Origin of the sequence: Burkholderia sp. AU16482, assembly GCF_002223285.1 — a bacterium.
In the GTDB taxonomy this organism is placed as follows: Bacteria; Pseudomonadota; Gammaproteobacteria; order Burkholderiales; family Burkholderiaceae; genus Burkholderia; species Burkholderia semiarida.
Window position 1 is genome coordinate 1 of record NZ_NKEY01000001.1, and the last position, 55013, is coordinate 55013.

The window sequence follows — 55013 nt, forward strand, 5'->3', positions numbered from 1 at the left end:
AATATGAATCACTTCATAAACCTGACTTACTTTAGTGTGAGACTCTTGATACTTTCGCTATCTGATCCGAGGATCAGCTCGCTTTCATCAAGCGCCCACACTTATCGGCTGTTAATTTTTAAAGAGCACGTCTGCAAGAAACTCCGTGTTTCCCAGCAGCGCTGCGTTTTCAGCAGCAGAGAAGCGAGATTATCAACCGTTTTTTGAGACTCGTCAACAACTTTTTTAACTACTTCGTTGCGACGACTGCGGTTTAATTTCGCGTGCACTGGAATCGATAAAACCGACTTCAACAGCACCGCTTCCCTCTTCTTCCCCCGCGCCGCGTTTCCGTTAGCGCGAAAGAGGCGTGATTCTATGCATCTGCCCCAGTCTCCGCAACCCCTTTTGTGAAATATTTTTGACGTGCTATGGCGGGGGCCACCGAGCCTTCCCAGTGCTCATATATAAGACGACATGGCAGGCGCGGCCTCGGTCGCCCTTGAACAGCCCCCGCCGTATCGAACGCAACCTTCGGTCGATTATCGCCCCACCATCGCCCTCACCACCCCGTCCCGCCGAATCAGCCCGTGATACAGCGCCGCCGCAAAGTGCGCGAGGAACGTCAGGAAGAAGAGATACGCCAGCACGCGATGCGCAACCCGGAGCCACGCGAACGTCACCGGATCAGCCGACACCAGCGCCGGCAACTGCACGCCGTCGCCCAGCGTCACCGGATACCCGCCTGCCGACAGCATCGCCCAGCCGATCAGCGGCATCGCCACCATCAGCGCATACAGCACGAGATGCGACCCGTGCGCCGCCACCTTCTGCCACCACGGCAGATCGTCGGGCAACGCCGGCGGCTTCGACAGCATCCGCACCACGATCCGCACGCACACCAGCACCAGCACGGCCACACCCAGCGGCTTGTGAATCGCCACCAATATCTCGTGCCGCTCGGAAACCGACGCCACCATCCCCACCCCGATGAACAGCATCGCAAGGATCATCGCGGCCATCACCCAGTGCAGCACCCGCGCCGGCAAACTAAACGTCGTCGAAGCCTTCATCACCGTCCCTCCCCACTCACTCGCGCCACGCCTGCCACGCCGGCCTCTTCACTCGTGCGCCGCAGATACGAATCCGCATACGCGGCCGAGCGCGCCGCCAGCAACGGATCGCCCGACACCTGGATTCCCTGCGGCAGCACCGTCGGGTCGTAATTCACGTCGCGGCACGGGCCGCTGTCCTGCGCCTCCACGCGGTCGAGCACGAGCGTGCCCGCATCGATCGTCGGGCGCTGCGCGGGCCAGACCTTCGTCGCGTCGTCCACCGGGTCGCCGGGCTCCGCCAGCGTGACCAGCAGCTTCCACTTCTGCGGGCCGGCCGCGATACGCTGCGTCACGTCCTGTTGCAGCACGTTCGGATCCGCGGCCGTCGCGACGTCGCCGGCGCCTGCCGTCTGCTCGGGCACGACGCGCCACCGCACCGCCTGGCGCTTGCCGGCCGCATCGACGAAGTAGAACGCGTTCAACCCGTAATAGCTTTCGGTGACGTAGCTCGCGCTCGGCTTCGCACCCTTCACCCACTGCAGGAACGCGGCCGCCTCCGGATGCGCGCCGAAGAACGCCTTCACCTTCGCCGGATCGGGCTTGCCCGTTTTCGGATCGGGCCGGGTCGCGAGCGTCTGCTCGTAGAACGCCTGCGGCGTCGCCACCGGAAACACCGGCATCGCGTTCATCCCGGTCCGCCATTGCTGGCCGTCCGGCGCGGTGAGCTTCAGTGCGAGGCTGCGGATCGGCACGCTGCTGTCGGGCGCGTATGGGTTCCCGCCCGGCAACGCGAAGCGCCCGACCACCGGCGTGCGCACCGGCTTGAAGAACGGCGCGACCGAATACGCGCTCGCCGCGCCGTTGCCTTCGAAATAGCCGGTCACGCACACGCCCTTCGCGTGATTGCGCCGGTAGCCGGGATGGATGCCGCTGTTGGTCTGCAGCGCGTCGACGAGCCGGTGCGGGGTCAGACGCGCCGGCGCGAGCCACCCGCCGGCATACCCGAACGCCGCCGCCACGCCGGCCACCGCGCCGCCGATCACGGCCCAGCGCCACCACCCGCGCCCGGGCTCGCGCTGCGGCGAAGAAGAAGATTGCTTCATGAATGCACTCCCGATCGTCAGATCATTGTCGAACGCGTGTAGGACGCCGCCCGCGCCGCTTTATTCCACGGAAAGTTTTTTCGTATGCTGGAGGGAATAACCGATGCCGGCCGGCGTCTTACGCGGCATCTACGACCCTTTCGGCAACCGGCCCCGCCATGCCCTCCACCGCCCTCGACGACGAAGCATTGCGCGAACTCATCCCCAGGCTGCGACGTTTCGCGCTCTGGCTGGCGCGCGATGTCCACGCGGCCGACGATCTCGTCCAGTCGACGCTCGAGCGCGCGCTGTCGCGCTGGACGAGCCGGCGCGACGACGCGTCGCTGCGCAGCTGGCTCTTCACGATCCTGTACCGACAATTTCTCGACGGCAAACGCAGCGCGAAGCGCTACGCGTGGCTGCTCGGCCGCATCCACGACGACGACGAAGCGCACTGGCCGTCCGCCGAACGCGAATTCGCGGCGCGCGCGACGCTCGAAGCATTCGGCCGGCTCTCGGACGAACAGCGCAGCCTGCTGCTGCTCGTCGCGGTCGAAGGCTTCACCTATCAGGAAGTGGCCGACCTGCTCGAGGTGCCGATCGGCACCGTGATGTCGCGGCTGTCCCGCGCGCGCCAGGCGCTGCGCCAACTGAGCGACGGCGAACTTCCTGCTCCTTCCTTGCGGTTGATGAAAAAATGAACACGCCTCCGAACGAACATGACCTTCAGGCCTATGTCGACGGCCAGCTCGACGACGATGCGCGCGCCGCGGTCGAGCGCTATCTCGCGCTGCATCCGGCCCGCGCGGAACAGGTGAAGCAATGGCAGCAGGACGCGCAGCGGTTGCGGGCCGCGCTCGAGAGCGTGCGGATGCCGGCGGACAACCCCGCGCTGGATCCGGCCGCGATTCGTGGCCGGCGGGCCGAGCGCGCGCGCATGCGGTTCGCGATGGCGGCTTCGTTCGTGTTCTGCGTCGGGCTCGGAACGTTCGGCGGATGGCAGGCGCGCGGGTGGAACGCGGCGCCGCCGATCGCGCCGATGAGCGATGCGGTCAAGGCTTATCAGATGATGGTGGTCGATCGAACGGCCAAGGTCGATTACCGGCCGACCGGTGCGGGCGATTTGCAGGGATGGCTCACCAAAGGCGTGGGCGCATCGGCGAAGCTGCCGGATTTGAGCGCGGCGGGGTTCAGGCCGGTCGGTGGGCGGTTGTTCACGACGGATAGCGGCGCTACTGCTGCGATGGTGCTCTATGAGGATGATGCGGGACGGACGCTGAGCTTCTATCTCCGGCCGGCGGAATCGGGACATCGGCTGTTGCGGAACGGGCAACGCGCGGATGGCGCGTTGCTCGCGCGGTATGGGTCGGTGAACGGGCTCAATTATGCGGTAGTCGGGCCGGCCGGCAGCGTCGGGGAGAAGGCGATCGCGCAGGCGCTCGATCAGCAGACTTGATGCGGTAGGATGCGCGCCCGGGTGGCGGTTGGTGGTGGCCGTCAGCGGCTTTTGTGGGGCGGCCCGGCGGGCTTGAACGAGCTCATGCTCACCAGTCGAGCGCACAGCGTTTCGACTGACTTTCCCGGGCTGTTGTTCACATCGGAACCCCGGCGGCGCCCTCACCTTTGGAATCACAGGGTTTCGAGTCGCTGCGGAACGGGATATCCACATCGAGCACGGGTAAGCGATCTGGCTTCCAAGGCAGGCTACGACTCTGTCCATCCAGGTAGAGTCGCCACGGAGACCTGGCTGCCGGCAAGCATCTTGTTGGCTCGGCGCACAAACACCCGGTGCCAAACCCCGAGGAAAACCGCGATGGAGCCCATGGCATTGGGTATCAACGAAAGAACCTGAGCAAAACACCACCCGATGCCGCTGATCCGGCCGAACGAGCGCAAACCCGACAGCGCCGGATGGATACGAGACTCCCCTTCCAGGGACTTCACAACGTTGGAAATAATGAAGAAGTCCTCGATGAAGTTGTACGGCAAGAGGAACCAGACACTGTTGGGTTCGGCCACACGCGATCCCCGGCTGACCGATTTCAGGGTCGTCCTGAGGTCGCTCGCGTACGCATAGACCAGCGCCAGGAAAACCGCGATGACGACGATGCTTCCGATTGTCCCAAGCACCGCTATTTCGCCGAGAACGCCTCTGTCGTCGGAGGGATAGATGAGGGGATAGCACCGAATTCGCTTACCCTTGCCTGTTGAGCGCACAGAATTTCGAGTGTGTTGGCTGCTCGATATCCACAAGACATTCCATCACTACGGATCGCGCGAGGACGCTCCGCATCGCCTGCGCTATTCCGGAAAATCCCCGTCAGACAAGACGTTCGGGCTGATTCGCATGGTCGAATGCATGGTGCTCACCTGTCCGGAGCACAGCGATGCGACTGGTTGGGCGTGCGGGTTGTCCACATACGGGCTGTCGACAAGCGCACGAAACCGGATGTTCGTTTCGCATGCACCTCGTTCTCAGGGCTTGCTTTTCTCCGTCCAGTTGGGCCCAGCTTGTGATCCGCGCACGCGCTCACCTTTTGCCCGCACAGCGTTTCGCATCGTTTTGTACCGAGGTTATCCACATATGAAGGCCGACTACCTTCATCGCCTCCGAAGTCACTTGATCAGATAAACCCTGAGAATCTCGCCGGTTTCCGGAGAGACGACATACTTCATCGACGTCCCGACCGGACTCGCGTTGCCGAGCCCGCGCACGCCTGGAGGCATCTTCGCTGCGAACGTCACACCGATGACGGCGTCCTCGGGCTTCGGATCGTCCCTGGCTGCACTTTCGTCCTCGATGTAGATCTCGAAGTTACGCAGGTCCTGCCCGGTCTTCGCAAATTCCTCGTAGGCCGCCTTCAGGCCGAGCAGCGTCGCGGTATTGAGCCGGACGGAGCATCGATCGACCGCGCCGAAATTCAATTGGGTCATCGCCTTCCCCGAAGACGCCGCGCTTCTATCCTGCTTCCTGCCCGGCCATCAATTCCCTCAGGCATTCAACACACGTTGCCGTCAACCATCCGATCGCCGTCTCCATCGACCCGTCATCGTCGAACCGATAAACGCCTCCGCCTGCGTGCGTCCCGCCCAATTCAAGCGGCTTCGTCGCTTCGGATTCGAGCATGTAGCCCGGAAACTCGATCTCATCGCGCACCAGCGTCAACGGCACGACCCCGCGGCCGCCCTTCCAGTTGCCACGATCGTTGACGAGTTCGGACACAGCACGAGTCACGAGCTCGCCTCCGACACGTCCGTGATATGAACAATTCACCAGCGGCATCATTTCACCTTTGATTTCCAATCCCATGGCTGCGCTTCGCTCGACACCCGGACGATGCGCTCGCCATCGGACAGATCAATCGCACCGCGCGACACCATCGGAACCTCGTATGTCTTCACGTGACCGCTCACCAAGGATGACGGCAATTCTACAGAGCGGCTGGTCCGAGCATCGGTCAATGCTCTCCACAGTTTTCGACTTCGTTCATCCAATCGCTACACGAAGCGCACGGCGTGAGCGGAGCACAGTCGACGGACTGTGCTTATCCAAAGGTGTTAACAGGGTTCGTATATATACGTAGTGATAGTTAACAAACCCTGTGCCCCACAGTGGATAACGTCGGTAACGCACTGAATTTTCAACGCGAATCGAAATGCATAACCCTGGGTGCGCGACGTGAACAGCGTCCGGCAGCACAGAACAACTTTTCGTCGATTCACAGCCGCGCCGACATATCCTCAATCGTTCCACTGTGAATCCAGAGGCTTGCCGGACGGTTATCCAGAGGGCGATGTGGATAACACCACAGCACATCGACGCGTTTTGCTGTGCTGCGCAGATGTGAAGCCGACGTTCCACGCATCGCTGCACGACATCGATCGTCAGCACGCGGCGTGGCGCGTTTCAAGAAATTTTCACGAAGGGGCTTGTGCTCCCCCAAAACCCTCTCTATAATTCGCGGCTTCTTAGGCTCGTAGCTCAGTTGGTTAGAGCACCACCTTGACATGGTGGGGGTCGTTGGTTCGAATCCAATCGAGCCTACCAACGAACAAAATGAAGGGGTCCGGCAGCACAACTTGCCTACAGGCAACGCGGCTCGCCAAACATACAAACGCCACGCGGCAACCTCGCGTGGCGTTTTTCTTTGCGCCGACGGGTAGCATCCGGCCGCGCGCCAGCCTTCACGTTTCTCTCCGTATCCCGCGCTACACGTATTGACTGTCGAAACGGTTCGACACAATTGCGGCCGTATGCACAGGGCGCGGCACAGCACCAGCCGACGTGCGTTTCGTCCGCGCGCCCGCATCCACGCTACTCCGGCTTCTCTTACTCCATCGCCGTACGCCGCATAGACTCGGCCGACCGTCGACGCGTCCCGATACCCGAAAAGACCCGCCGCGGCATTCCCGGGAAAGCGCACACATCTTGCCGACGCAGTGAGCGGACCCGATACCAATAACGCGCACGCTGCGCCACCGAGGGCCAACACACACATGTCCGAGACAACCACACCCGTCAGCACCGACGAAATCGCCGCTTACGTTGGGAAAAAGGCCCGCTGGTATGAAACGAAATGGGCAATCGCCGCGACACGCAGGAGCAAGCATTCCTGGAACTGGGCAGCCTTTCTGGTGGGGCCGTTCTGGATGGCGTACCGCGGCATGTACTGGCATGCGCTGGCGCTATTCGGCATCGTATTCGGGCTCTCGCTGATCGAAATGCTGTTCTTCCCGAATTTCTTCGACTCGAGTCAGAGCAACGCAATCGGGATCGGGATTTCGGTGATGCTTGGCTTGCATGGCAACAGTTTCTATCAGGCGCATGTCCGCCGGGCGATCACGAGGCTGCGTCCCCATTCCGCACCCGGCGACTCCTTTCTTGCACTCCTGAGCGTGCAAGGCGGCACGAACTGGCTCGCGGTAATCGGCTTTGCCGTCGCGTTCGTATTTTTCTGTTACGCGACGTCGCTCATTCACGCCTTGGTGGCCGCATTCCGATGACGTCATCGGCTCGCGCCGGATCGAACGAGAAAGCGGGCAGGGTGGCCGCTTGAACCCGCACGCCACCCGCGCACGCTCAATGCAGATGCCTCAATTTATCAGGATTCCGCACGACATAGATCGCGACGATCTTGCCGTCGTCGATCTCGAGCGCGGTCGTCTGCAGCTCGCCGTCGGCTTCCAGTGTGACGAACCCGGGCAGCCCGTTGATGAACCCGGCCCGCACGAGCTTCGACGCATGCGTCTCGAACAACTCGGCCAGGTGCGCGTGCACCCGCATCACGCGTTCGAAGCCGAACACCGGCTTGCCGGCGGCCGCGCGCTTGCCGCCGCCGTCGGAATGCAGGCTCACATCCTCCGCAAGCATCGCGCCGAGCGCGCGCATGTCGCCGCTGCGCGACGCCGCGAAGAACGCTTCGGCCAGTTCGATCCCGCGCTGCTTCTCGACATGAAAACGCGGCCGCGCGTCGCGCACGTGCGTGCGGGCCCGCGCGGCGAGCTGCCGGCATGCGGCCGGATCGCGCCGGATCGTCGTGGCCACTTCATCGAATTCGACGCCGAACACGTCGTGCAGCAGGAACGCCGCGCGTTCGAGCGGCGACAGCCGTTCGAGTGCAAGCAGCAGCGGCAGCGTGACGTCGTCCTGTTCGTCTTCCTCGACGACCGGCTCGGGCAGCCACGGGCCGATATAGGTCTCGCGCTGATACCGCGCGGACTTCAACTGGTCGAGGCACATGCGCATCACCATGCGGCGCAGGAACGCTTCCGGCACGCGCACGTCGGTACGGTCGACGTCCATCCAGCGGATGAACGCCTCCTGCACCATGTCCTCGGCATCCGCGACGGAACCGAGCATCCGGTACGCGACGCGGATCAGCGTGCGACGCAGCGGATCGAAGCTCGCCGCCGCGTCGGCCCGTTCGTCGGCGCCGCCGCTGGCCGGGTCGAGGTTCGGCATCAAGCCACCATCTTCGCGGCGGCGGCCTTCGCGTCGGCCGGGTCGACCCACAGCCCGAAGCCGACGGCGAGCCGGTTCCAGCCGTTGATCACGTTGATCATCACCGTCAGTTTCACCTGTTCCTCCTCGCTGAAATGGTCGTTCAGCGCCGCATGGGCCGCTTCGTGCGCGGCGTGGCCGTCCGACAGCCGCGTGAGCGCGTCGGTCCAGCCGAGCGCCGCGCGTTCGCGGTCGGTGTAGCAGGGCGCTTCGCGCCACGCGGACAGCAGGTAGATGCGCTGCTCGGTCTCGCCTTGTTCGCGCGCCTCGACGGTGTGCATGTTAAGGCAGTTCGCGCATGCATTGATCTGCGACGCGCGGATCTTGACCAGCTCGATCAGCGTCGGCTCGAGGCTCCCGGCAGCGGCGACCGACACGGTCATCCATTGCTTCATCAACGCGGGGGCGGCGGCAAACGGATTGAGTTTCGCAGTCATGGTTCCTTCTCCTTTCGTGTGGGTTCCGCCGATATGACGAGCGAGCCCCCCGCGCGTGTGACATCGGCGTAAAAAATTTTTTGCGGCCGGAGAAGAAAGCGGCTGCCAGCGTAGGGCAGAGGCGTTGAGCGGGGCACGGAGAACAACGCGATATCGACTGACGAATCGTCCGCGGGACGCCGCGCCTCCGACCCACGCGCGTCATCGACCTTTCACGCACGCCGTGCGGCTGTCACCGGGCGTCAGCAGCATGCAGCGGCGGGCACGCGTATTGCCCCCGTCGCCGAACCCCACCACGACAGGGCATCGATGGTCCGCTGCACGGGCGATGCCGACACCACGCATGCTTTCATTTTTCTTTCGCCTTCGTTTCATCCGAAATCCGATTCGCGACGTTCACATTTCTGGACCATACTGTTCTGCACGGGCAGATGAAGTGACGCCGCATCCGCGGCCCGGCGCGCGCGCCGGCTGCCCGACGACGCAGCAGCAAATCGCACGTCAGCCGCGCGCATCCGCGCAAGGCTTTCCCTTTTCCGGCAACGCAACGCAGCGAATCGCGACGTGAACGGTAAACCGATGAGCCTTCTTGCATCCCAGCTTCAGCGCCGTTACCAGGACGTGCGCGCCCATAGCGTCGCGTTGACCGCGACGCTGTCCGCCGAAGACCAGGCCGTGCAGTCGATGCCCGACGCGAGTCCGACGAAATGGCATCTCGCGCATACGACCTGGTTCTTCGAAACCGTCGTGCTGATGCGCCGCGTGCCCGGCTACGCGCCGTTCGACGCCGCCTTCCAGTTCCTGTTCAATTCCTATTACGAAGCGCTCGGCCCGCGCCATCCGCGGCCGCAGCGCGGGCTGCTCACGCGTCCGTCGCTCGACGAGGTGCACGCGTACCGGCAGTACGTCGACGACGCGATGCTGCGCGCGCTGGCCAGCGCCGATGCGGCGCTACTCGACGCGATCGAACCCGAGCTCGTGCTCGGCCTGCATCACGAGCAGCAGCACCAGGAGTTGATCGTCACGGACATGCTGCACGCGTTCTCGTGCAATCCGTTGAAGCCGGCGTTCCGGCCGCGCAACGCGACGGACGGCGACGCGATGGCCGCGGGCGACGCCGGCGTGCTGCGCTGGCTGCCCCAGCCAGGCGGGCTCGTCGAGATCGGCCACGACGGCGACACGTTCTCGTTCGACAACGAACGGCCGCGTCACACGGCACTCGTACGGCCGTACGAGATCGCGAACCGCCTCGTGACGAACGCGGAATTCGCGGCGTTCATCGCCGACGGCGGCTATACGCGCCCCGAGTTCTGGCTGTCCGACGGCTGGGCGACGGTGCAGCGGGAAGGGTGGCAGGGGCCCGCGTACTGGATGCCGGACGACGACGATGCGGCCGCCACGCGCGTGCGGCGCACGTTCGGCCTGCACGGCGTCGAGCCGCTCGCGCCCGACGCGCCGGTATGCCACGTGAGCTTCTACGAAGCGGCCGCGTACGCGGAATGGGCCGGCGCACGGCTGCCGACCGAATTCGAGTGGGAAACCGCGTTCGCGGCCGACGGCATCCGGCAGATGCTCGGGCACGTCTGGCAGTGGACGCGTTCGTCGTACGAGCCGTATCCGGGCTTTCGGCCGCTCGCCGGGGTAGCTGCCGAATACAACGGCAAGTTCATGGTCGGCCAGCAGGTCCTGCGCGGCAGCAGCATCGCGACGCCGCCGGGGCACGAACGGCCGACGTACCGCAATTTCTTTCCGCCGGCGGCACGCTGGCAATTGACGGGGGTGCGACTTGCGCGAGACGTCTGATCTGACGGCCACGAGCGGTGGCCTGCAACCCGCCCGCGATTCGCGGCCGAGCGCGTTCGAGCGCGACCTGATCGACGGACTGTCGCGCACGCCGCGCAGCATCCCGCCGAAATACTTCTACGATGCGGCCGGCTCCGCGCTGTTCGACCGCATCTGCGAGTTGCCCGAGTACTACCCGACGCGCACCGAGCTCGGCATCCTGCGCGATCGCGCGGCCGAGATCGTGCGGCGCGTCGGCCCGCATGCGGACATCGTCGAATTCGGCGCGGGTTCGCTCGAGAAGATCCGCGTGCTGCTCGACGCGTTCGCGGGCAACTACGCGAACGCGCCGGCGCGCTACGTGCCGGTCGACATCTCGGCCGACTACCTGCACGGCGCGGCCGCGCGGCTGCGGGCGGCCTATCCGTGGCTCGACGTCGCGCCGCTCGCGGCCGACTACACGAAGGCCGAGCAACTGGCCGCGCTGACCGACACGCCGCGGCGGCGCATCGGCTTCTTTCCCGGTTCGACGATCGGCAACTTCTCGCCGGAAGAGGCCGACACGTTCCTGCGCGACGCGGCGCGGCTGCTGCGCGGCGGCGGCCTGCTGGTCGGCGTCGATCTCGTGAAGGACGAGCGCACGCTGCACCGCGCGTACAACGACGCGCAGGGCGCGACCGCGCAGTTCAACCTGAACCTGCTCGCGCGTGCGAATGCCGAGCTCGGCGCGGATTTCGACGTCGATGCGTTCTCGCATTGCGCGTTCTACGACCGCGAGCGGCAGCGCATCGAGATGCATCTCGTCAGCGACGTCGCGCAGACCGTGCACGTGCGCGGCCACGCGTTCCGCTTCGAGGCCGGCGGGCGCATCCACACGGAAAACTCGCACAAGTTCACGATCGACGGCTTTCGTGCGATCGCGCGCCGCGCCGGGTTCGAACCCGATACCGTGTGGACCGACGCGGACAACCTGTTCAGCGTGCACTGGCTGCGCAGCGTCGACGATATCCGCGCGTAACGCGCGCCGCCACGAACCGCTCGCGCCGCACGGTGAGGGCGGTTCGCTCGCCATGCACACCGGCGGGTTCGATCCGGTTGCCCGGTTTCGTGCCGAAAATCCCCTTTTTACCGGCCCGATGCATCGCCGCAACGGTGTGTGGAATACCGTCTCTTCCCTGTTCCACAAGGCTTTGCGGGCACCCGTAAACGTCCGTTACCTGTCTCGCATACCCGTTTCACCTGTGTCGGCGCACGGTGCCTAGACTTCGAACCGTAGTCACATGACGCACGACACGTGCAGGGAGTCGCGAAATGAGCAAGAAACTTATTCTCGGTGCAGTTCTCGGTGTAGCGGCGCTGGCAGCTTCGGGCGTCGCATCGGCCCACGTCGACCTGTCGGTCGGCATCGGTGTGCCCGCCTATGCGGCGCCGGCGCCCGTCTACGTGGCGCCGCCTCCGCCGGTGATGTACGCGCCGGTCGGCTATCGCGACGACTGGCGTGCGCGTCAATGGCGTGAACGCGAGTGGCGCCGCCGTGAATGGCGCGAACACGAGTGGCGCGAGCGCGCCTGGCGTGACGGTGGCGGCTGGCGCGGCCGTTGGGACTGAGCGCGGCGACCCGCTCGCGCGAACACGGATCACGACAACACGAGGAGAGTGATCGCATGAATTCCATCCGGCACATCGGACGGTATGCAACCGCCGCGGTCGTTGCGCTCGCAACGATCGGCAGCGCGCACGCGGCGGGCTGCATGAAGGGCGCGGTGGTCGGCGGTGTGGCTGGCCACTACGCGGGGCACCACGCGGTGGTCGGCGCGGTCGGCGGCTGTATCGTCGGTCATCACATGGCGAAGAAGCAGGCGCAAGAGCAGGCCGCGCAGCACAAGGCCGCCGCGCAGGGCATGCAGCCGGCGCAGTAAGCGACCTCGCCGCCGGCGCGATGCCGTGGCGTCGCGCCGGTGCTTCGTTCCCGCGTTCATGCACGCCCCGGATTGATCCGACGAATGCGTGCGCACGCATCGTTACGATCATTTACGACGTCGTGCGGCGCGCATCGTGCGTGGCGCGATCGATAAAGGCCCGGCCACGCCGACAAAAAAGGGCGACTCGTCGCCGCCCTTCGTCTCACCGCCTCGCGCCTGCCAGCGGCGCCGCAGGTTCGAACAGCGCGTCGACGTGCCTGACGCGCACGAAGCGCGCCGCGCCGTCGCCATCGGCCAGCGCACGGAAATGCGCTTCGCCGCACGCGAGCTTCGCGCGCTCGTGCTCGCTCGGCACGTGGCCGTCCGTATTCGGCGTATCGACGACGAAGTACAGCCGCTCGCCGCCATCCTGCTCCGCAAGTACGGCCCAGTCCGGGTGATAGCTGCCGAGCGGCGTCTGCACGCGGAACCACGCCGGCAGCTTCGCGTACAGCTTCACGCCGTCGTGCGCTTCGAGCGCATCGGCGAACGCGCGTTCGGCGTCCGTCTCGCACACGACCGCTTCGTGGATCGACTTGCGCGCGTCGAGCCGCAGATTGCGCAGATAGCCGGTCAGCGCCTCGCTCTCGAACGATTCGAGCGCATGCACGTGGCGCTCGCCGAGCTTGCGGTACGCGATGCCCGCGACGAGCGCGAGCCGCTTGCAGCGGTTGATCGCGTCGGCCGCCACCGCGATGAACTGCTGCGGATTCACGCGGAAATCGTCGAGCCGGCCGCTGTCGGCGAGGATCGTCGCGAGCGAACGGCGCGTGAGCTGCGTACGGTCCTGCAACTCGGTGAGCAGGTCGGGCAGCGGCAACTCGCCTTCGTCGAGCAGCACCGTGCCGGCGCCGGCCACCTCGATCGCCTCGATGCCGGCCTTGCCGATGTCGATCTCGGCCTTGCGCCACTGCAGCCGCGCCCGCGCGATGTCCGGCGCGTCGCGCAGCGCGGCCGTGCAGTCGCGCACCAGCTTCGCGTTGTCGAACTCGACGCGGTACACGGTGCGATGGCGGATGCGGTCCCACAGCGCGCGGAAATCCTCGCCGAACACGACGGCCTTGCCTGACGCGTCGCGCCGCAACGCGATCGCGCGGCGCTCGTCGGCGTTGCGCACCGCGAAGCGGCCCGACAGCTTGCGCAGCGTCGCGACGATCGGTGCGCGCAGCCGCTCGAACGCGTCCGGCAGCACGAGCGCGCTCTGGCGCAGCGCATCCTTCAGCCGGTCGAGCACCTTGCCCTGCGCGTCGACGTAGCCCTGCTCGTGCAGATGGTTCCACAGCACGCGCGACAGCTCGATGCCGAGCGCATGCGCGGGGCCGTCGTCTTCCTGCACCGGCAGCGCAGCGAACTGGTGTTCCTCGACGATCCCGAAGCGGATGCCCGTATCGGCCTCGATTTCCTTCTGCAGGTTCTCGGCGAACGACTCGTAGCGCTCGGTCGCGATCACGGTGAGCGTGTTCACGCCCGGGTCGCGCACGCGTTCGCCGTCCTGGTCGACGGCGAGACGCAGCCCGCGGCCGAGCGTCTGGCGGCGCTCGCGTTCGGTCTGGATGTCGCGCAGCGTGCAGATCTGGAACACGTTCGGGTTGTCCCAGCCTTCCTTCAGCGCCGAGTGCGAGAAGATGAACTTCAGCGGCGTGTCGAACGACAGCAGCGCCTCCTTCTCGCGCATGATCAGGCCGTACGCGCGCTCCGCGTTCTCGCGGGCCGCCGCGCTGCTTTCGCTCGTGTCGGTCCAGCCGCCCTTGCGGTCGATCGAGAAGTAGCCGTTGTGCGCGCGCTCGACCTCGAGCGCGACGTCGACGCCGTCGAACAGCGCACGGTAGGCCGGCACGCGCGCCGCGCGCGCATATTCCTCTTCGAAGATCAGCGCGTAGTCGCCCTTCACGGGCATCCCGTTCTCGTCGTAGCGGCGATAGCGCTCGACCGAATCGACGAAGAACAGCGACAGCACCTTCACGCCGCGTTCGGCCAGGCGCAGCTCCTTGTCGAGGTGCTCGCGGATCGTGCGGCGGATCATCTCGCGCTGCACGGCGAGCGTGTCGATGTCGCCGAATGCCTCGCCGAGCGACAGGAACGCCTCGCCTTCCGAATGGCGCAGCTCGACGTACTCGGCGCCTTTCACCGCGTGCACTTCGCCGATCCTCAAGCCCGCGTACAGCGCGCGCCTGGTCAGGCGTTCGAGATCGTCGCCGTCGGTGGCCGACACGATCTGGCGCTTCACGCCAGCCGCCGTCGCGACGTCGAGCTCGACGCGCGCGCTGATCGCGCCGCGCCGGTTCGACACGCCGACGAGCCGCACGTACGGCTTGTTGTGCGCGTCCTCGACGATCGCCGACGCGATCTCGATCTGCTTGACGAGCTTGCGCTCGTACGCGTCGACCGCATCGAGCCGGTACACCATGTGATGCCGGTCGACGTGCGTGGCCGAATAGCGCAGCGTGCAGAGCGGCGCCATCGCGGCGAGCGCCTCGCGGCCGCGCCCCTCGAGCCCGCCGTCGACGCTCTGCGGCTCGTCGACGATCACGATCGGCCGCGTCGCGCGGATCAGGTCGATCGGCTTCTCGCCGCCGGTCTTCTCGCTGTCCTTGTAGAGATTGTTGATCTCCTTCTTGTTGATCGCGGCGACCGTCATCACCATGATCTGGATCGCCGCGCTCGCCGCGAAGTGGCGCACCTGGCCGAGCTTCGCGGAGTCGTACAGGAAGTAGTCGTACGGCACGCCCGCGTACAGCGCGCGGAAGTGATCCTCGGTGATCGACAGCGTCTTGTGCACGCCTTCCTTGATCGCGATCGACGGCACGACGATCACGAACTTCGTGAAGCCGTAGCGGCGGTTCAGCTCGAAGATCGTGCGCAGGTACACGTAGGTCTTGCCGGTACCCGTCTCCATCTCGACGGTGAAGTCGCGCGAGCCGGGCAGGCCGGACGGCGGCAGCCCGCCGCGCAACTGCACGTCGGCGAGATTGCGCGCGAGCGCGTCGTCGGTCAGCGACAGCCGGTTGCCGACGCCTTGCTCCGACACCGCGAAGCCGAGCGAGCCCTGTGCGGCGGCCGTCGTGCCGGGCGCGGCGTTCGCGAGCACGCTGAAATCGCCGCGATACGACTCCTGGCCGCGAAACAGGTCGCAGACGGCGTCGATCGCCTCGCGCTGGTAGTCGAGATCCGCTTCGAAATGCAGCCGCATCACAGGCTCCGCACGCGCTTCACGCCGTGCTGTTCGAGCAGCGCGGCGAGATTGAGCTTCGCGACGTCGTCGACGAAACCGTTGTCGCGGAACAGACACGTGACGTCGCGCGACGCGCCGCTCGCATCGAGCAGGTCGACGATGCCGTCGGCGAGCGGGCCCGCATCGTCGCGCGACAGGCGCGCATCGAAGCACGCGACGATCTCGCGGCCGATCAGGTGCACCGCCTTGCCGGCCACCTGGTGGTGCTCGACCGGCGTGCACAGGTCGAGCCCAAGCTTGAGCGTCAGCTCGGCGAGCAGGTCGTCCTCGGTGCGGCCCGTCTTCACGTGTTCGACGGATGCGAACAACGCATGGTCGAAGTCGTCGCGGCGCGGGTCCCACTCGATCACGTTGGTCGTGTCGAGCCGGTACACGCGAAAGCCGAGGTCGCCATAGCTTTCCGGATAGTCGCGCGCGACCTGCTGCGCGGCGCGGCGCAGGCGCTCCTTCGTCACTTCGGCGAGCGTCAGCGGCTTCTTCAGCTTCGCGCAGAAATCGGCGGCCGCGGTCTGCGTCTTGTCGCGGCGATCGAGCGCCTCGGGCAGCTGCACGAGGACGTAGCGGCGCGCGCCGCCGTCGGTCGCGTTCACCTGCATCACCGCGTGGCCCGTCGAGCCGGAGCCGGCGAAGCAGTCGAGTACGATGTCGTCGCCGCGCGTGCACCAGCCGATCACGGCGGCCGCGAAGTCGACCGGCTTCGGCAGGTCGAACGGGATGCCGAGCGCCTTCAGCAGCGCGTCGTCGGAGCCGGCGAACGGCAGTACCGACGGCACGTTCTCGTACATGTTCTCGTCGAGGTAGTAGATCCGCTGCGGCTGCGTGGTTTCATCCGGGCCGAATTCGATCTGGCCGCGCTCGATCAGCGCCTGCATCGTCGCGGGCGGGTTGCGCCAGCCGCGCGCCGGCATCGCGCACGGCTTGCCGGTGACCGGGTGGATCAGCGGCGTGAAGTATTCTTCCGGCGCCTTTTTCTTGTTCGGCCACGCCATCGACACGAGACGGTACACGCGGCCTTCCGCCGACAGCCGGTCGTACATCGCCTCGCCGCCGGACAGGTTGGTCTGCGCCTTCATCCACGCGCGGTACGCCTTCTGCGCGTCCTTCGGGTTGCCGCTGCGGTACACGGCGTCGTGCGCGGCGTCGAGCATGCGCTGCGCGTTGCGCTTCGGGCGCTTGAGCGGCGCGCGTTCGAGCAGCGTCTCGGCGTTGCGCGCGAACAGCACCAGCGATTCGTGCTGGTACGCGATGCCGCGCGCGTCGCCCTTCGGGTTGCGCTTGTCCCACACGGCCACGCCGAGCTCGTTTTCCTCGCCGAAGATCTCGCGCAGCATCAGCACCAGCGCATGCACTTCGTGCTCGTCGATGTGCACGGCGATCAGCCCTTCGTCGGACAGCAGCGCGTGCGCGAGCTTCAGGCGCGGATACATCATGTTCAGCCAGTCGGTGTGGAACCGGCCGTTCGCCTCGGTGTTGGTGCTGCGCTTCACGCCGGCTTCGGTCTGGCCGGTCATCGCCAGGTAGTGGCGGATGCTGTCGCTGAAGTCGTCCGGATAGACGAAATCGTTGCCGGTGTTGTACGGCGGGTCGATGTAGACGAGCTTCACCTTGCCCGCGTAGCTCTTGTGCAGCAGCTTCATCACGTCGAGGTTGTCGCCCTCGATCACGAGGTGGCGCGTGTCGTCCCACGCGACGCTGTCGTCGGGGCACGGCCGCAGCGTGCCCGTCGACGGCGTGAGCGCGGCCTGGCGCGCGGCGCGCTTGCCGTGCCAGTGAAAACCGTAGCGCTCGTCGGCGTCGCCGAGCGTGCGTTCGCCGACCAGCGCCTTCAGCACGTCGACGTCGACCGACGCGCCGTGCGGGCCTTCGGTCACGAGTTCGGGGAACAGCGCCTTCAGGCGCGCGACGTTGTCGGCGGTGAAATCCGTCGACATCGCCTGCGGGCTGGCCGCATCGAGTTTGTGCATCGTCTTTTCCATCGGAGCCCGGCCGTGCGCGCCAGGACGTCGGGCGCGCTCACGGCACCGGCGGCAAGGGCCGCCCGGGGCAAACCCGAAACGCTAGCGAGTCGGTCGGCCGAGGTCAAGCGCCGATGTGAGCCGAACGTGCGGGCATCGGCCGCGATTGCCCGCCGGACGGGCCGGAAGCGCGGTCGGGCCGGTTGCGGCACGGGGCGGTCGGGCGGCGGGCATTCGACGGCGCCGCGGAAAGGACGAAAAAAGGGGCACGGTCGACGCCGAACGCGCGCGTGCCGCAGGGAGACTCACGGCGGGAGGGGATGAGTCCCGCCCGAGTGACGCGAACGAGCATCGACGTGGGTCGACAGGGCGCCTTACCGCCACCCGATCAGCACCCGCCCCATCGCATCGACCCCCATGTCGAACAGGTGCGACACGAACGGCACGAGGTTCGGCACCATCAGTTGCACGAGCAGCAACCCGACGATCAGCGTGACGGGAAAGCCGATCTGGTACATGCCGATCTGCGGCGCCGCGCGGTTCAGGATGCCGAGCGCGAGGTTCGCGATCAGCAGCGCCACGACCACCGGCAGCGAAAGCAGCAGCCCCATCTCGAACACGGTCGCGCCGAACGCGGCAAGCGTGCGCCAGCCCGGCGCGTGGAGCAGGTCGGCCGACACCGGCAGCGACTGGAACGACGCGGCGAGCGCGGCGAATACCTGCAGGTGGCCGTCCACGGCAAGGAACGCGAGCATCGCGACCGCATTCAGGAACCGGCCCATCGCGGGCGTCGCGCCGTTCGAGTGCGGATCGAAGAAGGTCGCGAAGCCGAGCCCCATCGACAGCCCGATGAAGTCGCCGGCCGCTTCGACGGCCGCGAACACGAGCTGCATCGTGAAACCCATCGCGACGCCGATCAGGAACTGCGTGACGACGATCCAGATGCCCTGCGCGGAGAACACGGTGACGTCCGGCATCGCGCCGAGCGTCGGCGCGACGACGAGCGCCATGAACGCGGCGACGCCGATCTTCACGCGCACCGGCACGGCCGCGTGGCCGACCATCGGCGCCGTCGCGACGAGTGCGAGCATCCGCACGAACGGCCACAGGAAAGCCGTCAGCCAGCCGTTGAGCTGCGCGTAGGTAACCGAGAACATCGCGGGAAAAGGGGGGCGGACGTGCGGCTCAGCCGGCGCCGAGCGTCGCGACGTGCAGCAGCGTCTGCCGCAGGTAGTCGAGCATCGTCGTCAGCATCCACGGGCCGGCGATCACGAGCGTCGCGGCCACCGCGAGCAGCTTCGGGATGAACGACAGCGTCGCTTCGTTGATCTGCGTCGCGGCCTGGAACAGGCTCACGACGAGGCCGACCGCGAGCGCGACCAGCAGCAGCGGGGCCGCGAGCAGCAGGCCGACCATCATCGCCTGGTGCGCCAGCGTCATCACTTGTTCGGGCGTCATCGCGCGTGTTCCTCCGCTTACGTGAAGCTCTGCGCGAGCGAGCCGATCAGCAACTGCCAGCCGTCGACCAGCACGAACAGCATCAGCTTGAACGGCAGCGATACGGTGGACGGCGACACCATCATCATCCCCATCGACATCAGCACGCTCGCGACGACCATGTCGATGATCAGGAACGGGATGAACACCGTGAAGCCGATCTGGAAGCCGGTTTTCAGCTCGCTCGTGACGAACGCGGGCACCAGCAGCGACAGCGGCACGTCCTCGGGGCCCTGCATCGGCGCGGCCTTCGAGATCTTCGCGAACAGCGCGAGATCGGTCTCGCGGGTCTGCTTCAGCATGAAGGTCTTGAACGGCGCGACGCCGCGCTGCACGGCCTGCTCCATCGGCATCGAGCCGTCGGAGAACGGCTTGTAGCCGTCGTTGTACGCGCGGTCGAGCACCGGCGACATCACGAAGAAGGTGAGGAACATCGCGAGGCCGACGAGCACCTGGTTCGGCGGCGTCGTCGCGGTGCCGAGCGCCTGGCGCAGCAGCGACAGCACGATGATGATCCGCGTGAAGCTCGTCATCATCAGCAGCATCGCCGGCAGGAACGACAGCATCGTGAGCAGCAGCATCGTCTGCACGCTCAGCGAATAGGTGGTGCCGCCGTGCGGGCCCGGGCTCGCGTTGAACGCGGGCAGGCCGTTCGCCTGCGCATACGCGAGCGCAGGGGCGAGACAGAGGATCAGCACGGGCGCGACGCGCGCGGCGCGCCGCAGGAAGGCGTGTTTCATCGGAATGCGAAGTCGGAAAGAGGGCGCGGCGCCATGTCAGCGGTCCTTGCCGCGCCCGAGGCGTTTCGCGGCTTCGCCCGCGAGCGCGTCGCGAAACCGTGAGCCGAACGTGCCGGGCAGGCCGGCGCTGGGCGAAGCGCCGCCGGCGGACGCGTCGGACGCGGCCGGGCCCGCGACTGCGGCCACCGAACCGGCCGGCAGCGTATGCAGCAGGCGCACGTTGCCCGGCGCGACGCCGAGCACGAGCCAGGTGTCGCCGATCTCGACGATCGTCGCGCTTTCCTTCGCGCCGAGCCCGACGCTCGATACGACCTTCAGCGGGCCGCCGCGCCGCGCGGGCTGGAAGCCGAAGCGGCGCGCGAGCCATGCGCACGCGAACACGAGGCCGATCACGACCGCGAGCCCGACGAGCGTCTGCAGCACCGCGCCGATGCCGAGCGACGGCACGGCCGAACCGACCGTCACGCTCGACGCGATCGAACCGGCGTGGTTCACCGCGTTCATGTCGGCGGCGCCGGCCGGCGCGCACGCGAGCGACGCGGCGACGGCAAGCACCGCCGCCATCGCGCGGCACCCGCGCCGGCCTGGCTTCACGACGTTCATCGATTCAGCTTCCGGATGCGTTCGGCCGGCGTGATGATGTCGGTCAGGCGAATACCGAACTTGTCGTTGACGACCACGACTTCGCCCTGCGCGATCAGGCAGCCGTTCACGAGCACGTCCATCGGCTCGCCGGCCATGCCGTCGAGCTCGACGACCGACCCCTGCGCAAGCTGCAGCAAGTTGCGGATCGCGATCTTCGTGCGGCCGAGTTCCACGGTCATCTTGACCGGGATGTCGAGGATCATCTCGATGTCGTTGTGCGTCGAGCTCGCCGCGGCCTTCGACAGCGGCTGGAACACGCCGGCGCCCGTCGCCCCGGCCGGCACCGGCTGCTGGTTCTGCTCGGCGAGCGCGGCCGCCCAGTCGTCGAGGCCCTGCTCTTCGTCGGCCGCGGCCGGCGCCTTCGCGTCGGCGGCCGATGCCGCGGCGGCCGATGCCGCGAGGGCCGCATCGGCCATCGCCTGCATGTCGTCGTCGGGCGTCTGGTTCAGCTCACTCATATCCACCTTCCTTCATCGAATCGCTCGCGCCGATCATCTTCTGCACGCGCAACGCATATTGACCATTGAAAATTCCGTAGCCGCATTCCATCACCGGCACGCCGTCGACCTTCGCGGTGATCGTGTCCTCGATCTCGAGCGGCAGCACGTCGCCCGCGCGCAGGTTCAGGATCTTCTCGAACGTCGCCGAGATCTCGGCGAGATTCGCGGTCAGCTCGACCTCGGCGGCCTGCACCTGCTGCGACAGCACGCGCACCCAGCGGCGGTCGACTTCGAGCGCCTCGCCCTGGATCGGCGAGCTGAGCACGTCGCGGATCGGTTCGACCATCGAGTACGGCATGCAGATGTGCAGCGTGCCGCCCGTCGGCCCGAACTCGATCGAGAACTGCGTGACGATCACGATCTCGTTCGGCGTCGCGACGTTCGCGAACTGCGTGTGCATCTCCGAGCGCACGAATTCGAACTGCAGCGGCCGCACGCTCTTCCACGCGGTCGTGTAGTGCTCGAACACGAGGTTCAGCAGCTTGCCGATGATCCGCTGCTCGGTGGCCGTGAAATCGCGGCCTTCGACACGCGTGTGAAAGCGCCCGTCGCCGCCGAACAGGTTGTCGACGACGAAGAACACGAGGTTCGGGTCGAACACGAACAGCGACGTGCCGCGCAGCGGCTTCACGTGCACCAGGTTCAGGTTCGTCGGGATCGGCAGGTTGCGGGTGAATTCGCTGTACTTCTGCACCTTCACCTGGCTGACGGAGATTTCCGCCGTGCGTCGCATGAAGTTGAAGATGCCGATCCGCAACAGGCGCGCGAAGCGGTCGTTGATGATCTCGAGGCCGGGCATCCGGCCGCGGACGATTCGCTCCTGCGTCGCGATGTTGTAGGGACGGACGCCCGACGTGTCGCGCTGCTCGTCGACCGCATCGGTTTCGCCCGTGACGCCCTTGAGGAGGGCATCGACCTCCTCCTGGGACATGAACTCCTGGTGACCCATACGCGCTCCTTTCGCGGCCGCGTTACTGGACGACGAATTCGGTGAACAGCACCTCGTCGACCTTCGCGCGCTGGTTGCCCGGCTGCGTCGGCTGCGCGATCAGCTCCCGCAGCTCGTTCGCGAGCGAACGTTTGCCGTCCGGCGTCGCGAGCTCCTCGGGATGCTTGTTCGACAGCGCGAGCAGGATCCGGCTGCGGATTTCCGGCATCCGCGCGGTCAGTTGCTCCTGCGCCTTCGGGTCGGTGAGCTTCAGCGACAGGCCCACGCGCAGGTAGTGCTGCACGCCGTCGTCGGACTGCAGGTTCACCGTCATCGGGTCGAGCGGGAAGAACACCGGCGCGGCAAGCGGCGCCGGCTCGGCGGGCGCGCTCGCGTGGCCGACGCCTGCCTTGCCCAGGAACACGTACATGCCGCCGGCGGCGGCGGCGGCCGCGCCCAGCGCGATGACGGCGATGAGCGCGATGCGCTTGAACTTGCCGGAGGAAGCCGGCTTGTCGGCGGTCGGGGTTGCGGTCGTGGCCATGTGAATGCGTGCGTGATGTCTCGTAGCATGCATTGTTCGGCATCCGGGCCGAGGCCGATGGGCGGAAAAGAGGGGGGAATTGCGGCTATCTCAGCCGATTGTCGGCGCGGCGCCGGCTCGATGCAGGGGGGAACGGCGGCGCAGGCGGCCCAGCGGGGCGGAATCGGCCGCGCGGAGAAAAGGGCAGGCGGCGGCGCCCGCCCGTCGGGCGTCAGATCGGCAGCAGCGTGAGCAGCGGCGCAATCAGCACCATCGCGACGCCCGCGATCATCATCGTCAGGCTCGACACGACGCCTTCCTCGCTGCCGATCTCGCGTGCCTTCGCGGTGCCCACGCCATGGGCGGCCGCGCCGAACAGCGCACCGCGCGCGAGCCGCGTGCGCATCGGCACGAGCGCGAGCACGAGCTCGCCGAGCAGCATTCCGCAGATGCCGGTCGCGATCACGAAGAGGGCGGTGAGGTCCTTCGGCGCGTGGATCTTGTCCGACACGGCGAGCGCGAACGGCGTCGACACCGAGCGCGTCATCAGCGAGCGCTGCAGCTCGGGCGACAGATGCAGCAGCTTCGCGAGCAGCAGCGACCCGCACACGCCCGCGGCGATCCCGACCGCGACGCCGACCGACAACGACAGCCAGTGCCGGCGAATCAGGTCGCGGTATTCGTAGATCGGCACCGCGAACGCGATCGTCGCCGGGCCGAGCAGCCACATCAGCCAGCGCGTGTCGCGGAAGTAGACCGAATACGGGATGCCGGTCAGCAGCACGAGCAGCACCAGCACGCCCGGCACGAACACGAGCGGCGAGAACAGCAGCGTCTTTTTGTACGCGTAGAGCCGCTTCGACGCGAAATACAGCACGACCGTCAGCACGAAGCAGCCGACGGAGATCGCGGTATTCACGCGGTCGGCGGGCAGGTTCGATAGCGCGGCGAGCATGGAAGGCTCCGGCTCAGTGTGCGACGGCGCTCAGGCGCGCGCGGCGGCGCTCGGCGAACACGCGTTGTGCGGCGAGCCGGCGTTCGAGCTTCGCGGCGAGATCGACCGCGACGGCCACCGCGACCATCACGAACGCGGTGCCGGCGAGCATCACCAGCGCGATGCGCCAGCCGTCCTCGCGGAACAGCCCGCCGTACTGCACGGCCGCGACGGCGGCCGGCACGAAGAACAGCAGCATGTCGGACAGCAGCCAGTTCGCGCCGTCCTTCACCCACGCCGGCGCGACGCGGCCCGAGAACAGCAGCACGAGGAGCACCGCGAGGCCGATCACGCCGGACGGAATCGGCAGCCCGATCTTGCGCACGGCCCAGTCGACCGCCATCCACAGCACGCCGAGCGCGGTGGCCTGCAGCACGATCCGGCCCGTGTGCGCGAGGCTGCCCGAAGCGGCGGGGCGGGCGGCGGCAGTGGCGGTCGGCTGGTTCATGGCGGGCTCCATACGGATGTTTCTGTCGATGGCCTCAGTATAGGGTTTCCCCTAACCATAAATAAAATGACTTGTCTCTATCCTTCTCATTCCAATCCGGAATTCGTTTTGACGTGGCTGCACCAATGTGGGGAGTGATCGATGGAATTGCGCGCGCTGCGGTACTTCGTCGAGGTGGTTCGCCAGCAGAGCTTCACCGCGGCGGCCGACAGGCTGTTCGTCACGCAGCCGACCATCAGCAAGATGGTGAAGGCGCTGGAGGACGAGATCGGTTCGCCGCTGCTGCTGCGCGACGGCCGGCAGATGGTGCTGACCGACGCCGGGCGGATCGTGTTCCAGCGCGGCCAGGACGTGCTCGCCGCGCAAGCGCAGTTGCAGTCGGAGCTGAACGATCTCGGCACGCTCGGGCGCGGCGAGCTGACGATCGGCATTCCGCCGCTCGGCGGCTCGCTGTTCACGCCGATCATCGCCGCGTACAAGCAGCGCTACCCGAACATCGAGCTGAAGCTGTTCGAGCAGGGCGCGCGGATGATCGAGGCCGCGCTGACGTCGGGCGAGCTGGAGCTCGGCGGGCTGCTGGAGCCGGTCGATCCCGGCACGTTCGAGCGGCTGCCGATGGTGCGCGCGCCGCTGTGGCTCGTCGCGCCGCGCGAGTCGCGCTGGGAGGATCACACGGCCGTGCCGCTCGCGGATCTCGCGCGCGAATCGTTCGTGTTCTATGCGGAAAGCCTCGCGCTGCACGACGCGGTGCTCGATGCGTGCCGGCAGGCCGGCTTCACGCCGTCGATCGTGAGCCGCAGCGGCCACTGGGATTTCATGGCCGCCCTCGTGCATGCGGGTGTCGGCATCGCGCTGCTGCCCGAGCCGTATTGCCGGCGGCTCGACGCGGGCCAGTTCACGTGCCGGCCGATCGTCGAGCCGGAAATCACGTGGGCGATCGCGCTCGGCTGGCTGAAGAAGGGCTACCTGTCGCACGCGGCGCGCGCGTGGCTCGACGTCGCGCGGGCGACGCTGCCGCTCGCGCCGGCCGACGATCTGGCGTTCGGGGGATTACGAGCGCGGGAGTGAGGGTGGGGCCGCCGGGCGATGAAGCGGACAGTGAAACAAAAAGGGCGGCCGTGACGGCCGCCCGTCGGGCCCTCAATGCCCCATCGCCGGCCCCGCGCCCTTCTTCGGCTTCGTGATCCACACGAGCGCCGCGAGCGCGATGAACACGCCCGCCGACAGGTGGAAGAAGTCGTTGGTCGCCATCATGAAGCCCTGCTGCGTGACGAGCTGGTTGAGCTGCGCATTGGCCGTCTGCCCGACGATGCCGAGCTGCGCGAGCGCGCCCTGGTAATCGGTCGTGTTCTGCGCATAGACGCTCACCGATTCCGACAGCCGCGCATGGTGATAGATCGCGTCGTTCTCCCAGAACGTCGAGCTGGCGGCCGTGCCGATCGCGCCGGACAGCGTGCGCAGGAAGTTCGACAGCCCCGACGCGCTCGCGAGCCGCTCGTCGGAGATGCTCGACAGCGTGATCGTCGTCATCGGCACGAAGAAGCAAGCGACGCCGATGCCCTGCACGAGCCGCGGCAGGATCACGTGGTTGAACGGCACGTCGAGCGTGAACGTCGCGTTCCACAGCGACACGCCCGCGAACACGATGAACGCGAAGCTCGCGACCATCCGCAGGTCGAGCCGGTGCATGTTGCGGCCGATCAGCGGCGACAGCACGAGCGCGAGCAGCCCGACCGGCGCGGTCGCGAGACCGGCCTTGCCGGCCGTGTAGCCCATCACCGTCTGCAGCCACAGCGGGAAGATCACGACCGAGCCGAAGAACGCCATGAAGCCGAACGAGATGATCAGCGCGCCGAGCGCGAAGTTGCGGTCCTTGAAGAGCGTGAGGTCGACCACCGGCTCCTTCTCGGTCGCCTCCCACACGAGCATGAACGCGAGCGACACGACCGCGATCAGCGCGAGCGCGACGATGAACGACGAGTTGAACCAGTCGCGGTCCTTGCCGAGGTCGAGCATCATCTGCAGGCACGACACGCCGATCACGAGCAGCGCGAGGCCGATCGCGTCGATCCGCTGCTTCGTCGTCTTCGTCTCGCGGCCGCGCAGCAGGAAGTACGCGCAGGTCGCCGAGAACACGCCGATCGGCAGGTTGATGTAGAAGATCCACGGCCACGTGTAGTTGTCGCTGATCCAGCCGCCCAGGAGCGGGCCGAAGATCGGCGCGACGATCACCGTCATCGCCCATAGCCCGAGCGCGAGCCCCCGTTTCGCGGGCGGGTAGCTGCGCATCAGGATCGTCTGCGACAGCGGCACCATGGGCCCCGACACGAGGCCCTGCAGCAATCGGAACGCGATCAGCGTCTCGAAGTTCGACGCGAGGCCGCACAGCGCCGACGCGATCGTGAACGCGAGCACCGACAGCGTGAAGAGGCGCACTTCGCCTACCCGCCTTGCGAGCCAGCCGGTGAGCGGCACCGCGATCGCGGACGCGACCGAGTACGACGAGATCACCCACGTGCCTTCGCTAGTCGCGACGCCGAGGCTGCCCGAGATGGTCGGCACCGCGACGTTCGCGATCGACGTGTCGAGCACTTCCATGAAAGTGCCGAGCGCGAGCCCGACGGTCAGCAGCGCGAGCGCGCCGCCGGTCAGCGGCGCCGGTTCGGCGGCGGGGGAGGGGGCGGATGCCGTGGTGGCGGACATCGGAATCTCCTAGACGCGGCGCGCGCGGCGCGCCGGCACAACGCACGGACGCGCGACGCAGCGCGGCCCGGCCGGGTGGAAGGAAAAAGGGGAAAAGCGGAGCGAGTGCCTTGTCATCTTCTGCCCAGACAGAGAAATAAGCGAATGTTTAACTGCGACATGGGGGCTCCGCGTGCATCAGCAGTCGGGTTCGTCGGGCTTCGGGCAGCCGGTCGAGCCGGGCCCGTTGGCGATGAAGCGTTGCAGCAGGCCGGTGAGCGTCGCGAGTTCGTCGGCCGAGAAGCCTTCGAGTTGTGCGTTGAGCACGGTCGCGACGAGCGACGGCAGCGCGCGGGCGGCTTCGATGCCGCGGTCGGTCAGCGTCAGCTCGATCATCCGGCGGTCCTGCTCGCTGCGCGCGCGTGCGATCAGCCCCTTGCGTTCGAGCCGGTCGAGCATGCGCGTCATCGAGCCGCTGTCGTACGACATCTTGCGCGACAGTTCGAACGGCGTGCGCGCGTAACCGCGCGACAGCAGCAGGATCACGCCGATCTGCTGCGCGGTGAGGTCGAGCGGCTCGAGCGCGCGATCCATCCGCTCGACGAGCGCCTGCTTCGCCTTCGACAGGTAATAGCCGAGGCTCGTTTCCAGCGCGATGTTCTCGGGATCGTAGAGGCCGCCGGTCATACGATTGCGCGCGCAGCAATAGTGCGTTTCGGGTTAAAACGCGCCCAGTATCTTGAAAAATGATTGCTTAGTCAATATTATTTAAGTCAACCAGTTACGACGTGCATGTTGCACCGCCGGAGACTATGTTCTGACCGATCGGCCCGCACTGCCGGGCACCCGAGGATGTTCGCGATGCTGTTCCTGAAAAATGCCGCCGGCGCGCTGCGCCGCAACCTGACCGATACCGCTCATCATGTGTTCTCCGGGCCGCACCGCGGCTGGAAGATCGCGCTGTACGTGACGATGCTGGTCGTGCCTGGCGGCTCGCTCGCGGCGCTCGGGTTCGCGTGGTTCGATCATCGCCGGCAGCGCAACACGAAGGGCGGCGCCCGCCGCACGAGCCAGCCGGCCGCGACGGAGCCGTCGACATGGCCGGCCGCCGCCAAACCCGTCGCGGTGCCCGTGCGCTGCCACTGACACACTGACGCCGCCGCGCGCCCGCTTTCCACACTGTCCCGCCCGATCGCCGGCCGCGTCGCGCGCTGCCGCTGCCGTCCGTCCGTTGGATGCCCATTCGCACGCCCGTTTTCCCGCAAGCCGGCCGTAATGGCCGGTAAACCGGCCGCCCGCGCCGGTAACACATTCGGGCCGCCGCCCACCGTACCCTTAGGGCTGCGCGGCTTTCCCGCCGTCAGTTACCATTTGTCCGCCAGCGGCCAACGACCGCACCGCATGACCGCATCGCGCGGCGCCGCTCGCCGGCCGTCGCGCCCAGACAGGAAAACCACCATGCCGTACGCCTCCCTCCCGCGCGCCGTTCGCCCGCTGAGCGCCGCCGTCGCCATTGCGACGGCCGTGCTGCTCGCCGGCTGCGCCGTCGGGCCCGACTATCACCGGCCCGACACGTCGATTCCCGCCGCCTTCAAGGAAGCGCCGGCCGGCTGGAAAGTCGCGCAGCCCGCCGATCGGGCCGATCGCGGCGCGTGGTGGACGGTCTACAACGATCCGCAGCTCGATGCGCTGATCGGCAAGCTCAACGCGTCGAACCAGACCATCGCGCAATCGGCCGCCGCCTACCGGCAGGCGCGCGCGCTCGTCACCGAGGCGCGCGCCGCGTATTTCCCGACCGTCGGGCTGAGCGCATCGGGCTCGCGCGCGCGGACGCCGCGCACGTCGCTGTCGTCGGGCTCGTCGTCGAATTTCGGCAGCGGCTCGACCGGATCGATCAACAACAGCTACAGCGTCGGCCTCGACGCCAGCTGGGAACCCGATCTATGGGGCAAGGTGAGCCGCACCGTCAGCGCGCAGCGCGCCGGCGAAGCGGCCGCCGCGGCCGATCTCGCGAACGCGCGGCTATCGCAGCAGGCGCTGCTCGCGCAGACCTATTTCCAGTTGCGCACGTCCGACGCGCTGCAAAAGCTGCTCGACGACACCGTGAAATCGTACGAACGGTCGCTGCAGCTCACGCAGAACCAGTACGCGCAGGGCGTCGCCGCGCGCGCGGACGTGATCCAGGCGCAAACGCAGCTGCAGAGCGCGCAGGCCGCGCAGATCGACAACGGCGTCGCCCGTGCGCAGTACGAGCATGCGATCGCGACGCTGATCGGCGAGCCCGCGTCGACCTTCTCGCTGCCGCCGAACCCGCTCGCGGCCGAGCCGCCGGTCACGCCGGTCGACGTGCCGTCCACGATCCTCGAGCGCCGGCCCGACGTCGCGGCGGCCGAGCGCCGCGCGGCGGCCGCGAACGAGCAGATCGGCGTCGCGATCTCGGCGTTCTTCCCCACGCTCACGCTGTCGGCCAGCGGCGGCTTCCAGAGTTCGGTGTGGTCGCAGCTGTTCACGCTGCCGGCACGCTTCTGGACGGTCGGCCCGCAGCTCGCGGCCACGCTGTTCGACGCGGGCTTGCGCGCCGCGCAGACCGACGCCGCGCGCGCGACCTACGACCAGGACGTCGCCGCCTATCGTCTCGCGGTGCTCACCGCATTCCAGGACGTGGAGGACAACCTGGCGTCGCAGCGCATCCTCGCGCAGGAAATCGACGTGCAGCGGCAAGCCGTCGACAGCGCCGAGCACGCGCTCGCGATCGTCACGAACCAGTACAAGGCCGGCACGGTCGCGTACCTGAACGTGCTGACCGCGCAGACCACCGCGTTCACCGCGCAGCAGAAGCTCGCGACGATCGCCGGGCAGCGGATGGTGTCGTCGGTCGGGCTCGTGAAGGCGCTCGGCGGCGGCTGGAACGTATCGGAAATGGCGCGCGAGAACGGCGGCATGGCGGCGCCGGCGCCTTTGCCGGCGTCCGGTGCGGCCGCGCCCGCGGCCACCGCACCGTCGGCCGCCGCGCCGCTCGCGCAGAAGTAGAAGGGAAGCGGGCGACGCGCGCGTTCAGCGCTGCGCGTCGCCGAAGATCAGCGAAACCTGGTTGTTGCCGATCGGGTGGCCGAGCAGGTTCAGCAGCCCGGCGAGATTCGCCTGCTGCTCGGGCGCCGCGTGCGCGGTCCCGCGGAACGAGCCCTGGCCGGGGCCGAAGCTGCCGTGCCCGTCGAGGAACAGCGGGCCCTGCGTCGTCGACAGGTCGAGATCGGCGCCCGCGCCCTTCGCCTGCAATACCGCGCGGTACGAACCGAGCGGCTTCACGCGCGACACGCGCGAACTCATCGAATCGATCGTCACCGTCAGCTGGCCGAACGCGTTGCTGCCGATGAGCCGCCAGTCGCTCCAGGCGAGCCGCACGTCGCCCTGCAGATCGAGCGTGTTGAACGGCGTGCCGAGCCCCGTGAGCAGCGACGCGGGCACCGCCATCGCGCCCGCCGACAGCACCGCGCCGCGCCACGTCGCATCGAGCGTGACCGCATCGGGCATCGCTTCGGTCTGCCGCATGCGCATCTGCACGCGCCCGGTCAGCAACGGCCAGAAGCGCGTGGTCCATTCGACCCGGCCCGGCAGCAGCGTCGCCGCGCTCTGGTCGGCGCCCGGCGCGAGCATCAGCGTGCCCGAGCCGTGCCACAGCGAGCCTTCCGGATCGACGAGATTCACGTGGCCGCCGGTCGCACGCGCGAACTGCGGCGCGATCCATGCGGCCGGCGCGAGCGCGACGAGCGTCACCGCCGTCGCCAGACCGCCTGCCAGCACCCACGGCAATACGGTGACGAGCCGTCTCGCCCACGGCCGCATCGGCCGGCCTTCGTATGCGTCATCCACTGCCGTCATCTATTTCTGGACGGAAGGTTGCATCACGGCCGTCAGGTCGACCTGGCCGTCCTCCTTCAGCGCCGTCGCATGCGCCTCGCCGACCTGCACCTTGAATTGCCGGCGCGCATCGTCGAGCCACTGGGTCCACGCCGGGAACGACACGTTCTTCATCTGGATCTGCACGCCATTGCCGACGATCTGCACCTGCGCGCCTTGCAGCCCGTGGTCGGACAGCGACGCGGTCAGTGCATCCTTCAGCGCGAGGCCGGTCGGCGCGACACCCTGCGCGGCGGCCGCCAGCGACTTCGCCTCGTTCGCCTGCGCGGTCATCTGCGCGAGTTCGTGACGCATCGCCGGCAGCTCGCGCTGGATCCGCGCGCGGCCCTCCTGCGCGGGCGACCACAGCACCGAATACGCGATCGCGACCGCCAGCACGGCGCCGCCCCAGCCGAGCAGCGTCTTCTCGCGCGGCGTGCGTTCGCCCCAGAACTGGGCGAGCGTCTGGTTCAGTTGTTCGGTTTTCATGAGCGGCTCCGGATCGTCCATTTGCCCGTGTTGCTGTCGACTTCGCCGGACAGTCCGTTACGCGCGAGGCGCTGCGTGAAATCGGGATCGACCTTGACCTCCGGCTTGAAGCCGACGTCGAGCCGCCGGTCGTGATAGTCGAGCGACGCGATGCCGTTCAGCGGCAGCGCGCCCATCGAGCGCGACAAGCCGCTCGAAAGCGCGAGGAAATCGTTCGGCGACAGCTCGCCGGCAGCGAGCCGAAGCTGGTCGAGCTGGCGCTGCATCTGCGCGGGCGGATCGAGCACGGTGGTCGTCTTCGGGAACGCGGACAACAGCGTCTCGGTGATCTGCGCGGACAGCGCATCGCGCTCGCGCGACAGCTTCCACCAGTGCAGGTTCATCCCGATCACCGCGACGCCGAGCGTCGCCGCGGCCAGCGCGATCGGCACGCGCAGGCGCTTGAGCGTCGCGCGATCGAAGCGCCACGGCTGCGATTCGAATTCGAACTGGCACAGATCGAATGGCTCGGCGAGCGCCCGGCGCGCGAACGTGTCGAACGACAGCGGCGCGGCGCCCGGCAGCAGCGGCGCGTCGGCGCGGCCGACCGACGCGAGCCGCGGCTCCGCGCCCGGTTCGCCGAGTTCGTACAGTTCGATGGCGCCGCCGCCCGCGAGCGCGGCCAGCGTGCCGGCCGCGCGCGACGCGGGCGCCGCGAAGCCTTCGCCGAGCGCGCCGCGCGCGACCGCCAGCTCGAGGCGCGGCGCCCCGGCCGCGGCCGGCAGCGCGCCGGCTTCGACGAGCACCGGTTCGACCGCCGTCGCGAGCCCGAGCACCGCGGCGACCGTGGCCGGACGGGCGAGCGGCGCGGCGGCGTCCGCGGCGAGCGCGGCGGCGTCGATCGCCTCACCGTCGGCCAGCGCCGAGGCGGATGCCGCTTCGGCCGACGCGCGCGGCGCCGGCAGGCAGCGGGTCGCGGGCACCGCGCTCAGGTGCCGGTGGCCGGCCGCGGTGAACGCGTCGCAGATCGTGCGGAACCACGCGCGATCGACGACGGCCAGCACGCGGCGCCCGTCGGGCAGGGCGGCCGGATCGAGCGCGATGTGGCAGCCGAGCGGATCCTGGATCAACTGATCCTCGACGATGTTCGGCAGCGCCTGACGCAGCTTCGGCCCCTTCAGCGGCGGCACGGTCGCGGCCAGCAGCAGCACGTCGCGCGCGGCGACGATCAGCACCGTTGCGTTCGCGCGCGGCAACAGCGCGAGCGCGGCGCGGCCCGCGCGCTGCACCTGGCCGGCCTTGTCGACGAGCATGAACGGCAGCTCGGGCCACTGCCATTCCTGCAGCGGCACGGCCGGCTCGCGCGGCGGCAAAGAAACAATCAACGTGCTCACAAGCGCTCCTCTCCCGATTGGCGTCGTTATAGCTGATCGCGGATGCGCACGATCCGCGTCGAGTGCGTGGTCGGATCACGATACACGAGCGAGGTACGGTCGACCTCCGCGCGTTCGTGCTGGATCCGGCCATGCACGATGAAATAGCTCGAATTGACGTCGACGAGGCTCGAGTCGATCGTCACGTTCGGCGGCGCGCCGGCTCCGCGCAGCGCGAGCTGCACGTCCCCGACGTTTCGGAAAAACACGGTCTCGCGGCGCGCGACGAGCGCCTGCGCGGACGACACGCTCATCCCCGGTATCAGCGCGGCGATCACTTCGGCCGGCGCGGTGTTCATGTTCACGGGCGTCGTGGTCGGCAGCACGGTGACGAACGGGCGCAGCCGCGCGACCATTTCGGGTGTCACGCCGTCGACGTCGAGCAGGCTGTCGACGCGCGTCATCATCAGCGGCGCGGGCCCGCGCTCGCCGCCGGCCATCCCGGGATCGTCGGTGAAGCCGCTGCCCTGCATGTCGCCGCTCGTCACCGGTGCGGTCGCGGCATTCGCCGCGGTGCCGCCGCCGCCGGGCAGGTTCGGCATCTGGAATCGCGTGGCCGAATGCAGCAGCCCCGCGCGCACCTGCAGCGCGATGCGCTTCGCGAAGGCACTGTCGTAGCCGAGCGTCGTCAGCAGGCGCTGGAACGCCTGCATCTGCGTGACGTTCAACTGCAGCACGCCGGGCGCCGGCGACGACACGAGGTTGCGCAGGTTGAACTTCGCCTGCGCGTCCTCGATCGAGCCGGACAGGTACGTGTCGTCGCCGCCCGTCTCGTTGGGCGCGCCGATCCGGCCGAGGAAATCCGACAGCTTCGTCTTCGCGATCGGTACGCCCCAGATCCCGCCGAGATACGTGATGCCGGGCGCCGTGTCGCCTTCGGAGCGCAGGATCATTCGCGTCCAGTCGAGCGCGCCGCGCGCGACCCACTGTGCCTGCGCGATCACGCGCTGGTTCTCGATGCGGCGGATCTGCACCTGCTGGCGCCACAGCATCCCCGACACGAGGATCGCCGACAGCGCGACCACGAGCAGCGCGGTGATGATCGCCGCGCCGCGCTGGCGGCGGGCAGGCATTCGACGGAAAGGGCGCGCACGCATCGTCATTCCCCGACGAGGAAGATGCGCGTGACCGGCACGCGCAGCGACGTCGCGCCGATGCTGACCTGCAGCCCGGTCACCGCGCGCGCGGGCGGCGCGTTGCCGAGCTGCGGCACCTTGAGCGCGTCGTTGTTCTGCGCGAGCGCTTCGTCGGCCGTCTGCAGGTTGGTGGTCCAGCCCACGCGCGGCACGTACAGCTTCGCGTCGATCGCGCCGACGCCGCCCATCAGCGCGACCCAGCTCCAGCCTTCGACGCTGCTGTCCTTCAGCATCGTGCGCAGCCGGTTCGTGTCGTCGACCGGCGGCGACGCATAGCGCACGACGCGCCCGCCGGCGATCCGGTAGCGGACCACCTGCAGTCGCGGCGCGACGCCCGGCACGTCGAGCTCGCGCACGATCTGCAGCGTATTGCCGGCGACGCCGATCGCCGGCTGGCCGGCCTCGTCGTCGGTCGCGGCGAGCCGCGCGTCGATGCGCATCTGGTCGAACATCTGCGCGAACACGCGCTCGTCCTCCATCGCGGCGGCCACCTTGTCGCGACCACGCATGATCTGGTCGAGCCCGCGCCACGCGAGGATCGCGACCACCGCGAGGATCGCGATCGCGATCATCAGCTCGATCAGCGTGAAGCCGCGGGCGGCACGGGCGGACGGGCGTCGCATCGGCGCGTCAGAGCGGACGGCTGGTTTCATTCGCGACCACCGTCACCATCTGCGCGAGCACGCCGGAACGGCCGGGCATGCTCACCGAAATCCGCACGCGCCGGAACACCGGGTTCGGCGTGGTGCTCACGCGCTGCGTGCAGACGAGCTGCACGTTGCCTTGCGAGCAGTCGAAACTCTGTTCGCCGACCTCCGGCCACGCATGCGTGAGCCGCAGTTGTGCAAGCGCGTTGTCGGCGCTCCAGCCGGCGAGCAGCCGGCGATGCAGGTCGGACGCATTGGTCGCCATCGTGCCGACCGCGCGGATCGACGCGGCGAGCGCGACCGCGATGATCGCGAGCGCGACCAGCACCTCGATCATCGTGAAGCCGCGGGCGGAAGAAACGGGGAAGGGCAGGCGACGACGCATCGTCATTGCACCTCGTAGCGGCCGTTGCCGGTGCCGACGATCGTCGCGCTGCCGGCGGCTGAATGCAGCGTCACGCGCACCGGCGTGTCGATGCTCTCGGTGCCGAACACGACGCGGTTCGCGCGCGTGTCCGACCCCGGGTAATCGATGTCCGCGCCCGTGACGCCGCCGTCCCAGTCGCGCGGGCGCAGCAGGTCGTCGCGCAGCGTGCGCCAGCCGTCGGGCGAGCTCACGTCGAACTGGAAACCGTGCGCGGTCGGCTGCCACGCGATCGGCCGCGCGCGCACCTGCGCCTCGTCGCCGGCCGTCTCGAACAGCAGCGCGATGCGCTGCGCTTCCTCGCGCAGGTCGGTGCGCGGATTACGCGTCAGCGACAGCGACGCGAGCGACACGAGCAGCCCCGCGATCACGAGCACGACCAGCATTTCGAGCAGCGTGAAACCGCGCGCGCGACGCCGCGCCGCGCGGGGCGTCGTCAAGCCGCCATCGGCGCCCGCCGGGACGGACGGCACCGCACCGCGATGCGCACGGCAATCGCGGCCGCAGCGGGAGGTCGTGCGAATGGCGAGCATGAAGAACGGGAATGAAACGTCGGGCCGATCAGCGCCGGCTCATTGCCACGAGCCGATGTCGGAGTCGTTGCTTTCGCCGCCTTCCTTGCCGTCGGCGCCGTAGCTGAACACGTCGATCTCGCCGTGCACGCCCGGGTTCAGGTACTTGTACCCGTTGCCCCACGGATCGTTCGGCAGGCGCTCGAGATAGCCGCCGTCCTTCCAGTTGTTGGGGATCGGATCGGTGGTCGGCTTCTGGATCAGCGCGTTCAGGCCCTGTTCCTGCGTCGGATAGCGGCCGTTGTCCAGACGGTACAGCTTGAGCGCCTGCATGATCGTGCCGATGTCCTGCTTCGCGGCGATGCGGCGCGCCTCGTCCGGGCGGCTCATGATCTTCGGCACGATCAGCGCCGCCAGGATCCCGAGGATCGCGACCACCACCATGATCTCGATCAGCGTGAAACCGCGCTGACGACGCACGGCCGCGTTGCGGCGAGTGATCCACGTTTGCATGACTGACTACCTCTTTCCAAAAAATGTCGTCGATTGAGTGACGCACCCGACGGGCATTCCGGAATGCCGGCCTGACGACAGGCTTCCGATACCCCGGGCGCGGAGCCCGCATTGTAAGGCGCGCATCGCCGAGGGCTTTCACCCAACGCAAATTTCACATACATCCGTACAATAGCGCGCATGAACGCGCTCTCGATCCGGATCCTTTCCCTCGCCCTCTTCGCGGGTTTGTGCGCGACGGCCACCTACTGGGTCGTCACGCTGTCGGCCCGCGAAGCGCCGCTGCCCGCCGCCGCCGCGCGGCTGCCGATCCGCACCGAGGACGCCGCCGCGCTCTTCGGCGGCCAGCTCGACAAGAATCCCGTCCAGGACATCCACCTGTTCGGCATTCTCGCGCTCGATCATGGCGGCGCCGCGATCGTCGGCATCGGCGGCGAACCGCCGCGCGCCGTGTCGCTCGGCGCGGAGCTCGCGCCCGGCGCGAAGCTCGCCGAAGTGCGCAGCCGCTCGATCATCGTCGACCGCAACGGCGCGCGCGCCGAAGTCCAGCTCCCGGCGAACACGCCGTCCCCAGCGATCTACATGCGCTGACGGCCGCGGCCCGGCACGCGGAATCGGGCCGCCACGTCACTGCACCATGTTGTTCAGCTCGATGATCGGCAGCATCACGGCCAGCACGATCACGAGCACGATGCCGCCCATCGCGAGGATCAGCAGCGGCTCCAGCAGGCTCGTCAGGAACATCGTGCGGCGCTCCAGCTCGCGCGCCTCGCCTTCGGCCGCGCGATCCAGCATCGTCGTCACGTCGCCCGTCGCTTCACCCGAACGAATCAGGTGCACGAGCACCGGCGGAAACGTCTTCACGTTGTTCAGCGCGCGCGACAGCGCGGAGCCTTCGCGCACGCGCACGATCGCGTCGTCGATGTTCGCGCGCATCGCGCGGTTCGACAGCGTCTCGCCGGCCGCCTGCAACGCACGCAGGATCGGCACGCCGGCCGCGGTCAGAATGCCGAGCGTGCTCGCGAAGCGCACCGTGTTGTAGCCGCGCACGAGCTTGCCCGCGAGCGGCGCGGTCAGCACCCAGCGATCGAACGCGAGCCTGGGCCCGGCGCGCGACAGCGTCGCCTTCACGAACCACACGACGAGCGCGACCGCGATCAGGATCGCCCACCACCAGTGCCGCACGAATTCCGACAGCGCCATCATCACGACCGTGAGGATCGGCAACTGCTGCTTCGTGCTCGCGAACACGTTGACGACCTGCGGCACGACGTAGCTCAGCAGGAACGTGACGATGCCGAACGCGATCAGCGTGACGATGCCCGGATACGTGAACGCCAGCAGGATCTTCTGCTTGAGCGCATTGCTCTGCTCGATGTAATCGGCGAGGCGCGACAGCACGATGCCGAGCTTGCCGGTGTGCTCGCCGGCCGCGACCAGCGCGCGGTAGATCTCCGGAAAATCGCGCGGGTGCTGGCCCAGCGCATTCGCGAGCGAATGGCCGCCGAGCACTTCGGCGCGGATCGCGGCCATCAGTTCGCGGATGTAGTCGCGCTCGGCCTGCTCGGTCAGCACGCCGAGCGCCTCGTCGAGCGGCAGCCCCGCGATCAGCAGGCTCGCGAGCTGGCGCGTGAGAATCGCCTGTTCGCGCTGCGACAGCTTGCGGCCGAACGCGAGCCGCTGCGAACGCGCGCCGCGCGTGGCGCTCGCGGCCGGCTCGACGACGAGCGGCGTGAGCCCCTGCGTGCGCAACTGGCCGCGCGCGGCGCGCGCGCTGTCGGCATCGATCACGCCTTTCTGCGCGCGTCCCGCCGCATCGATTGCTTCGAAACGGAATGCCGGCATCGCGCTATGCGCCTCCCGTCACGCGCAGCACTTCCTCGAGCGACGTCGCGCCGGCCGCGAGCCAGCGCTCCGCGTCGTCGCGCAGCGTGCGCATGCCTTCCGCGCGGCCGGCGGCCAGGATCTCGGCATCGGCCGCGTTGCGGTGGATCAGCGCGCGGATCGACTCGTCGACCAGCAGCAGTTCGTAGACGCCGCGCCGGCCCGAATACCCCGAATGCCCGCACTTGTCGCAGCCGACCGGATGCCACACGGTACGGCCTTCCTCGTGCCGTTCTTCCTTGCAGACCGGGCAGAGCTGGCGCACGAGGCGCTGCGCGAGCACGCCGAGCAGCGACGACGCGAGCAGGTACGGCTCGACACCCATGTCGGTCAGACGCGTGACGGCGGACGCCGCGTCGTTCGTGTGCAGCGTCGCGAGCACGAGGTGGCCCGTCAGCGACGCCTGCACCGCGATCTGCGCGGTTTCGAGGTCGCGGATTTCGCCGATCATGATCACGTCCGGGTCCTGTCGCAGGATCGAGCGCAGCGCACGGGCAAAAGTCATCCCGATCCGCTCGTTCACCTGCGTCTGGCCGATGCCGGCGAGATCGTATTCGATCGGGTCCTCGACGGTCATGATGTTGGTCGTCGCGGTTTCGAGCCGCGACATCGACGCGTACAGCGTGGTCGTCTTGCCCGATCCGGTCGGGCCGGTGACGAGCACGATGCCGTGCGGGCGGCCGATCAGCTTGTCGAACTGGACGAGCGTATCGCGGCCCATCCCGAGCGCTTCGAGGTTCAGGCGCTGCGCGTCCTTTTCCAGCAGACGCAGCACCGCGCGCTCGCCGTGCCCGGTCGGCAGCGTCGACACCCGCACGTCGACCGGCCGGCCGCCGACGCGCAGCGTGATGCGGCCGTCCTGCGGCAGGCGCTTCTCCGCGATGTCGAGCTGCGCCATGATCTTGATCCGCGAGATCAGCGCGCCGTGCAGCGCCTTCTTCGGGCGCACGACGTCGCGCAGCGTGCCGTCGACGCGAAAGCGCACGACCGACGCATTCTCGAACGGCTCGATGTGAATGTCGGATGCCTGTTCGCGGGCCGCTTGCGTGAGCAGCGCGTTGATCATCCGGATGATCGGCGCGTCGTCTTCCGATTCGAGCAGATCCTCGACTTCGGGGATGTCCTGCATCAGCCGCGACAGGTCGACTTCGCCTTCGACCTCGCCGACCACCTGCGCGGCGCTGCCGTCCTGGCGCGCGTAGGCCTGGTTGATCGCCTGCGCGAGCTCGTCGGCCGGCACGCGGTGCACGGCGATCGAGCCGAAGTTGCGCGCGATCTCCGCGAGCGCGGCGTCGCTCGTGCGTTCGCTGATCCACACCTCGAGCGTGTCGTCGAGCTGGTGCGCGATCAGCACCTGGCCGCTCTTCGCGAAGCCGTACGGCAGCAGGCGCGCGGCCAGCGGCGACGGCGGCTGGCGCTCGGCCGGCGCGCCGTCGTGGGCGGAGGACGCGAGCACGTCGCTCACTGCGAGGCTCCCGGCGCGGTGGTCAGCGGCTGTTGCGGCACCGCCTGCTGCGGCACGCTTTGCGGCTGCGCGGGCGTCGCTTCGGGCAACGGCTGCGCCGGCACAGGCGCGACCTGGCGCTGCAACTGCTGGCGGCGCATCTTGTCGAGATCGAACAGGTTGCCGGCCGGCGTGCCGCCCTGGCTCGGGCCCAGCGGCATCGGCGGAACGACCGGGTCGTCCTTGTCGCGGATCACGTTGTTGTCCGACTTGTACGCGCCCGTCACGCCCTGGATGTAGTCGTAGCGGTTCGCGGTGACTTCCTGCGCGGTGCTGCGATCGGAGATGATCACCGGGCGCAGGAACACCATCAGGTTGGTTTTCGCGCGCTGCTTCGATTCCGAGCGGAACAACTGGCCGATCCACGGGATGTCGCCGAGCAGCGGCACCTTGCTGTTCGACACCTGGTAGTTGTCCTGCATCAGGCCGCCGAGCACGATGATCTCGCCGTTGTCGGCCAGGATCGTCGACTGGATCGAGCGTTTCGTGAAGGTCGGCCCGGTCTGCGCGTTGGTGGTGCCGCTGACGACCGCCGAATCCTCCGTGTAGAGCTGCAGCTTGAGAATTCCGCCGTCGGTGATCTGCGGCTTCACGTGCAGCGTCAGGCCGACGTCGCGACGGTCGTAGGTATTGAATGCGTTGCTCGTCGTACCGCTCGTCAGGTTCGAATACGAGCCGGTCGCGATCGGCACGTTCTGGCCGACGACGATCTTCGCTTCCTCGTTGTCGAGCGTGATCAGGTTCGGCGTCGACAGCACGTTCGCGTCGCTCACGCCGGCAAAGTATTGCAGCAGCGCGCCGAGCCCCTGCACGCCGAACATGTTGTGCAGCCAGCCGATGTTGAGCCCCTGGCTCAGCGAGCCGAGGTTGGAGGCCAGCCCGCCGCCGGTGATGCCGCCGGCGGCGTTGGTCACGCCGCCCGCCGTCAGGTTGATGATGCTGTTGCCCAGCCCCAGCCCGGGGTTCAGGTTCGTGCCGCCGAGAAACTGGCCGCTCGCGACCTGCCACTGGATGCCGAGGTTGCCCTGCGTCGTCGAGTTCAGCTCGACGATCAGCGCTTCGATATAGACCTGCGCGCGCCGCGCGTCGAGCTGGTCGATCACCGAGCGCAGATTCCGGTAAACCGGATCGGACGCGGTGATGATCAGCGAATTGGTGGCCGAGTCGGCCTGGATCATCCCGCCCGGCTGGTTGTCGTCGCCGCTCTTGTCCTTGTCGCCGCCGAGCAGGCCGCCCGTACCGAGGCCACCGCCGGACGAGCCGCCGCCATACGCCGACGAGGACGACGAACCGCCGAGGCCGCCCGACGGCAGCGGCGGGGTGCCCGACGTGCCGGTCGAGAAGTTGCCGCTCGACGACGAGCCGCCGTTCTGGTTGAAGCTGTTCGCATCGTTGGACGACGCCGACGAGCCGCTGTCGTTGCCGCCCTTGCCGAGCATCCCGCGCAGCGTCTTCGCGAGCTTCACCGCATCGGCGTTGCGCAGCGGCACGACGTGCATGTTGCCGGGCACCGCGCTCGGTGCGTCGAGCTGCTGCACGAGGCGCTTCGCGGCCGCGAGGCGCGACGCGCTCGACGCGCGCAGCAGCAGCGCGTTGGTGCGCGGGTCGGCCGTGACCGATACCTTCAGCGTGGCGTCGCTGTTGCCGATCGCGCCCGGGTCGAGCATTTTCTGCAGTTGCGCGGCGAGGTCGATCGCGTTCGCGTTGCGCAGCGGCACGACCTGCACCTGCGCGCCCGCGGCGCTGTCGACGCCTGCGATGATCTGCGCGATGCGGCGCACGTTGTCCGCATAGTCGGTCACGACGATCGTGTTGTTCGCCGGGTAGGCCGTCACCGTGTTGTTCGGCGAGATCAGCGGCCGCAGCACGGGCAGCAGGTTGTTCGCCGATTCGTTGCGAAGCTCGAACACCTGCGTGATCACCTGGTCGCCGCGCGCCTGCGGCGCGTTGCCGATGTAGGTCGGCACGCCCTGCAGCTTCGCGTCGGCTTCCGGCACGACCTTCAGCACGCCGTGATCCTGCACGAGCGCGAAGCCCTGCATGCGCAGCGCGGACTGCAGCGTCTTCAGCGCCTGGTCTTCCGGCACCGGCCGTTCGGCCACGAGGTTGAGCTGACCCTTCACACGCGGGTCGACGATGATGGTCTTGCCGGTCGCGGCGCCGATCGCTTTCGCGACCTGGTCGATGTCCGCATTCACGAAGTTGAGCGTGACCTGAGCGTAGGCGGCCTGCGAGACGATGATGCCGGCCACGAGCAGGGTCGTGGCAACACGCCGCATAACGAAGCGATTTCTTGTCATGGATAAATGGGTCGATGCCGGCTCAGGCCACTTCCGGCGGTAGTGCTGAGATCCAAGTCCGAAAAGGGCGACATTAGCAGTTTTTCATGTCCGAAATATCACATTGATCCGAAGACTGTCTCACATACGACATGCGTGCGGTAAATCGTATGCAATATGTAAGGATCGGCGCAACCCTTCGCGCGGCGGCCCTCACGCTTTTTTGCGATGAGCCGACACGAAAATGCGGTATAACCGGGCTGCCGTATTCCTGCCTGTCGCAATTCGACGGTCTGCCGGTATGATACGGGCGGCACGTTTCTCGTCGCACTAATAACACGCACGGGTTTTCCCGAGCTTCGCGCCATTCCTTTTCGTTTTTCGCACGATGAACAGACGGTTCGCTTCGATCGCGTTGATCGCCGCTGGCACATGGTTCGCCAGCGGCAACGCGCGCGCGGATTGTTTCGACGAAGCGGCCAGGTATCAGCAGGTCAATCCGCTGATCCTGCGCGCGATCGCCTGGCAGGAGTCGCGCAACCGGCCCGATGCGCTGAACAAGAACACGAACGGCTCGGTCGACTACGGCCTGATGCAGATCAATTCGATCCACCTGCCGACGCTGTCGCGCTACGGGATCGGCCGCGACACGCTGATGGAGCCGTGCAAGAACGTGTACATCGCCGCGTGGCATCTCAAACAGAAGATGAACCGCTACGGCAACACGTGGCAGGCGGTCGGCGCCTATCATTCGGAAACGCCGTCGCTGCGCGACAAGTACGCGCGGCAGATCGCCGGCATCCTCGCGCAATGGAAGCTGCTGCCGCCCGTGCAGACGACTCAGTCCACTCAGGCCGCGCAGACCACTCAGTCCGCTCAGTGATTCCGCGTCGCCGGCCGATGCCGGCCGGCGCCGGGCCGGCCGCGCGCGTTTGATGCACAATGCGGGCTGACGCCGCCGTTTCGCCCGTGCGCGGGCCGATCGCGCCCCCCAGGGCGCCGCGGCCGCTTTTTCATCTTTTCCGTTGGTGCAAATCATCATGAATCCGGCAATGAAACAGCCGTTGCCCGTCACCGTGCTGTCCGGCTTCCTCGGCGCCGGCAAGACCACGCTGCTCAACCACGTGCTCGCGAACCGCGCGGGCCTGAAAGTCGCGGTGATCGTCAACGATCTCGCGGCGGTCAACATCGACGCGTCGCTCGTGCGCGATGCGCAGGCGCTGTCGCACGTCGAGGAGCGCCTCGTCGAAATGTCGAACGGCTGCATCTGCTGCACGCTGCGCGACGATCTGCTCGTCGAGATCCGCAACCTCGCATCCGAAGGCCGCTTCGACGCGATCATGATCGAATCGACCGGCATCGCGGAGCCGATGCCGATCGCCGAAACGTTCACGTTCGTCGACGACGACGGCGCGTCGCTGTCGGCCATCGCGCGGCTCGACACGCTCGTCACCGTGGTCGACGCGTACAACTTCCTGCGCGACTACGGCTCCGACGACGCGCTCGCGACGCGCGGCATCGCCGCGTCGGAAGACGACGACCGCACGCTCGTCGAACTGCTGATCGAGCAGATCGAATTCTGCGACGTGCTGGTGATCAACAAGGCCGACCTCGTCGGCGCGGAAGATCTCGCGCGCCTGCAGCACATCCTCGCGCGCCTGAATCCGCGCGCGCATCAGGTCGTATCGACGTTCGGCAACGTGCCGCTCGACGAAGTGCTGAACACCGGCCGCTTCGATTTCGACGAAGCCGCGAATGCGCCGGGCTGGCTCGCGTCGCTCGATCACGATCACACGCATTGCGACGATCCCGACTGCCATGACGACCATCATGCGCACGTGCACGGCGAAGCCGACGAATTCGGGATCGGCAATTTTGTTTACCGCGCGCGCCGTCCGTTTCACCCGGCACGGCTGTGGGCGCTGCTGCACCAGGAGTGGCCGGGCGTGCTGCGCAGCAAGGGTTTCTTCTGGCTCGCGACGCGCAACGACATCGCCGGTTCGCTGTCGCAGGCGGGCGGCGTATGCCGGCATGGCCCGGCGGGTTTGTGGTGGGCGGCGCAGGATCGCGCGGAATGGCCGGACGACGACGAGCTGCTCGCCGAAATCCGCACCGAATGGCTCGGCGATCTCGACGATCGCACGGTCGGCGATCGCCGGCAGGAGCTCGTGCTGATCGGCATCGCGCTCGACGCCGATGCATGGCGTGCGAAACTCGATGCGTGCCTGCTCACCGATGCGGAGTTCGCGCTCGGCGCGGCGGGATGGGCGGCGCTCGACGATCCGTTCCCGGCGTGGGACGTCGATTCCCACGACGACGACGATCACGGCGACACGCAGATCGTCCATGCATGATCGCGTTGGTAACGGCTTGTAAAAGTAACCGTTAACTTTTGCAAGAGCGGCGCGAACTGTGGCGAAAATGCCGCGCGCGCCCAACAAAAAACCCGCCGAGAGGCGGGTTTTTCCGGAACAGGCGCGGGTTTAACGCTTGTTGACGGCGTCCTTGAACGCCTTGCCGGCCGTGAACTTGACCGTCTTGGCTGCCGGGATCTTGATGGTTTCGCCCGTCTTCGGGTTGCGGCCCGTACGTGCTGCGCGCTTGCCCGAACCGAAGCTGCCGAAGCCGATCAGCTGAACCGCATCACCCTTCGACACGGCCTTCTTGATGACTTCGAGCAGCGTGTCCAGCGTTTCGCCGGTTTGAGCCTTGCTGGCGCCCGTTTGGGCGGCGACGGCGTCGATCAGTTCCTGTTTGTTCATTAAGGTTCCTTTATCAGGTTAGGTTGACACGAACAGCGCGAACGCGCCGATTATACGTGCGCGAACCGTGCCGTCGAGAGTCAGACTCCGACGACACAGCGCCGAATCCTGGCCCGCGCGACGCGCCCTCCGGCTTGCCGGCGGCCACCCCGCGGTACGGCGTTGCTATGATAGCGCAGCGCAAACCCAATAACGACAAGGGTTTCAAAGATTTTCATCGGTATTTCGCCGAATGAATCGTCGATTGACCGTTTTTTGACCTGCGCCAACCGGACGGGATGCGCAGCGCGGTCCGCCCGAGCGTCGCGCCGTTGCCCCTTTCCAACGGCCGCTCGGACGGCCGCCCGCAATCCCTTGCCAGGCTTGGCTGCCACGTTTTTTGTTTCGCATGCCCGACCGACTTGTTCCCGCCACGTTCGCCGTTCGCGACGACGGCACGCTCGTCTCGCCCGAGTTCGGCGACATCTATCACAACGTCGCGGGCGCGCTCGCGCAGGCGCGCTACGTGTTCATCGCCGGCAACGGGCTGCCGGCGCGCTGGCAAGGCCGCCGCACCTTCACGATCGTCGAGACGGGGTTCGGCGCGGGCGCCAACTTCCTCGCGACCTGGGCCGCGTGGCGCGACGATCCCGCGCGCTGCGAGCGGCTGCATTTCGTCTCGTTCGAGAAGCACCCGTTTTCGCGCGACGACCTGCGCCGCGCGCTTTCCCATATCGTTGCGAACACAACCATCTCGGCGGAAGCCGCGCTGCTGGCCGATGCGTGGCCGATGCTCGTGCCGGGTCTGCATCGGCTCGAGTTCGACGCGGGACGGGTCGTATTGACGCTCGGTTTCGGCGACGCGTGCGCGTTGCTGCCGAAACTCGTCGCGCGCGCCGATGCGTTCTATCTGGACGGCTTCGCGCCGGCGAAAAATGCGGATCTCTGGTCGGTCGACGTGTTCCGCGCACTCGCGCGCGTCGCCGCGGAAGAGGCCACCTTCGCGACCTACTCGAGCGCGGGCATGGTGAAAAAAGCGCTCGTCGAAACGGGATTCACGTATCGCAAGATGCCCGGGCTCGCCGGCAAGTACGCGATGCTCGTCGGCGACTATGCGCCGCGCTGGCGCTCGCGCCGGCACGAGCCGCCACGCGCGCTGCCCGTCGCGACGCGCCGCGCGATCGTGATCGGCGCGGGCCTCGCCGGCTGCGCGGTGGTCGAACGCCTGGCCGCGCGCGGCTGGGACGTGACGCTGATCGAACGGCACGAACGAATCGCGAGCGAAGCATCGGGTAATCCGGCCGGCGTATTCCATCCGCTGATGACGCGCGACGACAACGTCGCGAGCCGGCTCACGCGCAGCGGCTTCCTGCACGCGATCGCACGCTGGCGCGCGCTCGAACACGCGGGCCATGCGTTCGCACGCAGCACGCACGGGATGATCCATCTCGCCGAATCGGCCGACGACTTCGCGCGGATGCGCGACGCGTTCGAGGCGTTTGGCGCGCCGTCCGACTACGTGACGCTGCTCGACGCCGATGCCGCGCGCGCACACCTGAACCTGCCGGTCGCGCACGGCGGCCTGCTGTTTCCGCACGGCGGCGCCGTCTGGCCGGCTGGGCTGTGCGCCGCGCAATATGCGGCGGCCGGCGAGCGCGTGCGCCTGCTCGCGTCCACCCGCGTCGCACGGCTCGAACGGCGGGGCGACACCTGGCATGCGCTCGATGAGACAGGCGCCACGCTGGCCGACGCGCCCGTCGTCGTGCTCGCGAACGCGGGCGACGCCGCGCGTCTTGCCGGGCTCCAGCATGTCGCGCTGCAACCGGTGCGCGGCCAGCTCACGCTGCTGCCGCCGGGCACGACGGCGCCGCTGCCGTGCCCCGCGATCGGCGACGGCTACGCGGTCCCGCTCGACGACGGCGCGCTGCTGATCGGCGCGACGTTCGAACCCGACGATACCGATCCCGCGATGCGCGCGGCCGGCCATGCCGAAAACCTCGAGCGCGTGCGGCGCCTGCTGCCGGGCCTGATCGGCGAGGTGCCGGATCCCGCCACGCTGCGCGGCCGCGTGGCGTTCCGCTGGGTCGTCGGCGACCGCCTGCCGCTCGTCGGCCCGCTCGCCGACGAAGCGCAGGCCACCGCGAACGCACGTGCGCTGGCCGGTGCGCAGGCGCGCGACCTGCCGCGCCTGCCCGGGCTCTACGGCGCATTCGGCTTCGGCTCGCGCGGCCTCGTGTGGGCGGCGCTCGGCGCCGAGCTGATCGCCTCGCAACTCGAGGGCGAGCCCTGGCCGCTCGAGCGCGAACTCGCCGACGCGGTCGATCCCGCCCGCTTCCTGATCCGCGCACTGCGCGCCCGCCGCGTGGGCTCGGCCGGCTGACCGATCGCGCACCTTCTTCACAGTTTCCCGATTTTTCCGTGCAAGGTTATCCACGCGACGCTGTGGATAACCGCGTGGAATCCGTACGCACTTCGTGTGCAATCACAGTGGACGTAAACTGGGCAACTCGGCACAGCTGTGCGGCGGCCCGAAAGTTGCTCAACTCAAATGCCTGTGCACGAACAGCCTGTGCAACCGGTTATGGTTTCGCCAACCCATTGATCCGCCGATGCAAACCGGAGTTATCCACAGAACTGTGCGTCCTTTGTTAACTTCTACTACGTATATATACAGGTAAACCTTTGAAACCAAAGACCTGCGGTGCCGCACAGCGCCGCGAGTCGATTCAATCGGTTCCGGAGCGAAAAAGCTGTGGCACAATCGGTTTCCTTCGCGTTCGTTCGGCCAGGCGCCGGACATGCTTCAATGGAACGGTCGGCACGGTTTCGAATCTGAATCTTCGGGACTGCGCAGTCCGTTCACACACCAGGCCGACAATCCAGATCGGCAACCTGAACGACGTTCCGCCCTGTGGTGGAACAGGCGGATCCCATGTACCGCCGTCGTCGAGCACAACAATCACATTCGGGGCGATACCCAGCCGGCGCGCATCCATTCCTGTCGCTTGACCCGCGTCGCTGGCGGTTGCTTCCAAAGGAGAAGTCACCACGATGAAGTCGGCGTTCTCATTCCTGCCCAACTGGCCGCTCGCGCCGGATGCCGTGTTCTGGGCCGGGCTCGCGCTGTTCGCAGCCGGCCTGTGCGGCGAGCTGTGCTATCGCGCGTGGCGCCTGCCGCGCATCACCGGCTATGCCGTGATCGGCCTGATCGCCGGTTCGTTCGGATTCGGCGTGATCGACACCAGCACCGACGAAACGTCGCGGCTGCTGATGGATGTCGCGCTCGGCCTGCTGCTGTTCGAGCTCGGCAGCCGCCTCGACCTGCGCTGGATCCGGCGCAATCCGTGGCTCGTCGCGTCGAGCCTCGCGGAAGCCACGCTCACGTTCGTGCTCGTGCTGTTCGTGATGCTCGCGCTCGGCGTATCGGGGATGGTCGCGCTCGTGCTGTCGGCGATCGCGATTGCCACATCGCCGTCGATGGTGATCCAGCTCAAGACGGAACTGCGCGCGGAAGGGCAGGTGTCGCAACGCCTGATCACGCTCACCGCGCTCAACAGCGTGTACGCGATCGTGCTGACCAAGCTCGTGACGAGCTGGCTGCACCAGGAAGCGTACGGCAACGTTTTCGCGACGATCCTGCAGCCCGTCTACCTGATCGCCGGTTCGTTCATCGTCGCGTATCTGGTCGCGCGTTCGTGCAATTACCTGTTCCGCCACATGACCGCGACGATGCGCGACGAGCATTCGTTCGTCGCGCTGTTCGGGCTCGTGATGCTCGCGATCGCCGTCGCGCAGGCGCTGAAGCTGTCGACGCTGCTCACGCTGCTGCTCGCCGGCATCATCGTGAAGAACCTCGAGGCGCGCCCGCAGCTGTGGCCCGAGCACTTCGGCACGGCCGGCTGGCTGCTGACGGTGGTGCTGTTCGTGCTGACGCTCACGTCGTTTACGTGGGGCGACATCGCGCTCGGCGGCCTGCTCGCGATCGTGCTGATCGTCACGCGGCTCGCCGCGAAGCTGGCCGGCGTCGTCGCGTTCGCGAAGCCGAGCGGCCTCGGGATGAAGCAGGGCGTCGCGCTCGGCATCGCGCTCACGCCGATGTCCGCGCTGTCGTACCTGCTCGTCGACGATACCTACCAGCTCTATCCGAATTTCGACCCGCACCTGCGCGCGATCGTGATGTGCTCGATCGTGATCCTGCAGCTTGTCAGCCCGTTCGTCGTCTACCGCTGCCTGTCGGCCGTCGGCGAACGCAGCGACAGCAACTGATTCCGGAACCTGCCATGGCACTCGAAACCTTCGTCAATTCCGAGCCGTTCACGTTCGGCGTCGAACTGGAGATCCAGGTCGTCAACACGCACAACTACGACCTGACCAAAGCGGCCTCCGACCTGATGCGCCTGATCCAGGCCGAAACTTTCCCGGGCAACATCACGCCGGAAATCACCGAAAGCATGATCGAGCTGTCGACCGGCATCTGCCATTCGCACGAGCAGGCCGTCAGCGAGCTGCATGCGATCCGCGACGTGCTCGTGAAGGCGGCCGACCAGCTCAACGTCGGGCTGGCCGGCGGCGGCACGCATGCGTTCCAGCAATGGAGCGACCGGCAGATCTACGATGCGCCGCGCTTTCAGTACATCTCCGAGCTGTACGGCTATCTCGCGAAGCAGTTCACCGTGTTCGGCCAGCATGTGCACATCGGCTGCCCCGATCCCGACAGCGCGCTGTTCCTGCTGCACTCGATGTCGCGCTTCATTCCGCACTTCATCGCGCTGTCCGCGTCGTCGCCGTTCGTGCAGAACGTCGACACGGGCTTCCATTCGGCGCGCCTGAATTCGGTGTTCGCGTTCCCGCTGTCGGGCCGCGCGCCGTTCGTGCTGACCTGGGACAGCTTCGAGGAGTACTTCACGAAGATGGTGAACACGGGCGTCGTCAATTCGATGAAGGACTTCTACTGGGACATCCGGCCGAAGCCCGGCTACGGCACGATCGAGGTGCGCGTGATGGACACGCCGCTGTCGGTCGATCGCGCGGCGGCGATCGCCTGCTACATCCAGACGCTCGCACGCTACCTGCTGACCGACCGGCCGCTGAAGCTGTCGGAGGACGATTACCTCGTCTACACGTTCAACCGTTTCGAAGCGTGCCGCTTCGGGCTCGAGGGCACCTGCGTGAATCCTCAGACGGGCGAGCGCCGCACGATCGCGGAAGACATCCTCGACACGCTCGACCGGATCGCGCCGCATGCGGCGGCCCTCGGTTCGCGCGCGGCGCTCGACGAGATCGGCGCGCTCGCGAAGGCACGCGTGAACGACGCATCGTGGTTGAGAACCGTTTTCAAGCAGGAAAAATCGCTGAACGAGACGGTCCGGCAGCAGTGCTTACGTTGGCGCGAATGAAAATATGTTTTGCAGATTGCAGGATCGACCGCGCCGCGATTCGCTGAACGGCAGTCCGCGCCGGGTCGGCCCGCAATCGTCGGCAGGCCTCCTGAAAATCTGTGGATAACCGGATATTCCGCTGCAAAGTCAACGCTCTGCGGGCGGGATAACCCGGTGGATCATCACCGTGCGGCCGATGGCCGATCCTGACAGGACAAGGTCGGCGCGCCCCGTCTCGCGGGCGCGCGACATTACGCGCACAACGAAAAATTACGGTTATTCAGCGATTTTCCACAGCGCGCAGGGGATAACTTAGCTGTGCGATTTTCCGCTCTCGCTTAGAATGTCGGCTTTGCGGACGCCGGAACGATGCGTGTCTCTCCGGTCGCCGCGAACGCGACCGCCGCGTGTGCCTCGCGACGGCCGTGTCGACGCACTCGACAGAGCGCGTCTGTTTTGAGATAGATTCGATCTCCACACTACGGCCGCTCGGCCAACCGGGCGGCGGCAAAGCGAAAAGACTATGAGCGAAGGCGTTTACGGGAACCAGGCTGCGGGACGTGTGACCCATAGCCTGCTGCGGTTGAGCACGGCCATGCGGAGCGAGGCATGGGATTGGGCGGAAGGCGCCGGCCTCACGCCGACGCAGGGCGAGATTCTCGTGCTGCTGCTGCAGCGCAAGGGCCCGATGCGGCTCGGCGAGATCGCGCGCGAGACGCAGCTCACCGCGGCCACCACGAGCGATGCGGTCAGCACGCTCGAGACGAAGGGGCTCGTCGAAAAGCGCCGTGCGCTGGACGACGGCCGGGCACTGGCCGTGCGCCTGTCGGCGCGTGGCCGTACGGCCGCGAAGAAGGCGCTGCAATGGCCTGAATTCCTGACGAAGGCGGTCGGCAAGCTCGGCGCGGACGAGCAGGGCGCGCTGTATCGCGCGCTGCTGAAGACGCTGCGCGAACTGCAGGTGGCCGGCGCGACGCCGCCGCAGCGCATGTGCCTGACGTGCAGCCACTTTCAGCCGGGCAAGCCGTCGAAGAAGACGGTGCATCACTGCGCGGTGCTCGACATCGCGATGTCCGACAGCGATCTGCGTCTCGACTGCTCGGTGCAGGAAGAGGCCGACGCGGCGACGCAGAAGAAGACCTGGAAGATTTTCGCCGGCTGACGTCCGTCGATCGACCGGGAGGCCGATGATGAACGCTGAAGTCGTGGCGATCCGCCACGTGCATTTCGAGGATCTCGGGAGCTTCGAGCAGGTGCTCGGCGAACGCGGTCGACGGGTGCGCTATGTCGATGTCGGATCGTCGCGGGTCGAGGTGCTCGACGTGCTCGAGCCGTCGCTGCTCGTCGTGCTCGGCGGGCCGCTCAGCGTGTACGACGATGCGCAGTACCCGTCGATCGCGCCGCTCCTGGCGCTCGTGCGCCAGCGCATCGACGCGGGGCTGCCGATCCTCGGCATCTGCCTCGGCGCGCAGTTCATTGCACGGGCGCTCGGCGCGCGCGTCTATCCGGCCGCGCAGCACGAACTCGGCTGGGCGCCGCTGACGCTCACCGATGCCGGCCGTGCGTCGCCGCTGCGCCATCTCGACGGCGTGGCGACGTCGATGCTGCACTGGCATGGCGATACGTTCGACCTGCCGGGCGGTGCGATCCATCTCGCGTCCACACCGGCCTGTCGCCACCAGGCGTTCGCCTGGGGGCAGCATGTGCTGGCGCTGCAATGTCATCCCGAGATCCGTACCGATCGCTTCGAACCGTGGCTGATCGCGAACGCCGGCGAAATCGCCGCGACGCCCGGCGTCGACGCGCGCCGGTTGCGCGCCGATACCGCGCAGCACGGCCCCGCGCTCGAGACGGCCGCGCGCCGCATGTTCGCCGAGTGGCTCGACAGCGTCGGGCTCTGACGCCGCGGGCGACCCCGCTCGCGGCAAAGCGCTGGCCCGGCCTGCATCCGTTGCGGGCCGGCGCATCGCCGTACGCCGCACGTTCTCCGCACCGTCGGCATCCGGCCGGCCGTACCTGACCATCCGCTTACTGCCGAGCACGCCGTCTGCACGCTTCGAGCCTGCGTGCTACGCTCGTCCGCTCTTTCCCTTTCCTGGCGAGCGGCTTCCATGACTGCGCTGTTTTCTCCGTTCACGCTGCGCGGCGTGACCCTTCCGAACCGGATCGTGATTTCGCCGATGTGCCAATACTCGGCCGAACGCGGCGAAGCGACCGACTGGCACATGATTCATCTCGGCCATCTCGCGCTGTCGGGTGCGGGGCTGCTGTGCATCGAAGCGACCGCGGTGGAACCCGACGGACGCATCACGCATGGCGACCTCGGCCTGTGGGACGACGTGACCGAAGCCGCGCTGAAGCCGGTGCTGACCGCGATCCGCAAGCATTCGCCGATCCGCATCGCGATGCAGTTGTCGCACGCGGGGCGCAAGGCATCGAGCGCGGCGCCGTGGGAGGGCGGCCAGCTCGTGCCGGTCGCCGACGGCGGCTGGCTGCCGCACGGGCCGTCGGCCGTGCCGCACAAGGACGGCGAGACGCCGCCGCTCGCGCTCGATGCGGCGGGCCTGAATCGCATTCGCGACGCGTTCGCGGCGTCGGCCAGACGGGCCGCGCGGCTCGGCATCGACGCGATCGAAGTGCACGCGGCGCACGGCTACCTGCTGCATCAGTTCCTGTCGCCGCTCGCGAACCGGCGCACCGACGAATACGGCGGCTCGCGCGAAAACCGGATGCGGTTTCCGCTGGAGATCTTCGAGATCGTGCGCGCCGCGTTTCCGGAAGACCGGCCGGTCGGCGTGCGCGTGTCCGCGACCGACTGGGTCGAAGGCGGCTGGGAGCTCGACGATACGATTGCCTTCGCGCACGAACTGAAGCGCCGCGGCTGCGACTGGATCGACGTGTCGTCCGGCGGCGTGTCGCCGCTGCAGAAGATTCCGCTGTCGCCCGGCTACCAGGTGCCGTTCGCGCAGGCGGTGAAGCGGGCGGTCGGCATGCCGACGATCGCGGTCGGCCTGATCAACGAGCCCGCGCATGCGAACCGGCTGATCGAGGCCGGCGATGCCGATTTCGTCGCGATGGCGCGCGCGATGCTGTACGACCCGCGCTGGCCGTGGCACGCGGCGGCCGAGCTCGGCGCGCAGGTGACGGCGCCGCCGCAGTACTGGCGCTCGCAGCCGCGCGAGCACAAGGCGCTGTTCGGCGACGTCGCATTCGGCCAACGCTGAGTACATCGCGCAATATTGCGCGCGATGTTGAACGAAGCAATCGTGAACGTGTAGGATGCGGGTGATTCGCCGCCTCCCCCGACGCGGCACCGACCGGTGCCGCGTTTTCGTTTGGCGCGGCGCCCGGCCGCGATCGCGGTCGCTTCCATTCAAGTCGTCTTCACAAGGATTGGTTCGATGAGTTCACGCAGGATCGCGGTGCGCCGCTCGGGAGTACACGGCAAGGGCGTGTTTGCCGTGGCGCCGATCAAGGCCGGCGAGCGCGTAGTGGAATACAAGGGCGAGCGAATCTCGTGGAAGGAAGCGCTGCGCCGTCATCCGCACGACCCGAGCGAGCCGAATCATACGTTCTACTTCGCACTCGATGAAGGCGGCGTGATCGACGGCAAGGTCGACGGCAACAGCGCGCGCTGGATCAATCATTCGTGCGCGCCGAACTGCGAGGCCGAGGAAGTCAAGGGCCGCGTATACATCCACGCGCTGCGCGACATCGGGCCGGAAGAGGAGCTGTTCTACGACTATGGCCTCGTGATCGACGCGAAGCTGACGAAGAAGCTCAAGCGCGAATACGCGTGCCACTGCGGCGCCGAGTCGTGCCGCGGCACGTTGCTCGCGACGTCCGACGAAGGCGGGAAGAAGAAAAAGAAGAAGGACAAGAAGGACGGCAAGCCAGCGTCCGGGTCGAAGGACAAGAAGAACAGGAAGTGATGCAGGCGGCAGCGCATCGCGCGCTGCCGCCGTCGTTTCAGCCGACGGTTGCCGCGTCATGGCGGCCCGTCATTCGCTGTCCGTCTTTCCGCTCCTTTCCGGCGCGCGGCCCGAGCAACGGGCCAGCGGTTGCCCGCCGCGAATCGACCGGTGATCGTTCAGTGCGTCGGCGCCGCGGCCGGCGTTTCGCTGGCCGGTTTTTCCGTGCGCGCGGCGAGCGGCACCCTCACCACGAAGCGCGAGCCGCCTTCCGATGCATCCTCGTACGACACGGTGCCGCCGTGCATCGCGATGATGTCGTGCACGATCGCGAGCCCGAGCCCGGCGCCCGTTTCAACGCCGTTGCCGCTTTGCGCGTCGCCGCGGAAAAAGCGCTTGAACAGGTCGGCCTGCTGATTCGCGGGCACGCCCGGGCCGTTGTCCTCGACCACGATCTCCGCGGCCGGCTGGCCGTCGTCGAGCGTACCGCGCGCGACGTTGACGGTGATCCGCGCGCCGTCCGGCCGCGCGAGCGGCACGTACTTCAGCGCATTGTCGAGCAGGTTCGCGATCACCTCGCGCAACAGAACGGGGTTGCCGCGCACGTTCAGCTTCTCGTCGTCGCCCGGGGCATCGCTGCGCTGGAAGCCGAGGTCGACATGCGATGCGAGCGCGCGCGGCACCCATTCGGCACCCGTCTCGAACGCCATCGCCGCGAGATCGACATCGACGAAGCGGGCGGCCTGTTCGCCCGGCTCGGCACGCGCGAGCGACAGCAGCTGGTTGGACAGCCGCACCGCGCGGTCGGCGGCCGCGCGCAGCTCGCGCACCGCGGCGAAGGTCTGCTGCGGATCACGCGCGACGGCCGCCTGCTCGGCATGCAGCTTCACCGCGGTGAGCGGCGTGCGCAGCTGGTGCGCGGCATCGGCGATGAACTTGCGCTGCGCGTCGAGCGCGGTCTTCAGCCGGCCGAGCAGCGCGTTCATCGCGCTCGTCAGCGGCCGGATCTCCAGCGGCACGTCGGTTTCGTCCACGGGCTCCAGCGACGTGTGGGTCTGCCGGTTCAGCGAATCGGCGAGATGCGTGAGCGGGCCCAGCTGCTGGTTCACGACGCGCCATACGATGCCCCAGCCCGCGAGCAGCAGCAGCAGCAACGGCATCATGATCGCGACGAGGAATTCGGCCGCGATCCGGTAGCGGTGCCGTACCGGCTGAGCGACTTCGACGACCATCGGCTTGCCGCCCTCGACGTCGTCGACGCGCACCTGCGCGACCCGCACCGCGCGGTTGTCGTACTCGGCCTCGAACACGTACGCGTGATGCATGCGGCGCACGTTGATGCCCTGCAGCGGCAGCTTCGGGTCGCCGGCGAGTTCCTGCTCGCCGTCGCTGATCCGGTAGATCAGCGCTTCGGCGGGATCGGAGAACATCGCCTGCGCGAGCGGCGGCACCGTGAACGGCGCGTCCGGGCCGGCGATCTGGATCTGTTTGGAGATGGCGGTCGCGAGATCGGCGAGCGAGCGGTCGATCACGTGCTGCGTGTATTGCCACGCGAGCCAGTAGGCGATCAGGCCGCTCATCAGCGCGAGCATCGACAGCGGGGCGGCGAGGCGCCGGAGCAGCGAGCGGCGCAGGCTGGTGGTCACAGCCGGATCAGAAGACATTTCGACGGGCAAATGGATAAGCGCCGCTCACGGAGAGCGGCGCGGTCGTGCGCCGGGCGGCGATGCGGAGCCGTCCGCACGCGGCCGGCCGGCGCGCGGCGTCGCTCAGACGCTCGCGGTCTGGCGGATTTCCTGCAGCAGGTAGCCGAAGCCGCGCACCGTGACGATTTCGACCCGGCAC

At 67.6% G+C, this 55013-nt stretch carries 55 protein-coding genes and 1 tRNA gene (1 of these 56 running past the window's edge); 22 read left to right on the plus strand and 34 right to left on the minus strand.

Annotated elements, in window-relative coordinates; translation table 11 throughout:
- Positions 1 to 521: 521 nt before the first annotated feature.
- On the minus strand, positions 522 to 1052 hold the full coding sequence (locus CFB35_RS00005) for a cytochrome b (protein WP_179231706.1): 531 nt from the start codon (positions 1050 to 1052) through the stop codon (positions 522 to 524).
- Positions 1052 to 2137 (minus strand): catalase family peroxidase, encoded by a 1086-nt coding sequence (locus tag CFB35_RS00010; RefSeq protein ID WP_059580348.1) that lies wholly within the window; start codon positions 2135 to 2137, stop codon positions 1052 to 1054. The genes CFB35_RS00005 and CFB35_RS00010 overlap by 1 nt, the downstream gene beginning before the upstream one ends.
- Before the next feature lie 158 nt (positions 2138 to 2295).
- Here CFB35_RS00010 and CFB35_RS00015 point away from each other — a divergent pair, with 158 nt between their 5' ends.
- On the plus strand, positions 2296 to 2817 hold the full coding sequence (locus CFB35_RS00015; protein ID WP_059580351.1) for a sigma-70 family RNA polymerase sigma factor: 522 nt from the start codon (positions 2296 to 2298) through the stop codon (positions 2815 to 2817).
- A complete protein-coding gene (locus tag CFB35_RS00020) occupies positions 2814 to 3572 on the plus strand; it encodes an anti-sigma factor (protein WP_089464401.1) in 759 nt (252 codons plus the stop codon). Before CFB35_RS00015 ends, CFB35_RS00020 begins: the two co-directional genes overlap by 4 nt.
- A gap of 248 nt (positions 3573 to 3820) precedes the next feature.
- Here CFB35_RS00020 and CFB35_RS00025 read toward each other — a convergent pair whose 3' ends face one another.
- From CFB35_RS00025 to CFB35_RS00035, 3 genes are all read right to left on the minus strand, one after another.
- Positions 3821 to 4246 (minus strand): hypothetical protein, encoded by a 426-nt coding sequence (locus CFB35_RS00025; protein ID WP_226094360.1) that lies wholly within the window; start codon positions 4244 to 4246, stop codon positions 3821 to 3823.
- Between the two features lie 486 nt (positions 4247 to 4732).
- On the minus strand, positions 4733 to 5050 hold the full coding sequence (locus tag CFB35_RS00030) for a hypothetical protein (protein WP_089464402.1): 318 nt from the start codon (positions 5048 to 5050) through the stop codon (positions 4733 to 4735).
- A 25-nt stretch (positions 5051 to 5075) separates the two neighbouring features.
- Positions 5076 to 5426: a hypothetical protein gene (locus tag CFB35_RS00035; RefSeq protein ID WP_256939961.1), complete on the minus strand. Its 351-nt coding sequence runs from the start codon at positions 5424 to 5426 to the stop codon at positions 5076 to 5078.
- A 661-nt stretch (positions 5427 to 6087) separates the two neighbouring features.
- On the opposite strand from CFB35_RS00035, the gene CFB35_RS00040 reads away from it, so the two are divergent.
- Positions 6088 to 6164: transfer RNA gene (locus CFB35_RS00040), tRNA-Val, on the plus strand.
- A gap of 449 nt (positions 6165 to 6613) precedes the next feature.
- The gene (locus CFB35_RS00045) at positions 6614 to 7120 is read left to right on the plus strand and encodes a DUF2628 domain-containing protein (protein WP_059580361.1); all 507 of its coding nucleotides are present in this window, start codon (positions 6614 to 6616) and stop codon (positions 7118 to 7120) included.
- Between the two features lie 76 nt (positions 7121 to 7196).
- On the opposite strand, the gene CFB35_RS00050 is transcribed toward CFB35_RS00045, so the two are convergent.
- Together CFB35_RS00050 and CFB35_RS00055 are read right to left on the minus strand one after the other, a co-directional pair.
- On the minus strand, positions 7197 to 8078 hold the full coding sequence (locus CFB35_RS00050) for a sigma-70 family RNA polymerase sigma factor (RefSeq protein ID WP_089464403.1): 882 nt from the start codon (positions 8076 to 8078) through the stop codon (positions 7197 to 7199).
- Entirely contained in the window at positions 8078 to 8554 is a 477-nt protein-coding gene (locus CFB35_RS00055; protein WP_089464404.1) for a carboxymuconolactone decarboxylase family protein, read from the minus strand. The genes CFB35_RS00050 and CFB35_RS00055 overlap by 1 nt, the downstream gene beginning before the upstream one ends.
- Before the next feature lie 343 nt (positions 8555 to 8897).
- Here CFB35_RS00055 and CFB35_RS34865 point away from each other — a divergent pair, with 343 nt between their 5' ends.
- From CFB35_RS34865 to CFB35_RS00075, 5 genes are all read left to right on the plus strand, one after another.
- Positions 8898 to 9122 carry a hypothetical protein gene (locus CFB35_RS34865; RefSeq protein ID WP_155720415.1) on the plus strand — a complete coding sequence of 75 codons (225 nt, stop codon included), beginning with the start codon at positions 8898 to 8900 and terminating at the stop codon, positions 9120 to 9122.
- An 11-nt stretch (positions 9123 to 9133) separates the two neighbouring features.
- Positions 9134 to 10357, plus strand: coding sequence for an ergothioneine biosynthesis protein EgtB (egtB, locus tag CFB35_RS00060; protein WP_089464405.1), 1224 nt, complete (start codon positions 9134 to 9136; stop codon positions 10355 to 10357).
- Complete coding sequence (egtD, locus tag CFB35_RS00065) at positions 10341 to 11354, plus strand: L-histidine N(alpha)-methyltransferase (protein WP_089464406.1); 1014 nt, start codon at positions 10341 to 10343, stop codon at positions 11352 to 11354. The genes egtB and egtD overlap by 17 nt, the downstream gene beginning before the upstream one ends.
- A 293-nt stretch (positions 11355 to 11647) precedes the next feature.
- Positions 11648 to 11944, plus strand: coding sequence for a hypothetical protein (locus CFB35_RS00070; protein WP_060008881.1), 297 nt, complete (start codon positions 11648 to 11650; stop codon positions 11942 to 11944).
- Positions 11945 to 12000: 56 nt separating this feature from the next.
- Complete coding sequence (locus CFB35_RS00075) at positions 12001 to 12255, plus strand: hypothetical protein (protein ID WP_059580380.1); 255 nt, start codon at positions 12001 to 12003, stop codon at positions 12253 to 12255.
- 205 nt (positions 12256 to 12460) lie between these two features.
- On the opposite strand, the gene CFB35_RS00080 is transcribed toward CFB35_RS00075, so the two are convergent.
- From CFB35_RS00080 to CFB35_RS00130, 11 genes are all read right to left on the minus strand, one after another.
- Positions 12461 to 15487 carry a type III restriction-modification system endonuclease gene (locus CFB35_RS00080; protein ID WP_089464407.1) on the minus strand — a complete coding sequence of 1009 codons (3027 nt, stop codon included), beginning with the start codon at positions 15485 to 15487 and terminating at the stop codon, positions 12461 to 12463.
- The gene (locus CFB35_RS00085; RefSeq protein ID WP_089464408.1) at positions 15487 to 17505 is read right to left on the minus strand and encodes a site-specific DNA-methyltransferase; all 2019 of its coding nucleotides are present in this window, start codon (positions 17503 to 17505) and stop codon (positions 15487 to 15489) included. The genes CFB35_RS00080 and CFB35_RS00085 overlap by 1 nt, the downstream gene beginning before the upstream one ends.
- A gap of 353 nt (positions 17506 to 17858) precedes the next feature.
- Entirely contained in the window at positions 17859 to 18641 is a 783-nt protein-coding gene (gene fliR, locus CFB35_RS00090; protein WP_060008873.1) for a flagellar biosynthetic protein FliR, read from the minus strand.
- Between the two features lie 28 nt (positions 18642 to 18669).
- Positions 18670 to 18942 (minus strand): flagellar biosynthesis protein FliQ, encoded by a 273-nt coding sequence (gene fliQ / locus CFB35_RS00095; RefSeq protein ID WP_006401718.1) that lies wholly within the window; start codon positions 18940 to 18942, stop codon positions 18670 to 18672.
- A gap of 17 nt (positions 18943 to 18959) precedes the next feature.
- Positions 18960 to 19721: a flagellar type III secretion system pore protein FliP gene (fliP, locus tag CFB35_RS00100; RefSeq protein ID WP_059580391.1), complete on the minus strand. Its 762-nt coding sequence runs from the start codon at positions 19719 to 19721 to the stop codon at positions 18960 to 18962.
- Between the two features lie 36 nt (positions 19722 to 19757).
- Positions 19758 to 20324 carry a flagellar biosynthetic protein FliO gene (gene fliO / locus CFB35_RS00105; protein WP_060008870.1) on the minus strand — a complete coding sequence of 189 codons (567 nt, stop codon included), beginning with the start codon at positions 20322 to 20324 and terminating at the stop codon, positions 19758 to 19760.
- Positions 20321 to 20824 (minus strand): flagellar motor switch protein FliN, encoded by a 504-nt coding sequence (gene fliN, locus CFB35_RS00110; protein WP_059580396.1) that lies wholly within the window; start codon positions 20822 to 20824, stop codon positions 20321 to 20323. Before fliN ends, fliO begins: the two co-directional genes overlap by 4 nt.
- Positions 20817 to 21815, minus strand: coding sequence for a flagellar motor switch protein FliM (gene fliM / locus CFB35_RS00115; protein ID WP_059580399.1), 999 nt, complete (start codon positions 21813 to 21815; stop codon positions 20817 to 20819). The genes fliN and fliM overlap by 8 nt, the downstream gene beginning before the upstream one ends.
- A 22-nt stretch (positions 21816 to 21837) precedes the next feature.
- Complete coding sequence (fliL, locus tag CFB35_RS00120) at positions 21838 to 22338, minus strand: flagellar basal body-associated protein FliL (protein ID WP_179231707.1); 501 nt, start codon at positions 22336 to 22338, stop codon at positions 21838 to 21840.
- A gap of 211 nt (positions 22339 to 22549) precedes the next feature.
- A complete protein-coding gene (locus CFB35_RS00125) occupies positions 22550 to 23272 on the minus strand; it encodes an LrgB family protein (protein WP_059580404.1) in 723 nt (240 codons plus the stop codon).
- A 13-nt stretch (positions 23273 to 23285) separates the two neighbouring features.
- Entirely contained in the window at positions 23286 to 23759 is a 474-nt protein-coding gene (locus CFB35_RS00130) for a CidA/LrgA family protein (protein WP_089464478.1), read from the minus strand.
- A 141-nt stretch (positions 23760 to 23900) separates the two neighbouring features.
- Between CFB35_RS00130 and CFB35_RS00135 the strand changes: the two genes are divergently transcribed.
- Entirely contained in the window at positions 23901 to 24827 is a 927-nt protein-coding gene (locus CFB35_RS00135) for a LysR family transcriptional regulator (RefSeq protein WP_059580406.1), read from the plus strand.
- A 72-nt stretch (positions 24828 to 24899) separates the two neighbouring features.
- Here CFB35_RS00135 and CFB35_RS00140 read toward each other — a convergent pair whose 3' ends face one another.
- Both CFB35_RS00140 and CFB35_RS00145 read right to left on the minus strand, forming a co-directional pair.
- Complete coding sequence (locus CFB35_RS00140; RefSeq protein WP_059580409.1) at positions 24900 to 26462, minus strand: DHA2 family efflux MFS transporter permease subunit; 1563 nt, start codon at positions 26460 to 26462, stop codon at positions 24900 to 24902.
- 177 nt (positions 26463 to 26639) lie between these two features.
- Positions 26640 to 27128: a MarR family winged helix-turn-helix transcriptional regulator gene (locus CFB35_RS00145; RefSeq protein WP_059580411.1), complete on the minus strand. Its 489-nt coding sequence runs from the start codon at positions 27126 to 27128 to the stop codon at positions 26640 to 26642.
- Positions 27129 to 27302: 174 nt separating this feature from the next.
- Between CFB35_RS00145 and CFB35_RS00150 the strand changes: the two genes are divergently transcribed.
- Entirely contained in the window at positions 27303 to 27587 is a 285-nt protein-coding gene (locus CFB35_RS00150; protein WP_089464479.1) for a multidrug ABC transporter ATPase, read from the plus strand.
- Between the two features lie 312 nt (positions 27588 to 27899).
- Positions 27900 to 29471: an efflux transporter outer membrane subunit gene (locus CFB35_RS00155; RefSeq protein WP_089464409.1), complete on the plus strand. Its 1572-nt coding sequence runs from the start codon at positions 27900 to 27902 to the stop codon at positions 29469 to 29471.
- A 24-nt stretch (positions 29472 to 29495) separates the two neighbouring features.
- On the opposite strand, the gene CFB35_RS00160 is transcribed toward CFB35_RS00155, so the two are convergent.
- Genes CFB35_RS00160 through gspG form a run of 8 tightly spaced genes read right to left on the minus strand, consistent with a single transcriptional unit; the run spans position 29496 to position 35471 of the window.
- Positions 29496 to 30284: a type II secretion system protein N gene (locus CFB35_RS00160; RefSeq protein WP_059638602.1), complete on the minus strand. Its 789-nt coding sequence runs from the start codon at positions 30282 to 30284 to the stop codon at positions 29496 to 29498.
- A 36-nt stretch (positions 30285 to 30320) separates the two neighbouring features.
- On the minus strand, positions 30321 to 30827 hold the full coding sequence (gene gspM / locus CFB35_RS00165) for a type II secretion system protein GspM (RefSeq protein WP_054928223.1): 507 nt from the start codon (positions 30825 to 30827) through the stop codon (positions 30321 to 30323).
- On the minus strand, positions 30824 to 32200 hold the full coding sequence (gene gspL, locus CFB35_RS00170; protein ID WP_089464410.1) for a type II secretion system protein GspL: 1377 nt from the start codon (positions 32198 to 32200) through the stop codon (positions 30824 to 30826). The genes gspM and gspL overlap by 4 nt, the downstream gene beginning before the upstream one ends.
- Positions 32201 to 32226: 26 nt before the next feature.
- Positions 32227 to 33336 carry a type II secretion system minor pseudopilin GspK gene (gene gspK / locus CFB35_RS00175; RefSeq protein WP_059580677.1) on the minus strand — a complete coding sequence of 370 codons (1110 nt, stop codon included), beginning with the start codon at positions 33334 to 33336 and terminating at the stop codon, positions 32227 to 32229.
- Between the two features lie 2 nt (positions 33337 to 33338).
- Positions 33339 to 33998 (minus strand): type II secretion system protein J, encoded by a 660-nt coding sequence (locus CFB35_RS00180; RefSeq protein ID WP_060008867.1) that lies wholly within the window; start codon positions 33996 to 33998, stop codon positions 33339 to 33341.
- A gap of 7 nt (positions 33999 to 34005) precedes the next feature.
- Positions 34006 to 34413 carry a type II secretion system minor pseudopilin GspI gene (gene gspI / locus CFB35_RS00185; protein WP_373453001.1) on the minus strand — a complete coding sequence of 136 codons (408 nt, stop codon included), beginning with the start codon at positions 34411 to 34413 and terminating at the stop codon, positions 34006 to 34008.
- On the minus strand, positions 34410 to 34979 hold the full coding sequence (locus tag CFB35_RS00190; protein ID WP_089464411.1) for a GspH/FimT family pseudopilin: 570 nt from the start codon (positions 34977 to 34979) through the stop codon (positions 34410 to 34412). Before CFB35_RS00190 ends, gspI begins: the two co-directional genes overlap by 4 nt.
- A 39-nt stretch (positions 34980 to 35018) precedes the next feature.
- Positions 35019 to 35471: a type II secretion system major pseudopilin GspG gene (gene gspG, locus CFB35_RS00195; protein ID WP_027783126.1), complete on the minus strand. Its 453-nt coding sequence runs from the start codon at positions 35469 to 35471 to the stop codon at positions 35019 to 35021.
- A gap of 180 nt (positions 35472 to 35651) precedes the next feature.
- Between gspG and CFB35_RS00200 the strand changes: the two genes are divergently transcribed.
- Positions 35652 to 36062 (plus strand): hypothetical protein, encoded by a 411-nt coding sequence (locus CFB35_RS00200; RefSeq protein ID WP_011882773.1) that lies wholly within the window; start codon positions 35652 to 35654, stop codon positions 36060 to 36062.
- A 36-nt stretch (positions 36063 to 36098) separates the two neighbouring features.
- Here the strand turns inward: CFB35_RS00200 and gspF are convergent, their stop codons facing one another.
- From gspF to gspD, 3 genes are read right to left on the minus strand one after another with little or no spacing between them, the layout of a single operon-like run.
- A complete protein-coding gene (gspF, locus tag CFB35_RS00205) occupies positions 36099 to 37316 on the minus strand; it encodes a type II secretion system inner membrane protein GspF (RefSeq protein ID WP_059638548.1) in 1218 nt (405 codons plus the stop codon).
- 4 nt (positions 37317 to 37320) lie between these two features.
- Complete coding sequence (gspE, locus tag CFB35_RS00210; protein WP_089464412.1) at positions 37321 to 38820, minus strand: type II secretion system ATPase GspE; 1500 nt, start codon at positions 38818 to 38820, stop codon at positions 37321 to 37323.
- Positions 38817 to 41159 carry a type II secretion system secretin GspD gene (gspD, locus tag CFB35_RS00215; protein WP_060310251.1) on the minus strand — a complete coding sequence of 781 codons (2343 nt, stop codon included), beginning with the start codon at positions 41157 to 41159 and terminating at the stop codon, positions 38817 to 38819. Before gspD ends, gspE begins: the two co-directional genes overlap by 4 nt.
- Positions 41160 to 41526: 367 nt before the next feature.
- On the opposite strand from gspD, the gene CFB35_RS00220 reads away from it, so the two are divergent.
- Positions 41527 to 42021 (plus strand): lytic transglycosylase domain-containing protein, encoded by a 495-nt coding sequence (locus CFB35_RS00220; protein ID WP_059638543.1) that lies wholly within the window; start codon positions 41527 to 41529, stop codon positions 42019 to 42021.
- Positions 42022 to 42178: 157 nt separating this feature from the next.
- Positions 42179 to 43492 carry a GTP-binding protein gene (locus CFB35_RS00225; protein ID WP_089464481.1) on the plus strand — a complete coding sequence of 438 codons (1314 nt, stop codon included), beginning with the start codon at positions 42179 to 42181 and terminating at the stop codon, positions 43490 to 43492.
- Between the two features lie 129 nt (positions 43493 to 43621).
- Here CFB35_RS00225 and CFB35_RS00230 read toward each other — a convergent pair whose 3' ends face one another.
- A complete protein-coding gene (locus CFB35_RS00230; RefSeq protein WP_006401505.1) occupies positions 43622 to 43900 on the minus strand; it encodes an HU family DNA-binding protein in 279 nt (92 codons plus the stop codon).
- A 388-nt stretch (positions 43901 to 44288) separates the two neighbouring features.
- On the opposite strand from CFB35_RS00230, the gene mnmC reads away from it, so the two are divergent.
- The 7 genes from mnmC (at position 44289) to CFB35_RS00275 (ending at position 53189) form a co-directional block, all read left to right on the plus strand.
- Positions 44289 to 46259, plus strand: coding sequence for a bifunctional tRNA (5-methylaminomethyl-2-thiouridine)(34)-methyltransferase MnmD/FAD-dependent 5-carboxymethylaminomethyl-2-thiouridine(34) oxidoreductase MnmC (gene mnmC / locus CFB35_RS00235; protein ID WP_089464413.1), 1971 nt, complete (start codon positions 44289 to 44291; stop codon positions 46257 to 46259).
- Positions 46260 to 46930: 671 nt separating this feature from the next.
- A complete protein-coding gene (locus tag CFB35_RS00250) occupies positions 46931 to 48145 on the plus strand; it encodes a cation:proton antiporter (RefSeq protein ID WP_060008864.1) in 1215 nt (404 codons plus the stop codon).
- A 14-nt stretch (positions 48146 to 48159) separates the two neighbouring features.
- Positions 48160 to 49275, plus strand: a complete 1116-nt coding sequence (locus CFB35_RS00255) for a YbdK family carboxylate-amine ligase (RefSeq protein WP_059580447.1) — start codon at positions 48160 to 48162, stop codon at positions 49273 to 49275.
- 505 nt (positions 49276 to 49780) lie between these two features.
- Positions 49781 to 50419, plus strand: coding sequence for a MarR family winged helix-turn-helix transcriptional regulator (locus tag CFB35_RS00260; protein ID WP_089464414.1), 639 nt, complete (start codon positions 49781 to 49783; stop codon positions 50417 to 50419).
- A gap of 28 nt (positions 50420 to 50447) precedes the next feature.
- Positions 50448 to 51158 carry a glutamine amidotransferase gene (locus CFB35_RS00265; RefSeq protein ID WP_059580678.1) on the plus strand — a complete coding sequence of 237 codons (711 nt, stop codon included), beginning with the start codon at positions 50448 to 50450 and terminating at the stop codon, positions 51156 to 51158.
- A gap of 210 nt (positions 51159 to 51368) precedes the next feature.
- Entirely contained in the window at positions 51369 to 52481 is a 1113-nt protein-coding gene (locus CFB35_RS00270; RefSeq protein ID WP_089464415.1) for an NADH:flavin oxidoreductase/NADH oxidase, read from the plus strand.
- Positions 52482 to 52658: 177 nt separating this feature from the next.
- Complete coding sequence (locus CFB35_RS00275) at positions 52659 to 53189, plus strand: SET domain-containing protein (RefSeq protein WP_050015789.1); 531 nt, start codon at positions 52659 to 52661, stop codon at positions 53187 to 53189.
- Positions 53190 to 53347: 158 nt separating this feature from the next.
- On the opposite strand, the gene CFB35_RS00280 is transcribed toward CFB35_RS00275, so the two are convergent.
- Positions 53348 to 54832: a sensor histidine kinase gene (locus CFB35_RS00280; protein ID WP_089464416.1), complete on the minus strand. Its 1485-nt coding sequence runs from the start codon at positions 54830 to 54832 to the stop codon at positions 53348 to 53350.
- 105 nt (positions 54833 to 54937) lie between these two features.
- Positions 54938 to 55013 carry the end of a response regulator transcription factor gene (locus tag CFB35_RS00285; protein WP_006401494.1) on the minus strand. The gene runs 617 nt beyond the window's last position, so the window shows 76 of its 693 coding nt (coding positions 618–693); its start codon lies off the right edge, out of view; it ends in the stop codon at positions 54938 to 54940.

Coding starts and splice junctions, on each gene's coding strand:
- CFB35_RS00045 (WP_059580361.1), top strand. CDS start 6,614: ATGTCCGAGACAACCACACCCGTCAGCACCGACGAAATCGCCGCTTAC.
- CFB35_RS00250 (WP_060008864.1), top strand. CDS start 46,931: ATGAAGTCGGCGTTCTCATTCCTGCCCAACTGGCCGCTCGCGCCGGAT.
- CFB35_RS00190 (WP_089464411.1), bottom strand. CDS start 34,979: ATGCTCGCCATTCGCACGACCTCCCGCTGCGGCCGCGATTGCCGTGCG.
- CFB35_RS00140 (WP_059580409.1), bottom strand. CDS start 26,462: ATGTCCGCCACCACGGCATCCGCCCCCTCCCCCGCCGCCGAACCGGCG.
- CFB35_RS00135 (WP_059580406.1), top strand. CDS start 23,901: ATGGAATTGCGCGCGCTGCGGTACTTCGTCGAGGTGGTTCGCCAGCAG.
- fliN (WP_059580396.1), bottom strand. CDS start 20,824: ATGAGTGAGCTGAACCAGACGCCCGACGACGACATGCAGGCGATGGCC.
- CFB35_RS00005 (WP_179231706.1), bottom strand. CDS start 1,052: ATGAAGGCTTCGACGACGTTTAGTTTGCCGGCGCGGGTGCTGCACTGG.
- gspD (WP_060310251.1), bottom strand. CDS start 41,159: ATGACAAGAAATCGCTTCGTTATGCGGCGTGTTGCCACGACCCTGCTC.
- fliP (WP_059580391.1), bottom strand. CDS start 19,721: ATGAAACACGCCTTCCTGCGGCGCGCCGCGCGCGTCGCGCCCGTGCTG.
- fliR (WP_060008873.1), bottom strand. CDS start 18,641: ATGTTCTCGGTTACCTACGCGCAGCTCAACGGCTGGCTGACGGCTTTC.
- CFB35_RS00050 (WP_089464403.1), bottom strand. CDS start 8,078: ATGCCGAACCTCGACCCGGCCAGCGGCGGCGCCGACGAACGGGCCGAC.
- CFB35_RS00125 (WP_059580404.1), bottom strand. CDS start 23,272: ATGCTCGCCGCGCTATCGAACCTGCCCGCCGACCGCGTGAATACCGCG.
- CFB35_RS00010 (WP_059580348.1), bottom strand. CDS start 2,137: ATGAAGCAATCTTCTTCTTCGCCGCAGCGCGAGCCCGGGCGCGGGTGG.
- CFB35_RS00015 (WP_059580351.1), top strand. CDS start 2,296: ATGCCCTCCACCGCCCTCGACGACGAAGCATTGCGCGAACTCATCCCC.
- CFB35_RS00055 (WP_089464404.1), bottom strand. CDS start 8,554: ATGACTGCGAAACTCAATCCGTTTGCCGCCGCCCCCGCGTTGATGAAG.
- egtB (WP_089464405.1), top strand. CDS start 9,134: ATGAGCCTTCTTGCATCCCAGCTTCAGCGCCGTTACCAGGACGTGCGC.
- fliL (WP_179231707.1), bottom strand. CDS start 22,338: ATGGCCACGACCGCAACCCCGACCGCCGACAAGCCGGCTTCCTCCGGC.
- fliM (WP_059580399.1), bottom strand. CDS start 21,815: ATGGGTCACCAGGAGTTCATGTCCCAGGAGGAGGTCGATGCCCTCCTC.
- CFB35_RS00220 (WP_059638543.1), top strand. CDS start 41,527: ATGAACAGACGGTTCGCTTCGATCGCGTTGATCGCCGCTGGCACATGG.
- CFB35_RS00280 (WP_089464416.1), bottom strand. CDS start 54,832: ATGTCTTCTGATCCGGCTGTGACCACCAGCCTGCGCCGCTCGCTGCTC.
- fliO (WP_060008870.1), bottom strand. CDS start 20,324: ATGAACGTCGTGAAGCCAGGCCGGCGCGGGTGCCGCGCGATGGCGGCG.
- CFB35_RS00020 (WP_089464401.1), top strand. CDS start 2,814: ATGAACACGCCTCCGAACGAACATGACCTTCAGGCCTATGTCGACGGC.
- CFB35_RS00035 (WP_256939961.1), bottom strand. CDS start 5,426: ATGGGATTGGAAATCAAAGGTGAAATGATGCCGCTGGTGAATTGTTCA.
- CFB35_RS00180 (WP_060008867.1), bottom strand. CDS start 33,998: ATGCGACGCCCGTCCGCCCGTGCCGCCCGCGGCTTCACGCTGATCGAG.
- CFB35_RS00150 (WP_089464479.1), top strand. CDS start 27,303: ATGCTGTTCCTGAAAAATGCCGCCGGCGCGCTGCGCCGCAACCTGACC.
- CFB35_RS00130 (WP_089464478.1), bottom strand. CDS start 23,759: ATGAACCAGCCGACCGCCACTGCCGCCGCCCGCCCCGCCGCTTCGGGC.
- CFB35_RS00075 (WP_059580380.1), top strand. CDS start 12,001: ATGAATTCCATCCGGCACATCGGACGGTATGCAACCGCCGCGGTCGTT.
- CFB35_RS00080 (WP_089464407.1), bottom strand. CDS start 15,487: ATGCGGCTGCATTTCGAAGCGGATCTCGACTACCAGCGCGAGGCGATC.
- CFB35_RS00260 (WP_089464414.1), top strand. CDS start 49,781: ATGAGCGAAGGCGTTTACGGGAACCAGGCTGCGGGACGTGTGACCCAT.
- CFB35_RS00255 (WP_059580447.1), top strand. CDS start 48,160: ATGGCACTCGAAACCTTCGTCAATTCCGAGCCGTTCACGTTCGGCGTC.
- CFB35_RS00155 (WP_089464409.1), top strand. CDS start 27,900: ATGCCGTACGCCTCCCTCCCGCGCGCCGTTCGCCCGCTGAGCGCCGCC.
- CFB35_RS34865 (WP_155720415.1), top strand. CDS start 8,898: ATGCTTTCATTTTTCTTTCGCCTTCGTTTCATCCGAAATCCGATTCGC.
- fliQ (WP_006401718.1), bottom strand. CDS start 18,942: ATGACGCCCGAACAAGTGATGACGCTGGCGCACCAGGCGATGATGGTC.
- gspI (WP_373453001.1), bottom strand. CDS start 34,413: ATGACGATGCGTCGTCGCCTGCCCTTCCCCGTTTCTTCCGCCCGCGGC.
- CFB35_RS00160 (WP_059638602.1), bottom strand. CDS start 30,284: ATGCGGCCGTGGGCGAGACGGCTCGTCACCGTATTGCCGTGGGTGCTG.
- CFB35_RS00030 (WP_089464402.1), bottom strand. CDS start 5,050: ATGACCCAATTGAATTTCGGCGCGGTCGATCGATGCTCCGTCCGGCTC.
- CFB35_RS00265 (WP_059580678.1), top strand. CDS start 50,448: ATGAACGCTGAAGTCGTGGCGATCCGCCACGTGCATTTCGAGGATCTC.
- gspM (WP_054928223.1), bottom strand. CDS start 30,827: ATGAAAACCGAACAACTGAACCAGACGCTCGCCCAGTTCTGGGGCGAA.
- gspF (WP_059638548.1), bottom strand. CDS start 37,316: ATGCCGGCATTCCGTTTCGAAGCAATCGATGCGGCGGGACGCGCGCAG.
- CFB35_RS00230 (WP_006401505.1), bottom strand. CDS start 43,900: ATGAACAAACAGGAACTGATCGACGCCGTCGCCGCCCAAACGGGCGCC.
- CFB35_RS00200 (WP_011882773.1), top strand. CDS start 35,652: ATGAACGCGCTCTCGATCCGGATCCTTTCCCTCGCCCTCTTCGCGGGT.
- CFB35_RS00085 (WP_089464408.1), bottom strand. CDS start 17,505: ATGGAAAAGACGATGCACAAACTCGATGCGGCCAGCCCGCAGGCGATG.
- CFB35_RS00275 (WP_050015789.1), top strand. CDS start 52,659: ATGAGTTCACGCAGGATCGCGGTGCGCCGCTCGGGAGTACACGGCAAG.
- gspG (WP_027783126.1), bottom strand. CDS start 35,471: ATGCAAACGTGGATCACTCGCCGCAACGCGGCCGTGCGTCGTCAGCGC.
- CFB35_RS00070 (WP_060008881.1), top strand. CDS start 11,648: ATGAGCAAGAAACTTATTCTCGGTGCAGTTCTCGGTGTAGCGGCGCTG.
- CFB35_RS00225 (WP_089464481.1), top strand. CDS start 42,179: ATGAATCCGGCAATGAAACAGCCGTTGCCCGTCACCGTGCTGTCCGGC.
- gspK (WP_059580677.1), bottom strand. CDS start 33,336: ATGCGTGCGCGCCCTTTCCGTCGAATGCCTGCCCGCCGCCAGCGCGGC.
- CFB35_RS00145 (WP_059580411.1), bottom strand. CDS start 27,128: ATGACCGGCGGCCTCTACGATCCCGAGAACATCGCGCTGGAAACGAGC.
- mnmC (WP_089464413.1), top strand. CDS start 44,289: ATGCCCGACCGACTTGTTCCCGCCACGTTCGCCGTTCGCGACGACGGC.
- CFB35_RS00270 (WP_089464415.1), top strand. CDS start 51,369: ATGACTGCGCTGTTTTCTCCGTTCACGCTGCGCGGCGTGACCCTTCCG.